The sequence below is a fragment of the Chitinophaga sp. RCC_12 genome, assembly GCF_041360695.1.
In the GTDB taxonomy this organism is placed as follows: Bacteria; Bacteroidota; Bacteroidia; order Chitinophagales; family Chitinophagaceae; genus Chitinophaga.
On record NZ_JBFUPS010000010.1, the window covers coordinates 230,685 to 288,355 of the forward strand.

The 57,671-nt window shown below is 47.1% G+C and carries 51 protein-coding genes (2 of these 51 cut by a window edge); 34 read left to right on the plus strand and 17 right to left on the minus strand.

Annotated elements, in window-relative coordinates; all coding sequences use genetic code 11:
- From AB6805_RS25820 to AB6805_RS25835, 4 genes are all read left to right on the plus strand, one after another.
- A protein-coding gene (locus AB6805_RS25820) for an anti-sigma factor domain-containing protein (RefSeq protein ID WP_370912343.1) crosses the window boundary here: on the plus strand, positions 1-346 show its final stretch. Its footprint begins 524 nt before the window's first position; 346 of the gene's 870 nt are visible here — the last part of the coding sequence; its start codon lies beyond the left edge, outside the window; it ends in the stop codon at positions 344-346.
- Between the two features lie 187 nt (positions 347-533).
- Positions 534-1,082 carry an RNA polymerase sigma factor gene (locus AB6805_RS25825; RefSeq protein ID WP_370912344.1) on the plus strand — a complete coding sequence of 183 codons (549 nt, stop codon included), beginning with the start codon at positions 534-536 and terminating at the stop codon, positions 1,080-1,082.
- A 69-nt stretch (positions 1,083-1,151) separates the two neighbouring features.
- A complete protein-coding gene (locus AB6805_RS25830; RefSeq protein ID WP_370912345.1) occupies positions 1,152-1,946 on the plus strand; it encodes an anti-sigma factor domain-containing protein in 795 nt (264 codons plus the stop codon).
- A gap of 132 nt (positions 1,947-2,078) precedes the next feature.
- Positions 2,079-3,029, plus strand: a complete 951-nt coding sequence (locus AB6805_RS25835; protein WP_370912346.1) for a hypothetical protein — start codon at positions 2,079-2,081, stop codon at positions 3,027-3,029.
- Between the two features lie 3 nt (positions 3,030-3,032).
- On the opposite strand, the gene AB6805_RS25840 is transcribed toward AB6805_RS25835, so the two are convergent.
- Positions 3,033-4,703 carry a gliding motility-associated C-terminal domain-containing protein gene (locus tag AB6805_RS25840; RefSeq protein ID WP_370912347.1) on the minus strand — a complete coding sequence of 557 codons (1,671 nt, stop codon included), beginning with the start codon at positions 4,701-4,703 and terminating at the stop codon, positions 3,033-3,035.
- 123 nt (positions 4,704-4,826) lie between these two features.
- Positions 4,827-5,900 (minus strand): RluA family pseudouridine synthase, encoded by a 1,074-nt coding sequence (locus tag AB6805_RS25845; RefSeq protein WP_370912348.1) that lies wholly within the window; start codon positions 5,898-5,900, stop codon positions 4,827-4,829.
- A 118-nt stretch (positions 5,901-6,018) separates the two neighbouring features.
- Here AB6805_RS25845 and lipB point away from each other — a divergent pair, with 118 nt between their 5' ends.
- Entirely contained in the window at positions 6,019-6,723 is a 705-nt protein-coding gene (gene lipB / locus AB6805_RS25850; protein ID WP_370912349.1) for a lipoyl(octanoyl) transferase LipB, read from the plus strand.
- Here the strand turns inward: lipB and AB6805_RS25855 are convergent, their stop codons facing one another.
- From AB6805_RS25855 to AB6805_RS25865, 3 genes are all read right to left on the minus strand, one after another.
- On the minus strand, positions 6,724-7,455 hold the full coding sequence (locus tag AB6805_RS25855) for a hypothetical protein (RefSeq protein ID WP_370912350.1): 732 nt from the start codon (positions 7,453-7,455) through the stop codon (positions 6,724-6,726).
- Positions 7,456-7,522: 67 nt separating this feature from the next.
- Entirely contained in the window at positions 7,523-8,407 is an 885-nt protein-coding gene (locus tag AB6805_RS25860) for a 1-aminocyclopropane-1-carboxylate deaminase/D-cysteine desulfhydrase (RefSeq protein WP_370912351.1), read from the minus strand.
- A 91-nt stretch (positions 8,408-8,498) separates the two neighbouring features.
- On the minus strand, positions 8,499-9,839 hold the full coding sequence (locus tag AB6805_RS25865; protein ID WP_370912352.1) for an alpha-L-fucosidase: 1,341 nt from the start codon (positions 9,837-9,839) through the stop codon (positions 8,499-8,501).
- A gap of 131 nt (positions 9,840-9,970) precedes the next feature.
- Between AB6805_RS25865 and AB6805_RS25870 the strand changes: the two genes are divergently transcribed.
- The 8 genes from AB6805_RS25870 (at position 9,971) to ilvA (ending at position 20,406) form a co-directional block, all read left to right on the plus strand.
- Positions 9,971-10,873: a sugar phosphate nucleotidyltransferase gene (locus tag AB6805_RS25870; RefSeq protein WP_370912353.1), complete on the plus strand. Its 903-nt coding sequence runs from the start codon at positions 9,971-9,973 to the stop codon at positions 10,871-10,873.
- Positions 10,864-11,961: a phosphotransferase enzyme family protein gene (locus tag AB6805_RS25875; RefSeq protein ID WP_370912354.1), complete on the plus strand. Its 1,098-nt coding sequence runs from the start codon at positions 10,864-10,866 to the stop codon at positions 11,959-11,961. The genes AB6805_RS25870 and AB6805_RS25875 overlap by 10 nt, the downstream gene beginning before the upstream one ends.
- A gap of 716 nt (positions 11,962-12,677) precedes the next feature.
- Entirely contained in the window at positions 12,678-13,580 is a 903-nt protein-coding gene (locus tag AB6805_RS25880) for a branched-chain amino acid transaminase (protein WP_370912355.1), read from the plus strand.
- 254 nt (positions 13,581-13,834) lie between these two features.
- Complete coding sequence (gene ilvD, locus AB6805_RS25885; protein WP_370912356.1) at positions 13,835-15,514, plus strand: dihydroxy-acid dehydratase; 1,680 nt, start codon at positions 13,835-13,837, stop codon at positions 15,512-15,514.
- Positions 15,480-17,228, plus strand: a complete 1,749-nt coding sequence (gene ilvB, locus AB6805_RS25890; protein WP_370912357.1) for a biosynthetic-type acetolactate synthase large subunit — start codon at positions 15,480-15,482, stop codon at positions 17,226-17,228. Before ilvD ends, ilvB begins: the two co-directional genes overlap by 35 nt.
- A gap of 49 nt (positions 17,229-17,277) precedes the next feature.
- Positions 17,278-17,814 (plus strand): acetolactate synthase small subunit, encoded by a 537-nt coding sequence (gene ilvN, locus AB6805_RS25895; protein WP_142686236.1) that lies wholly within the window; start codon positions 17,278-17,280, stop codon positions 17,812-17,814.
- A gap of 128 nt (positions 17,815-17,942) precedes the next feature.
- On the plus strand, positions 17,943-18,989 hold the full coding sequence (ilvC, locus tag AB6805_RS25900) for a ketol-acid reductoisomerase (RefSeq protein ID WP_370912358.1): 1,047 nt from the start codon (positions 17,943-17,945) through the stop codon (positions 18,987-18,989).
- A gap of 160 nt (positions 18,990-19,149) precedes the next feature.
- Positions 19,150-20,406: a threonine ammonia-lyase IlvA gene (gene ilvA, locus AB6805_RS25905; RefSeq protein ID WP_370912359.1), complete on the plus strand. Its 1,257-nt coding sequence runs from the start codon at positions 19,150-19,152 to the stop codon at positions 20,404-20,406.
- Between the two features lie 28 nt (positions 20,407-20,434).
- Here ilvA and AB6805_RS25910 read toward each other — a convergent pair whose 3' ends face one another.
- Both AB6805_RS25910 and AB6805_RS25915 read right to left on the minus strand, forming a co-directional pair.
- Positions 20,435-20,959: a hypothetical protein gene (locus AB6805_RS25910; protein WP_370912360.1), complete on the minus strand. Its 525-nt coding sequence runs from the start codon at positions 20,957-20,959 to the stop codon at positions 20,435-20,437.
- A 136-nt stretch (positions 20,960-21,095) separates the two neighbouring features.
- Entirely contained in the window at positions 21,096-22,142 is a 1,047-nt protein-coding gene (locus tag AB6805_RS25915) for an NAD(P)-dependent alcohol dehydrogenase (RefSeq protein WP_370912361.1), read from the minus strand.
- 148 nt (positions 22,143-22,290) lie between these two features.
- On the opposite strand from AB6805_RS25915, the gene AB6805_RS25920 reads away from it, so the two are divergent.
- From AB6805_RS25920 to AB6805_RS25955, 8 genes are all read left to right on the plus strand, one after another.
- The gene (locus AB6805_RS25920; RefSeq protein WP_370912362.1) at positions 22,291-23,091 is read left to right on the plus strand and encodes an SDR family NAD(P)-dependent oxidoreductase; all 801 of its coding nucleotides are present in this window, start codon (positions 22,291-22,293) and stop codon (positions 23,089-23,091) included.
- A gap of 9 nt (positions 23,092-23,100) precedes the next feature.
- The gene (locus tag AB6805_RS25925; protein ID WP_370912363.1) at positions 23,101-24,240 is read left to right on the plus strand and encodes an NAD(P)/FAD-dependent oxidoreductase; all 1,140 of its coding nucleotides are present in this window, start codon (positions 23,101-23,103) and stop codon (positions 24,238-24,240) included.
- Positions 24,241-24,646: 406 nt separating this feature from the next.
- Positions 24,647-26,332 (plus strand): sodium/sugar symporter, encoded by a 1,686-nt coding sequence (locus AB6805_RS25930; RefSeq protein WP_370912364.1) that lies wholly within the window; start codon positions 24,647-24,649, stop codon positions 26,330-26,332.
- 95 nt (positions 26,333-26,427) lie between these two features.
- Entirely contained in the window at positions 26,428-27,906 is a 1,479-nt protein-coding gene (locus AB6805_RS25935) for a xylulokinase (protein ID WP_370912365.1), read from the plus strand.
- A gap of 46 nt (positions 27,907-27,952) precedes the next feature.
- On the plus strand, positions 27,953-29,281 hold the full coding sequence (xylA, locus tag AB6805_RS25940) for a xylose isomerase (RefSeq protein ID WP_370912366.1): 1,329 nt from the start codon (positions 27,953-27,955) through the stop codon (positions 29,279-29,281).
- Positions 29,282-29,392: 111 nt separating this feature from the next.
- Positions 29,393-30,346 (plus strand): aldose 1-epimerase, encoded by a 954-nt coding sequence (locus AB6805_RS25945; protein ID WP_370912367.1) that lies wholly within the window; start codon positions 29,393-29,395, stop codon positions 30,344-30,346.
- Between the two features lie 81 nt (positions 30,347-30,427).
- Entirely contained in the window at positions 30,428-30,613 is a 186-nt protein-coding gene (locus tag AB6805_RS25950) for a CsbD family protein (RefSeq protein WP_370912368.1), read from the plus strand.
- Positions 30,614-30,794: 181 nt separating this feature from the next.
- Positions 30,795-31,511, plus strand: coding sequence for a carboxypeptidase-like regulatory domain-containing protein (locus AB6805_RS25955; RefSeq protein WP_370912369.1), 717 nt, complete (start codon positions 30,795-30,797; stop codon positions 31,509-31,511).
- 76 nt (positions 31,512-31,587) lie between these two features.
- Here the strand turns inward: AB6805_RS25955 and AB6805_RS25960 are convergent, their stop codons facing one another.
- Positions 31,588-32,721: a S1C family serine protease gene (locus AB6805_RS25960; RefSeq protein WP_370912370.1), complete on the minus strand. Its 1,134-nt coding sequence runs from the start codon at positions 32,719-32,721 to the stop codon at positions 31,588-31,590.
- A complete protein-coding gene (locus AB6805_RS25965) occupies positions 32,696-33,271 on the minus strand; it encodes an RNA polymerase sigma factor (protein WP_370912371.1) in 576 nt (191 codons plus the stop codon). The genes AB6805_RS25960 and AB6805_RS25965 overlap by 26 nt, the downstream gene beginning before the upstream one ends.
- A 131-nt stretch (positions 33,272-33,402) precedes the next feature.
- Here AB6805_RS25965 and AB6805_RS25970 point away from each other — a divergent pair, with 131 nt between their 5' ends.
- The 8 genes from AB6805_RS25970 (at position 33,403) to AB6805_RS26005 (ending at position 41,610) form a co-directional block, all read left to right on the plus strand.
- Complete coding sequence (locus AB6805_RS25970) at positions 33,403-33,636, plus strand: hypothetical protein (protein ID WP_370912372.1); 234 nt, start codon at positions 33,403-33,405, stop codon at positions 33,634-33,636.
- A gap of 575 nt (positions 33,637-34,211) precedes the next feature.
- Complete coding sequence (locus AB6805_RS25975; protein WP_370912373.1) at positions 34,212-35,036, plus strand: prephenate dehydratase; 825 nt, start codon at positions 34,212-34,214, stop codon at positions 35,034-35,036.
- Positions 35,037-35,044: 8 nt separating this feature from the next.
- Complete coding sequence (locus AB6805_RS25980; protein WP_370912374.1) at positions 35,045-36,208, plus strand: pyridoxal phosphate-dependent aminotransferase; 1,164 nt, start codon at positions 35,045-35,047, stop codon at positions 36,206-36,208.
- Positions 36,205-37,047 carry a prephenate dehydrogenase gene (locus AB6805_RS25985; RefSeq protein WP_370912375.1) on the plus strand — a complete coding sequence of 281 codons (843 nt, stop codon included), beginning with the start codon at positions 36,205-36,207 and terminating at the stop codon, positions 37,045-37,047. The genes AB6805_RS25980 and AB6805_RS25985 overlap by 4 nt, the downstream gene beginning before the upstream one ends.
- Before the next feature lie 33 nt (positions 37,048-37,080).
- The gene (locus AB6805_RS25990; RefSeq protein ID WP_227024498.1) at positions 37,081-38,184 is read left to right on the plus strand and encodes a chorismate mutase; all 1,104 of its coding nucleotides are present in this window, start codon (positions 37,081-37,083) and stop codon (positions 38,182-38,184) included.
- A gap of 74 nt (positions 38,185-38,258) precedes the next feature.
- The gene (gene aroB / locus AB6805_RS25995; protein WP_370912376.1) at positions 38,259-39,284 is read left to right on the plus strand and encodes a 3-dehydroquinate synthase; all 1,026 of its coding nucleotides are present in this window, start codon (positions 38,259-38,261) and stop codon (positions 39,282-39,284) included.
- A 39-nt stretch (positions 39,285-39,323) separates the two neighbouring features.
- Positions 39,324-40,586, plus strand: a complete 1,263-nt coding sequence (aroA, locus tag AB6805_RS26000; protein WP_370912377.1) for a 3-phosphoshikimate 1-carboxyvinyltransferase — start codon at positions 39,324-39,326, stop codon at positions 40,584-40,586.
- 22 nt (positions 40,587-40,608) lie between these two features.
- On the plus strand, positions 40,609-41,610 hold the full coding sequence (locus AB6805_RS26005) for a chorismate synthase (protein ID WP_370912378.1): 1,002 nt from the start codon (positions 40,609-40,611) through the stop codon (positions 41,608-41,610).
- Positions 41,611-42,061: 451 nt separating this feature from the next.
- On the opposite strand, the gene AB6805_RS26010 is transcribed toward AB6805_RS26005, so the two are convergent.
- Complete coding sequence (locus tag AB6805_RS26010; RefSeq protein WP_370912440.1) at positions 42,062-42,778, minus strand: FKBP-type peptidyl-prolyl cis-trans isomerase; 717 nt, start codon at positions 42,776-42,778, stop codon at positions 42,062-42,064.
- Positions 42,779-42,914: 136 nt separating this feature from the next.
- On the opposite strand from AB6805_RS26010, the gene AB6805_RS26015 reads away from it, so the two are divergent.
- Positions 42,915-44,102: an acyloxyacyl hydrolase gene (locus AB6805_RS26015; RefSeq protein ID WP_370912379.1), complete on the plus strand. Its 1,188-nt coding sequence runs from the start codon at positions 42,915-42,917 to the stop codon at positions 44,100-44,102.
- A 42-nt stretch (positions 44,103-44,144) separates the two neighbouring features.
- Here AB6805_RS26015 and AB6805_RS26020 read toward each other — a convergent pair whose 3' ends face one another.
- The 5 genes from AB6805_RS26020 to AB6805_RS26040 all read right to left on the minus strand — a co-directional run bounded on the left by AB6805_RS26020 (position 44,145) and on the right by AB6805_RS26040 (position 49,089).
- Positions 44,145-46,037: a CocE/NonD family hydrolase gene (locus AB6805_RS26020; protein ID WP_370912380.1), complete on the minus strand. Its 1,893-nt coding sequence runs from the start codon at positions 46,035-46,037 to the stop codon at positions 44,145-44,147.
- A gap of 79 nt (positions 46,038-46,116) precedes the next feature.
- Positions 46,117-46,467, minus strand: a complete 351-nt coding sequence (locus tag AB6805_RS26025; protein ID WP_370912381.1) for an MmcQ/YjbR family DNA-binding protein — start codon at positions 46,465-46,467, stop codon at positions 46,117-46,119.
- A 47-nt stretch (positions 46,468-46,514) separates the two neighbouring features.
- A complete protein-coding gene (locus AB6805_RS26030) occupies positions 46,515-47,270 on the minus strand; it encodes a hypothetical protein (protein ID WP_370912382.1) in 756 nt (251 codons plus the stop codon).
- A 180-nt stretch (positions 47,271-47,450) separates the two neighbouring features.
- A complete protein-coding gene (locus tag AB6805_RS26035; protein ID WP_370912383.1) occupies positions 47,451-48,374 on the minus strand; it encodes a hypothetical protein in 924 nt (307 codons plus the stop codon).
- A 202-nt stretch (positions 48,375-48,576) separates the two neighbouring features.
- Positions 48,577-49,089: a hypothetical protein gene (locus AB6805_RS26040; protein WP_370912384.1), complete on the minus strand. Its 513-nt coding sequence runs from the start codon at positions 49,087-49,089 to the stop codon at positions 48,577-48,579.
- A gap of 316 nt (positions 49,090-49,405) precedes the next feature.
- On the opposite strand from AB6805_RS26040, the gene AB6805_RS26045 reads away from it, so the two are divergent.
- Positions 49,406-50,656 (plus strand): ectonucleotide pyrophosphatase/phosphodiesterase, encoded by a 1,251-nt coding sequence (locus AB6805_RS26045; protein WP_370912385.1) that lies wholly within the window; start codon positions 49,406-49,408, stop codon positions 50,654-50,656.
- Positions 50,657-50,735: 79 nt separating this feature from the next.
- Here the strand turns inward: AB6805_RS26045 and gcvP are convergent, their stop codons facing one another.
- Complete coding sequence (gene gcvP / locus AB6805_RS26050) at positions 50,736-53,570, minus strand: aminomethyl-transferring glycine dehydrogenase (protein WP_370912386.1); 2,835 nt, start codon at positions 53,568-53,570, stop codon at positions 50,736-50,738.
- Between the two features lie 197 nt (positions 53,571-53,767).
- Between gcvP and AB6805_RS26055 the strand changes: the two genes are divergently transcribed.
- Entirely contained in the window at positions 53,768-54,262 is a 495-nt protein-coding gene (locus tag AB6805_RS26055; RefSeq protein WP_370912387.1) for a YkgJ family cysteine cluster protein, read from the plus strand.
- A 48-nt stretch (positions 54,263-54,310) separates the two neighbouring features.
- Here the strand turns inward: AB6805_RS26055 and AB6805_RS26060 are convergent, their stop codons facing one another.
- Positions 54,311-55,567, minus strand: coding sequence for an MFS transporter (locus tag AB6805_RS26060; protein WP_370912388.1), 1,257 nt, complete (start codon positions 55,565-55,567; stop codon positions 54,311-54,313).
- A 142-nt stretch (positions 55,568-55,709) separates the two neighbouring features.
- Between AB6805_RS26060 and AB6805_RS26065 the strand changes: the two genes are divergently transcribed.
- Together AB6805_RS26065 and AB6805_RS26070 are read left to right on the plus strand one after the other, a co-directional pair.
- Positions 55,710-56,939, plus strand: coding sequence for a sorbosone dehydrogenase family protein (locus AB6805_RS26065; protein ID WP_370912389.1), 1,230 nt, complete (start codon positions 55,710-55,712; stop codon positions 56,937-56,939).
- Between the two features lie 300 nt (positions 56,940-57,239).
- Positions 57,240-57,671: the beginning of a carboxy terminal-processing peptidase gene (locus tag AB6805_RS26070; protein ID WP_370912390.1), read on the plus strand. Its footprint extends 1,689 nt past the window's final position; the window shows 432 of its 2,121 coding nt (coding positions 1-432); the start codon lies at positions 57,240-57,242; its stop codon lies off the right edge, out of view.

A 57,671-nucleotide genomic window follows, 5' to 3' on the forward strand; every position in this document is an offset into this window, starting at 1 on the left:
TCCGCTGAATAACCCCGATTTTAAATGGACAAAGATACCCGGTGGCGGCAAGTATGCCGGCAACCTGGTAGCCGTAGGATGGAATGCAAAAACACACGCCGTATACCTGCAGGCGCAATTAATGCCTATACCTCCGGCTGGTAAGCAATTCCAGCTGTGGGCCATTGTGAATAAGAAACTGGTGGATGCAGGTGTGTTCCTCACCGGCGCCGATGCATCACAATTGTTACAACAAATGAAAGCGGTGGCTGCTGCACAAGGCTTTGCCATTACGCTTGAAAAGAAAGGCGGCAGCCAGAATCCCAGTATGGACCAGGTATGCATGTCGGCAAAACTGGCAAAATAACGCCGGGTTTGTTTATCATGATAAATGAGTATCTTGCCTTACCGGCACCCCGATTAACCATTTCAAAGAAGCACAACTGTTATAAAAAAAATATCCGTGAAAGCTGAAGGCATGATGATCATGTTCCGTTCTGTCGTGTTGTGAAATCTATCCGTAACTAACTATCTAAAATTATATCCAATCTGTTTTGCAATACGCTGCTACATATACAGAAGCTGAGCTGGTGCAGGGTTTGAAAGCCCGTGACCAGAAAATATTCAGTTACCTGTATGACCAGTATTCGCCGGCATTATATGGGGTGATTGTGAAGGTGCTGAACGACGACAGCTCCGCCGGGGATGTATTGCAGGACGTATTCATGAAGATCTGGCGTCATCTCGACCGCTACGATGAAACAAAAGGCAGGCTTTTTACCTGGATGCTGAATATTGCGCGGAACACCGCAATAGATATTCTCCGGTCAAAATCCCATAAGATGGAGCAGAAAATCCGGAATATGCCGGATGACGTACATGTAGTCGACAGCCTCATCGCTGTGCAGCCATCTACCGACTACCTTGGGTTTTCCCGGATCCTGGAAAAGCTTACCAAAGAACAGCGTACCCTGATAGATTTAGCATATTATAAAGGTTGTACCCAGGAAGAAATTGCCCGGGTAATGGACATTCCTTTGGGTACCGTGAAAACGAGGATGCGCAATGCCATTAATCAATTAAGAACCATTTTAAACAAGTAAATATTTTTTGCAATAGTGGACCCACAACATTTCATATCGTCCGGAATTATTGAGCTATACATAGCAGGTATGGCCAGCGATGAAGAAATTCGGGAGCTGGAAGCCGCTATGGCCCAATACCCGGCCGTGGCCGAAGAGGTGGAAGCCTATCGCCGCAGTATGGAAGAATATATCAGGTTGCAAGGCAAAAATCCGGAGACGGATATTAAGACACGTTTATTCACACAAATCAATAATGAACCCAATTTGCAGGAGGGTGAACCTGTACCCGATCAAGACCTGCAACAACCAAAAGTAGTGTCCATGCAAGAAACTAAAAGCCTATCCTGGAAATGGCTTGCCACCGCCGCCGCCGTGCTGCTGGTGGGAAGTCTTGTTTTAAATTATGTGTTCTTTAACCGGTACAAGGAATTCAAGGAGTACAAAGATAAATACCAATCTTTGCTCGTATCCCAGAACTCCATTTTGTCAAAGAGCAATCTTTACAAAACCCGCTTAGAACAAATGCAGGAATCTATGGAAATTATCCAGGATCCTAAAGTGCTGAAAGTGCCGATGCCAGGTACCAAAGCGTTCCCTGAAGCATTAGCTACTGTATTCTGGAACCCGCAAAGTCAGGAAGTGTATCTGAAAGTTAACAAACTGCCAGAACCAACTGCCGACAAACAGTATCAACTCTGGGCTATCGTAGATGGCAAACCGGTTGATATGGGCGTGTTCGAAATGGGTGATACAGCCAGCCTCCTCCAGAAAATGAAAGTAACCGGCAAAGCACAAATGTTTGCTGTTACCCTGGAGAAAAAAGGTGGTGCGCTGCAGCCTACTATGGAACAAATGTATGTGGCCGGAAAAATCCCCGGTTGATAAAAAGAGATAGTTCTTCTCTATCTCCTTTTAAAGAAAAACAGAAAGCTGTTGTAAGTGCTACTTACAACGGCTTTCTGTTTTTAGTATTTGCCTGGCACCCACTTTGCTCTTTTTTACTAAATTGCAGCTATGTCACATTTTTGGAAAAATATAGCCGGAACCATTGCCCTCAGCCTGTTACAATGTTTACAACTCAACGCTCAGGACACAGCCCGCTATAAAGGAATGACGGTTAACCTGGATGAAGTGATTGTAGCCGCAAAGCGTATAGGCTTCGACGTTAACAGCTTTATTAAAAGGGTGGAAGATGACACCACCTTTTACCGCGCATTCAAAAACCTGCATATCGTAGGTTTTGATGCCATCAACGATATCCGGGTACTTGGCAAAAATGCGCAGGTGCAGGCCTCCCTTTATAATCAAACCCACCAGGAAATGAAAGGGAAATGCCGCACCATGCAGGTTTCTAACGAAAAAGTAACCGGCGATTTCTATACCCGCAAAGGAAATTATAATTATTATACCGCCGAATTATACGCTAACCTCTTCTTTACCAAAGGCACCGTGTGTACAGATGAATCAGGTGAAGATCCCGACCGCTCCAGTGGCAGCCTCGCCCGGCACAAGGCGCAGTTGAAACAGTTGATCTTTAACCCCGGGAAGCCTATCCGCGGCGTGCCCATTGTAGGTCCCAAAGTGGCCATCTTCAACAGCGAAGTAATGCGGTATTATGATTTTTCCATCACTGCCGCAAACTATGTGGACGGTACCTCCTGCTATGTGTTTACCGCCAAAACAAAGCCCGGCCTGAGCCGCATCGACAGGGCAGATGTGGTGATAGATGAGCTGATCACCTGGTTTAACAAAGATAATTTTGAGATCGTTGGCCGTAAATATGCCCTTTCTTACAAAACGATGTTGTTTGATTTTAATGTGAAGATGGATGTACAGATGACCAAATACAATGGCCTCCTGATCCCCGCCCTGGTTACCTATAACGGCACCTGGAATGTACCCTTTAAGAAAAGGGAAACAGCCGTGTTCGCGGCAAAGTTCCTGAATTTCACAGGAGCCCAGTGATAGCTAATTCACCAAAGTAATGGTACCGGTTTTATGCACGGCAAACCTGGTGATCACTTCTTTATAATCCACAATCCATACATAGGTGGCAATATCCGCTAAAGTACCGTTTACACGCCCGTTCCAGCCAACCTGCGGATCTGTGGTATAGAAGATCCGTTCTCCCCAGCGGTTATAGATGCTAAGTGTATAATCGTATATGGGACACCGGTATACCGGCCGGAAATAATCATTTCTTCCATCTCCGTTGGGGGAAAAGGCGGTAGGAAAATACAGCTGGCATTCGCAATCATGATATTTTACCTCCACCGAGTCAACGGATTGCCCGCAACTATTGGTAGCCACCATGGCATAAAACCCGGGCCGTGTAACAGTATACATCAGTGTGCTGGTGCTATCCTGCCACTTATAGGTACCGCCGCCGGCGCCGGTAGCGCGCAGCTGGTACACTTCATTTCTGCAAAGCAGTGTATCCGGACCAAGGTTTACCCGCAGGGTGTCTTCAAATTTTACGGAGATACTATCCATCGATTCGCAGCGGCCTATTTGTGCATGCACATAATAGAAGCCGGGCTTGGTCACATAGTACGTGGCCTGATCGGAGCCATCCTGCCAGAGATATTGCCCGTTGCCGAAATCGGCGGTAAGCACCAGGAAGTTTCCTTTGCAGATGCTGGTGTCGTTGCCCAGGTCCAGTTTTTTTAAGCGGTTATAATTAATGAAGATGGTATCTACCACACTGCAGGTGTTATTAATTTCTACCAGCGCCCACAGGTTAGTGGTATTGCTAATAGTCACCGCCGGCGTGGTAGCGCCGGTACTCCATTCCCACCGGGTGGCCTCGGGAATGGCAGGAGCTACGCGGATAGATTCTCCAGGGCAAAGCAGGGTATCCGGACCCAGTGAAAAGGGATAAGGGGCGCCGGTGAACGTAATGGTGATATCGTCCGACACCGTAGGACAACCTTTCGGATATACGTCTACGTGATAAGTGCCCGAGGTGTAAACATCCTGCGTGGGCTCTGTATTACCGGTACTCCAGAGATACGTACAGTTTTGCGCGGTAGCATCCAGCGCAATATGTTCGCCGGTGCATAGCACGAGGTCTTTGCCAAGCTCTATTTCCGGGATGGGTGTATAGAAAATATTGACGGAGTCGGGACTCGGACAGCCATTTATTTTTACTTTATAGGTAGCGGAAGTATCTACAAGAATGCTGCTGCCGGTGGAACTGTCCTGCCACAGGTAAGTAGCGCCGGGAATGATGGGCGCCTGCAATGTCATGGTGCCGCCTTCACACAAGGTAATGTCCTGGTCGCCGAGATCGAAGATCACAGGCGTAACAATGGTAACAGATTGAATGGTGGTATCCGGAAGGCCATTGCGCCAGGCGACGAGGGTATCGGTATAAGTGCCAACACTGTTATAAATATGATACGCCTGCATGCTCCTGGAAGAATCTTTATCTCCCGAAGGGGGATCGTTAAAAAACCACTTCACAGAGTCAATGCCGGCGGGATTGATGATCAGGAAAAAAGAAGTATCGTTTACACAGGTAGAGGATACAGCAAAGGGGGTGTTCTGGGCGCCGGCCTTGTTGCCAAACAGGCAGCACACCAGCAAAACCGGCATAAGGAATAAGAATCGACAGAAAACAGATATTTGGTCTCTCATGTAGTGACATGGGTAATTGCTGCTAAGATAACCTAAACATGTAGAATATTTATAATAATAAATATGAATTTTAGGAGAAGATGATTTTAGCGGAGACAGTTCCCCGCTAAAACCAGTTATAAGTTATACTTCGTCGTCTTTCAGCGGTCTGGCTGCAATATATCTTTTCCACTTTTCCAGTACGGAGGTAAAGTCGGAAGGGAGGTTGCTTTCAAAGTACATCTGCTCGCGGGTGCGGGGATGTATGAAGCCCAGCTGTTGTGCATGCAGGGCATGGCGTGGCATAATACTGAAGCAGTTTTCCACAAACTGTTTGTATTTCGTGTATACGGTTCCTTTCACAATGCGGTTACCGCCGTAGGTTTCATCGTTAAACAGCGAGTGGCCGATATGCTGCATGTGTACACGGATCTGGTGGGTGCGGCCGGTTTCAAGACGGCATTCAACCATGGTTACATAATTAAACCGTTCCAGTACGCGGTAGTGGGTGATGGCTTCCTTGCCATATTCGCCATCCGGATATGCATCCATAATCTTACGCAAACGTTGATGGCGGCCTACGTGGGCTACCACGGTGCCTTCGTCTTCTTCAAAGTCGCCCCATACCAGCGCAATATAGCGGCGATGCACGGTGTGATCGAAGAATTGTTTGGCGAGATCATTCATCGCCTTTTCGGATTTGGCGATGACCAGCAATCCGCTGGTATTTTTATCGATGCGGTGTACCAGCCCGAAGCGCGGGATTTCCGGCTCGGTAGCCTGGGTTTTATCACCCAGGTACCACGACAGGCCATTCACCAGTGTACCATCGCGGTTGCCGCAGCCTGGGTGTACTACCAGGCCGGCGGGTTTGTCGATGATCATAATATCGTCGTCTTCAAATACAATATTCAGCGGTAGCTCTTGTGGAATGATGTCGGTATTCTCCGGGTTCCGGTTGGAAAACACGACGATCCTGTCCAGTGGCCGGATCTTGTAATTGGCCTTCACGGGTTTATCGTTCACCAACACCAGTTCACCATCCAGGGCCTGTTGGATCTTATTGCGGGTGGCGCCTTCTATGCGGTTAGTAAGGAATTTATCAATACGGATAGGGTCCTGACCTTTGTCGACCACCATATTAATCTTCTCATATAGTTCCTCACTGCCATCCCCGTTTTCCAGCTCATCTTCCAGTTCCAGCAATTCTTCAGCCATTAATATAATTTTTTGCAAAGGTAAAGCTTAGTTGGCAGTTTAGCAGCCCTGTGGGCAAATGTTCCGTATCACAGCGAATTGGCGTACCTTTGCGCAGCTGAAAAAGACCAATATGATCATGGATAAAGTAAAGCAGAAGATTGTAGTAAGAGACCTCGGCGTGATAGACTACCAGGCTGCCTGGGATTACCAGGAGCTGTTGCTGAAGGAAAATGTGCAGTTGAAAACCCGGGTAGCCGATCAGTTGCCAAAGGCCACTACCAACTACCTCTTGTTTTGCGAACATCCTCCCGTATATACCATTGGCAAAAGCGGTCATATGGAAAACCTGCTGATCTCCCAACAAGAGCTGCAGGAGCAGGGGATAGGCTTTGTGCCTACCAACCGTGGCGGAGATATTACGTTTCACGGTCCCGGCCAGGTGGTGGGGTATCCTATCCTGGATCTCGAAAATTTCTTTACAGATATTGGTAAATACCTGCGTTGCCTTGAAGAGGTGATTATCCGCACGCTGGCGGAATATGGCGTAACCGGCGACCGTTCTTCCGGAGAAACCGGCGTATGGCTGGATCCGCACGATAAAGCGAAAGCCCGTAAAATATGCGCTATGGGGGTTCGTTGCAGCCGTTGGGTAACCATGCACGGCTTTGCCCTGAATGTGAATACCCTGATGGACTACTTCAACAACATCATTGCGTGTGGTATTGCCGACAAGCAGGTAGCCTCACTCGATAAAGAAGTGGGTAAGCCGGTAAGCCTGGCAGAAGTGAAAGCTAAGCTGAGTAAACATTTCGGCGAAGTGTTCAACGCCGAAATGGTATAGTTACATTTTGTAGTTGAGCGGAATGAACAGGTTCCATTTCTCCTTTAATTTTCCCTCCTCGAATATTTCGAAGTTGAACCATCCTGCATGCATAAAAATGGCTTTCTCTAAAATGAGGGAAGGGCCTTTTACCTGGTCGATATCAAAAAGGAAAGTACCGTTGGATTCATAAAACTTAATGGAATACTTCTTTTGCGGCGCATCCGGCAGTTTTATGTTGATATTGCCATCGGCAGTAGTGTAAATATAGTTGGAGGGATGCCAGGATGCTCTTTCCGGCTCCCTGTTTTCCTGTTCCTTGCCTCTCAGTCCCCTTGAAGCATCCATGATGTCGGCATACTGCAATTTCTGATCGGCGCGGATAGTGCTGTCGGACAGGGCCAGTACCGTTTTGCTGTACATGAAACGTCCATTGGTGAATAAAATAAAGAGACGGTAATAGTTGCTGCCCGGTAACGGTTTATTATCAAGATAGGCGTTCCTTGTTTGAGTAGGGTAGCTGGCGTAACCAATGGTATTGAAGTTCAGTACGCTGTCGAGCGAGCGCTGAATACCTATTTCCTTTACCTGTGTGAAGCCGGAGATCCAGTCCAGTTGTATTCTACCGGTTTTAATAGAAGCGGTAAAATTAGGCAGCACAGGTGGCACAAACTCCTGTGCCTGAGCCTTTCCTGCAAATCCGGTCAATAAAAAAAATCCAATAACAAATGTTATACGCACAATCTGCTTCATACTGATTATTCCGTGAGCTCTTAAAGTTGGCAAAAATACACTACCGTTCAAATATAATGAACAGTTTTTAAAAGGATAGAACGCCGGGAGGGAGGGAAAGATTGCCCTGAAGGCCACCGGTGTGTATCAGCAATATGTTGCTGTTCGCCGGAAAGTAGCCCTGCTGGACCAGATCACGAAAAGCCATTACCAGTTTGCCGGTATAAATAATATCCGTGGGGATGCCTGTTTCTTGATAGATAGTATTGATAAAATCTATAAGTGCAGGCGTTTTTTTGGCATAGCCGCCACCGTGGTGTTCGTATAATAACTGCCAGCGGTTGTTATTACCGGGATACAGCAGGTCAGTAATTTCTTTTTCAAGGTACTGCGCGCCCTTTAATACGGGAATGCCAATTACCTGCTGATGTGGTGTGGCGCTGTTGATCAGGCCCGCGAGTGTAGTGCCTGTGCCTGCGGCACAAAGGATATGTGTATAATTTGTTGTGGGGAAGATAGAAAGGATCTCTTCACAGCCCCGGGCGCCCAGGGCATTGTGACCGCCCTCCGGAACAACATGATAGCCGGGATATAAGGTGTTACCTGCTTTATGATGGCGATAATCTTCCCGGCTAATAAAAACCAGCTTCATGCCATTGTCTGCTGCGGTTTGAAGCATATGATTCAACTGGCCCTTGTGTTCTTCTCCGCGGATAATTCCTGTACAGGGCAAGGCTGCCTCCTTACAGGCCAGGGCGGTGGCTGCAATATGATTAGAGTAAGCGCCGCCATAGGTAAGGATACCGTTGCTGTTATTACTCTTAGCCGCTTCGATGTTGTATTTCAGCTTAAACCACTTATTCCCGGATACCTCCGGGTGAATTTTATCCAAACGCAGTATGGCAGCGTGGATATGCTCCGGCAGCCAGGAAGTTTGAAAGGATTCAAGGGTGATGTTATCGTAAGAAAGCATGCAGCGGTTAAGTGATAAGGCGGTAAAAGATCGGGGAGATGAAGGCATATTGCAGCATTCATCTCCCCAAATATAAAATCAAAATCGTTTATTAATCGTTGGTCAGGAAACCGCCCTGGCCTCTGTACAGCTTCACGGCCTTATCCAGCTTCACTTTCAGCACAGTGATATATTTATCCTGTACATTTTCCGGTACGTTTATGAAAACCAGTCCGGGTACGGGACTCCAGGAAATTTTGCCGACTACTTTGTGGGTCAGCTGGCTGTTGTTGCCCAGTACGGTGATGCTTTCAATTTTATTGGAAAGTCCTTTCACCATTACCTGGCCGCTGGTTTTAGCCGGCAGGAACAGGTAGAGGGTGCTGGAATCTTTTGAGAGGGTGGTGGGGCCGTAGAAGTGTCCCTGCGGAATACCACCGATGGTATTGAACACTGCTTCACCATTGCGTTTGTTCCAGGCGCCGAGTTCTTTCAGCATATGAACTTCTTCTTCCGGGATGCTGCCATCGGCTTTGGGGCCGATATCGAGCAGGAGGTTACCGCCATTGCTTACGGCATCCACGAAGATGGTAATAATTTCAAAAGGTGTTTTCCAGTTGTTGTCCTGTGGCTGCCATCCCCAGTTGTTGTTGATGGTCATGCATAGTTCCCACCAGTGGTATTTCGGTCGTGATACGGGGAAGTTCTGTTCCGGCGTTTCATAGTCGCCGTACCCCTGCAGGCGTCCGTTGATAATGGTGTTAGGGTTATGGGAGGTGAGCATCTGTCGCATTTTGGGGGCTTCCCATTCTTCGGCGGAGTGTTCCCAATCGCCGTCGAACCACCACAGGTCCGGGTTGAACTTCGTCATTACCTCGGCCATTTGTCCTTCGTAAAATTTCAGGAAGCGTTGCCATCTTTCGGGCTGGGCTTTAATGTCATAGCGGTTGCTGTCTTTCAGGAACTGCGGATAATCGTTGTGGCTCCAGTCGATCAGGGAGAAATAGGCACCACATTTGATACTATCGCGCCGCAAAGCCGCGTAGAGAGGGGTGAGCACGTCTCTTTTCGCCGGTGTACTGTTGGCAACATCCAGTTTACTGTATTTGCTGTCCCACAGCGCTACGCCATCGTGGTGTTTGGTGGTCATCACTGCATAGCGGGCGCCGGATTCTTTGATCAGGTCGGCCCATGCCTGTGGGTTGTAATTGTTAGCAGTAAAGCCTTTCAGCTGCTGCATATAATCGGGGTAGGATATTTTTTTGTTGTGAAACGACCAGGATTCATCGATTCCTTTGACAGAATAGATGCCCCAGTGAATAAAAATGCCCAGTTTGGCATCGGAGAACCACTGCATTTTTTCTTTAATGTCATCCGGATTTGTTTTCTGTTGCGCATTGGCAGTAGTAAGAAGCTGCATGGCAACGGCTCCCAGCACTAATAATCTCTTCATTGTTCAGTTTAATTAATCTTTAAAAATGGGCGTTACTACAAAAAGAAAGTGTGAAAATAGTTTTAATGATTAAATTTAGCGCCGATATTTTTAGGTAAATAGTTGACACTTATAAAACTAATATCAGAAAAATGCAACCGACTTTATTGATTTTGGCGGCCGGTATGGCCAGCCGATACGGCAGTTTAAAGCAAATCCAGCAATTTGGCCCCAGCGGTGAAACTATCGTTGACTACTCTATTTACGACGCTATCAGCGCCGGTTTTGGAAAAATAGTGTTCATCATCCGCGAGAATTTTGCGGCTGAGTTCAGGGAAATCTTTGAACCAAAGCTCAAAGGCCGCGTGGCTGTTGATTTTGTATACCAGGAAATGGATGCATTTTTAGGAGATCATACGGTTCCGGCCGACAGAACCAAGCCATGGGGTACTGCCCATGCGGTTCTTTGCGCCAAAAACGCTATCAATGAGCCATTTGCAGTGATCAATGCAGATGATTTCTATGGTACAGATGCTTTCGTTAAAATGGCTGCTTTCCTGAATAACGACTGTAAGCCTAACGTATACAGCGTGGTTGGCTATGAACTGGGCAAAACTATCAGTGAGCACGGTTCTGTATCCCGCGGCGTATGCGAAGTGAGCGCAGACGGCAACCTGGCGGCGATCAACGAAAGGACCAAGATATATGCTGAAAACGACCAGATCGTTTACGAAGAAGCAGATGGCAGCAAACATCCGTTACCTGCCAACACGCCGGTATCCATGAACTTCTGGGGATTCCACCCGAGCGTATTTGAACTGAGCCAGGGCCTTTTCAGCGAATTTCTGGAGAAAAACAGCAGCAATCCTAAATCTGAATTCTTTATTACGATTGTAGCCGACGAATTTACCCGCCGTGGTATTGGCCAGGTAAAAGTAATTCCAACCAGCGCAAAATGGTTTGGCGTTACTTACAAAGAAGATGCACCGGGAGTGCAGGCCAGCTTGTCGGCGCTGGTTAAGAATGGAGAATATCCAGACAATTTATGGAAATAAAACCCAACAGCAGGATCCTTCAGGCTTTCGGACTTGAGCCTGAAGGATTAAATGTCCGAAAATTTGGATCAGGACACATCAACAACACTTTTTTGTTAGAAAAAAAGCAGGACGGCAGTAGATACGTTTTACAAAAGATCAACGTAAACGTATTTAAGGAACCAGGAGTAATCGCCGCCAACCAGAGAATGGCAGCGGATTATCTGGCAGTTCATCATCCCGGCTATCTGTTTATTACGCCGATCCCCACGGTTAACGGGGAAGAGCTCTTTGTAATTGACAACGAATACTGGAGATTGATCCCTTTTATTGCGGATTCCGTAACGGTAGACCAGGCCGACAACCCAAAGCAGGCGTATGAAGCAGCCAGACAATTTGGCCGCCTCGCCAGTTACCTTTCGGGAATTGACCTGAAGCCGTTTAAAGCTTCGATTCCAAACTTTCACAACCTGACCCTTCGGTACAGCGCCTTCCAGGAGGCTATCCGAACGGCAAAGGAAGACCGGAAAGTTGCAGCAGAAGAGATGATTGAAGATTTCCTCCGCTATTCTGACATCGCAGTAACGTATGAACAACTGAAAACAAATCCTGAATTCAGGGACCATCTGATGCATCACGATACCAAAATCAATAATGTATTGCTCAACAAGGATACTTATGAAGGTATTTGTGTATGTGACCTGGATACCCTGATGCCCGGAAAAATCATCTCAGACCTCGGCGACATGGTACGCACTTATGTTTGCCCCGTGTCTGAAGAAGAAAGGGATTTCAGCCAGATCGTTATCCGCGAAGAATACTACGAAGCCCTTATGCAGGGGTACCTCGCAGAGATTGGCGGTACTTTGACAAAAGTAGAAAAAGAACAACTGTTCTTTGCCGGGAAGTTTATGATCTACATGCAGGGGATACGCTTCCTCACCGATTATCTGAACGGTGACGTATATTATCCCATCAAGTACCCGACACACAATTACGACCGCGCAAAAAATCAACTGGTTTTACTGCAGCGGCTCATGGAAAAAGAAACAGTACTGCAGGATATCATCGATAAATGCCTGCACGTCAATGTAACAAGTGAACAGTAAATGAAATCATTTTTAGAACGTGAACAGTAAATGAAATGAAATCATTTTATCCCGGTGCAGGAAGCACCGGGATTTTTTTTGAGCGGATTTTGTCTTTCTCGCTGATTACGCTGATTATACTGATTAACTGGATTTTTACTTTCGGATTTTTTTTAGATTTTCTAGATTTCCCCAAAATAATAAATAAGGGAGATAAAAGCGGATACATCCGCTTCTATCTCCCTTAATCCTTTATAAATCCAAAAAGTAAAAATCCAGTTAATCAGTATAATCAGCGTAATCAGCGAGAAAGACAAAATCCGCGTCTTTTGTACACAAAACCGGTAGATTAATTTATAATGATCCTGTGATTTGTTTAGAAAACAAGCAACTATTGACTTGTTTTTTTAAATATTTTCAAAAACCCTTAATGTGATTAATTTTTTACTAAATATTGGCTGTATTGTTGTTTTTTATTTTTTTCACGAATACTTTTGTAGAAACGCTAAAGAAAATAAGCACCTCCATGTGGGTAAATAAAGACAATATAAAACTTAATCACATCGTGCCTCAGCTCAACTGGGCTATCACGAAGGTCGTGATTATCGTCGTTGTCATTATTAGCCACCAGTATGGAGGATAGGTAAACGTGCATATAATCACAAAATATAACGCCTTCCTCCGCAAAGAGGGAGGCTTTTTTTTGGACTGTATATTCCTGGTATAATTTCAATTTTATGTATAGCTATTACAACGACAACACTTTTCTTTACATCAACGGTGAGTACACCAAAGCAAATGCTGCTACAACTGACCTGTATGGCCAGTCACTCCACTACGGTTATGCTGTTTTTGAAGGCATCCGCGCCTACAAAACGGCAAACGGCGAAGTGAAGATCTTTAAAGCAAAAGAACACTTCGACCGCCTGAAGCGCTCCTGCGAACTGATCCACATCCCCTACAAATTTGATAACGAAGAGCTGATCGCCGCTTGTTATAAAGTACTGGAGATGAACAACATGGAAGAAGCTTATATCAGGCCGCTGGTATTCTGTCCGCCGAATATGACGCTGAAAGCCGCCGCAGAGTCGCACATCCTGATCTGCGCATGGGAATGGGGAGCTTACCTGGGAGAAAAGCTGTTGCGCGTAATGACTTCCTCCTACGAACGACCAAATCCCAAAGCCTTTAAAATAGAATCCAAGTCGGCCGGCCTTTATGTAAACTCAATACTGGCCTCGCAGGAAGCAAAAGAAAAAGGTTACGATGAAGCGCTGCTGCTGGATATGAATGGTTACGTTGCAGAAGGCCCCGGTGCTAACATCTTCTTTGAAAAAGACGGCAAAATATACACTCCTCCCGCCGGTAACATCCTCCCAGGCATCACCCGCGCCACTGTTATCGAACTTTGCCAGGAACTGAATATCCCACTGGAACAAAAATTATTTACCATCCCGGAATTAAAAGAAGCCGAAGCAGCCTTCTTCTGCGGTACTGCAGCAGAAATCATCGGTATCGACTCCCTGGACGGTCAGTCTTTCAGCAAGCCCTGGGCACAGTCGCTCGGAAAAATACTCCAACAGGCCTACAAAGCTAAAGTGCTGGAAAAAGCATTCCAACGCGAAGCTCAACTGGCATAACCGTTGGCTGTTGGCTGTTAGCTGTTAGCATTCGCTAAATGCTAACAGCTGACAGTTAAAATCCTTTGAAGGTTGTAAATCGAAAAACTTATAATCCTTTACAGTAAAGGGTTTTAGAGCTTAAAAGGCAGATTTGAAGACCGGTAAATTGGAATAAGTTGGTTTGAATTTGACGACGCCACCGGGTAATTTGTGGAGAGTTTTTAAAATAGGGTACCTATAAACACCTGTAATCGGGGTAATAACAAAAAGCAATGGAATTAAATAAATACAGCAAGACGATCACGCAAGACCCTACGCAACCAGCTGCGCAGGCACAATTGTATGGAATTGGTTTAACAGAAGAAGATCTGAAAAAAGCACAGGTGGGTATCGTTAGCATGGGCTACGATGGCAACACCTGCAATATGCACCTGAATGATCTGGCTAAAGATGTCAAAAAAGGCGTCTGGGCAAATGATCTGGTCGGACTCATTTTCCATACCATTGGCGTCAGTGATGGTATGAGCAATGGTACACCGGGGATGCGTTATTCCCTCGTTAGCCGTGATCTGATTGCAGATTCCATTGAAACCGTTGCAGGAGCACAGTATTACGACGCCCTAATCACCGTACCAGGCTGCGATAAGAACATGCCCGGCTCCCTGATGGCGATGGGTCGCCTCAACCGCCCCTCTATCATGGTTTACGGCGGTACTATCGCACCCGGAAAATATAAAGGCCAGGATCTCAACATCATCTCAGCATTTGAAGCATTAGGTCAGAAAATGGCCGGCAAACTGGATGAAGGCGATTTCAAAGGCATTGTACAAAATTCCTGCCCCGGCGCCGGCGCCTGTGGCGGTATGTACACCGCTAATACCATGTCTTCCGCTATCGAAGCACTCGGTATGAGCCTCCCGTACAGCTCATCCAACCCCGCATTGAGCCAGGACAAAAAAGATGAATGTATCGCTGCCGGTAAATACATCCGCCTGCTCCTTGAAAGAGATATTAAACCTAAGGACATCATGACCAAAGAGGCATTTGAAAATGCCCTCACCATCATCATGGCCCTGGGTGGCAGCACCAACGCCGTACTGCACTTTATCGCCATCGCGAAGTCAGTAGGCATTTCCATCAGGCTGGAAGATTTTCAGCGCATCAGCGACAAAACACCGCTGATCGCCGACCTGAAACCAAGTGGTAAATACCTCATGGAAGACCTCCACAACATCGGCGGCGTTCCTTTGGTAATGAAATACCTCCTGAAAAAAGGGTATATCCACGGCCATTGCCTGACCGTTACCGGTAAAACAATTGCCGAAAACCTGGAAGACGTGGCAGACATAGACTTCAGCACACAGGATATCATTGTGCCGCTGGAAAAACCACTGAAACCAACGGCCCACATCCAGATCCTTTACGGCAACCTCGCCACAGAAGGCTCCGTAGCAAAGATCACCGGTAAGGAAGGCGAACGCTTCAGAGGCCCTGCCCGTGTATTCGACGGCGAATTTGAACTGATTGCAGGTATCACCTCCGGTAAAGTAAAAGAAGGAGATGTGGTGGTGATCCGCCAGGTAGGCCCGAAAGGCGCACCAGGTATGCCGGAAATGCTGAAACCTACCAGCGCCATCATGGGCGTGGGATTAGGCAAAAGCGTAGCCCTCATTACCGATGGCCGCTTCTCCGGTGGTACCCACGGATTTGTGGTTGGACATATCACCCCGGAAGCTTTTGAAGGGGGAAATATCGCACTTGTACAAGACAACGATATCATCGAAATAGACGCAACGAAGAACTTTATCAATGTGGAAATCAGTGACGAAGAGCTGGCCGCACGCCGGGCAGCATGGGTACAACCCGCATTGAGAGTGACCAATGGAATCTTATTTAAGTACGCAAAACTTGTAAAAAATGCAACAGAAGGATGTGTTACCGATGAAGCCTGAGATAGCAGATAAACAGTTAGCTGCAAAGCCTGTGATTACAGGTTCCGAAGCAGTGATCCGCTCCCTGATCGAAGAAGGGGTGGACACCATTTTCGGATATCCCGGCGGGGCGATCATGCCTATTTATGATGCCCTTTACGATTTCCAGGATCAGGTCCATCACATACTCGTCCGGCACGAACAGGGTGCCACTCATGCTGCACAAGGTTATGCACGCAGCTCCGGTAAGGTAGGTGTAGCTTTTGCTACTTCCGGTCCGGGCGCCACCAACCTGGTTACAGGTTTGGCCGACGCTTATATGGACAGTACCCCAATGGTATGCGTAACCGGCCAGGTAGCTGCCGCCCTGTTAGGAACCGATGCATTTCAGGAAACAGACGTGATCGGCATTACTATGCCTATTACCAAGTGGAATATACAGGTGACCCGTCCGGAAGATATTCCGGGCGCAATGGCCAAAGCATTTTACATTGCCCGCAGCGGCCGTCCCGGCCCTGTACTGGTGGATATCACCAAAAACGCACAGTTCGGGGAATTTGAATACGAGTACAAGAAATGTGAATATATCCGCAGTTACCGTCCTATTCCTGAATTAAACCAGGATGCGGTAACAGCAGCAGCAGCGCTGATCAACGGTGCAAAGAAGCCATTCATCCTCTGTGGCCATGGCGTACTGTTATCAGGTGCGGAAAAAGAACTGATCGCACTGGCGGAAAAAGCCGCCATTCCCATCGGATCTACCTTACTGGGCCTCTCTGCCGTACCGGTAGATCACCCGCTGTATGTAGGTATGCTGGGAATGCATGGTAACTATGGTCCTAACATGCTCACCGGCGAAGCCGATGTGGTGATCGCAGTGGGAATGCGCTTCGATGACCGTGTAACGGGCGACGTAGGCACTTATGTTCCCAACGCCAAAGTTATACACATCGAAATCGATGCAGCAGAGATCAATAAGATCATTAAAGCTGATGTAGCCGTTCATGCAGATGCAAAGCCAGCCCTGGCAGCATTGATCAAACAGGTAAACCCTGCTGAGCATGCCGCCTGGCTGGAAGAATTCCGCGCCGCTGATAAAAAAGAATATGATAAAGTACAGCATGCTGAACTGTATCCACAGGAAGGTGAGCTGAAAATGGCAGAAGTAATCCGCCTGATTTCAGAAAAAACCAAAGGCGAAGCAGTGCTGGTAACAGATGTTGGTCAGCACCAGATGGTAGCCTCCCGCTATTACCGCTTCAAAAATCCCAATACCAATGTCACCTCAGGTGGAATGGGTACGATGGGCTTTTCGCTGCCGGCAGCAATGGGCGCTAAAACCGGTACGCCCGAAAAAGAAGTAGTTGCTATAATCGGCGATGGTTGTTTCCAGATGACCTTACAGGAACTGGCCACTATTCACCAGTCACAGATTGGTGTGAAAATAGTGATCCTGAATAACAACTTCCTGGGAATGGTAAGACAATGGCAGCAACTGTTTTTCGACAGGCGCTATTCCTCCACTGAAATGGTCAATCCCGACTTTGTACAGGTTGCCAAAGGATTTTATATCCCCGGCAAAAAAGTAACAGCAAGGGAAGATATATCCGCCGCTATTGATGAAATGCTGGCGCACAAGGGTGCTTATCTGCTGGAAGTAGTAGTGGAAAAAGAAGATAACGTATTCCCTATGGTGCCCGCAGGTGCTCCTGTTTCCAGCATCAGGCTGGAGTAGCAGCATCCCGGAGGATTCACATTGATCATTTGTAATTCACAACAGGTATATGCAAAAAGAGTATACAGTAACGGTATATACGGAAGACCGTATAGGTATAACCAACCGTATCACCATAATATTTACCCGCAGGGGTATCAATATCACCAGCTTAACCACCGCTGAAACAGAAATTCCCGGTGTGTATAAGTTTGTAATAACGGTGATGTCTACACGTGAGAAGCTGGATAAAGTAGTTGGACAGATAGAAAGACTGATTGAAATTCACCGCGCTTTTGTGCATGAAGAAGATGAAGTGGTATACCAGGAGCTGGCGCTGTACAAAATTTCTACCCGGTCGTTACATACAGGTGATATAGAAAGACTGATACGTGAAAATAATGCGCGTATCCTGACGATCACCGCGGATTATTTTGTGATCGAGAAAACAGGTCACCAGCAGGAGCTGACCGACTTTATCAAGAAACTGGAGCCATATGGCCTGATAGAGTACACCAAGAGCGGAAGGGTTGCCATTGTAAAATGGAGCCGCCGTTTCCACGAGCACCTGAAAGAATTACACACACAGGAAGCTCCCGGCATTTAGCCGTGTGCTTTCAGCAAATAACTGGCTGCCGGCCAGCCGCCGGCAGCTGACATCTTAATCATTATTCATTCAAATCACACCTCAGCTAACAGCTAACAGCTAGTAGCTAAAAGCTAAAAAAACAACACATGGCAACCATCAATTTTGGAGGGGTACTCGAACAAGTAGTAACCAGAGAAGAATTCCCTATGGAAAAAGCAAGGGAAGTGCTGAAGAACGAAGTGATTGCAGTTATTGGTTATGGCGTACAAGGTCCTGGCCAGGCACTGAACCTGAAAGACAATGGCTTTAATGTTATTGTAGGTCAACGTAAAAATTCCAAAACCTGGGACAAAGCAGTTGCTGATGGCTGGGTTCCTGGTGAAACTTTATTCGATATCGAAGAAGCAGCTCAGAAAGGTACTATTCTTCAGTTCCTGCTGTCTGATGCCGGACAGATCACCCTGTGGCCTACTTTAAAGCAACACCTGACTCCTGGTAAAGCACTGTACTTCTCCCACGGTTTCGGTATCACCTATAAAGAACAAACCGGTATCATTCCTCCTGCTGATGTAGATGTAATCCTGGTGGCTCCAAAAGGTTCCGGTACTTCACTGCGCCGCCTGTTCCTGGCTGGTCAGGGTCTGAACTCCAGCTACGCTATTTTCCAGGACGCTACCGGCCGCGCTAAAGAACGCGTAGTAGCACTGGGTATCGGTGTTGGTTCCGGTTACCTGTTCGAAACAGATTTCAAAAAAGAAGTTTTCTCCGATCTTACCGGCGAACGCGGCTCTCTCATGGGTTGTATCCAGGGTATCTTCGCTGCTCAATACGAAACACTGCGTAAGAATGGTCACTCACCTTCTGAAGCTTTCAATGAAACAGTAGAAGAACTCACACAGTCGCTGATGCCACTGGTAGCAGAAAACGGTATGGACTGGATGTATGCCAACTGCTCTACTACTGCTCAGCGCGGTGCGCTCGACTGGTGGAAGAAGTTCAAAACTGCTACCCAGCCTGTATTTGATGAACTGTATGCCAGCGTTGCTGCAGGTAAAGAAGCTGCCCGTTCTATCGCTTCCAACAGCACTCCGGATTACCGTGAGAAACTGAACGAAGAACTGAAAGAACTCCGCGAAAGCGAAATGTGGCAGGCAGGTGCTGCTGTACGTAAGCTGCGCCCTAACAACGCGTAATAGCAAATATTATACATTACAATGGCAAAGCATTTTCGAATTATTGAAATTATTGGCGCTCGTATTTAGTACGGAAGAATACATCTTTCTGATACTGAATACAGGTTCCATGATTTCGATAATCCCGAAAATGCTTTGCCATTTGTATTAATTACATTTTATGTCTGAAGTAATGAGTAGTGTCAATTCCCTGAATATCCTGGATGCGGCTGTGAAACTGAAACCAATCGTTACCCGCACTCCGCTGATGTATAGCGCCAATCTTTCCCGGCGTTATAACTGCGACGTATATCTGAAAAGAGAGGATATGCAGATTGTACGCTCTTATAAACTGCGCGGCGCCTATAACCTGATCAGCAGCCTGCCTGCTGAACTATTGGCCAAAGGCGTTACCTGCGCCAGCGCCGGTAACCACGCCCAGGGCTTTGCTTATGCATGTAAAGCCATGAATATTAAAGGCGTGGTATTTATGCCCGTGATCACACCAAAACAAAAAGTTAACCAGGTAAATATGTTTGGCGGCGATCATATAGAAATCCGCCTGGTAGGGGATACCTTCGACGATTGCTCTGTGGAAGCCCAGGCTTTCACAAAAGCCAACAGCATGACCTTTATCCCTCCGTTCGACAACCCGAAAATAATTGAAGGACAAGGAACCGTAGCCGTTGAAATCCTGGAAGACCAGTCCGCTATCGATTTTCTTTTTGTACCCGTTGGCGGCGGAGGTCTTGCTGCCGGCCTCGGCACTTATTTCAAAACATACAGTCCCAATACCCGTATCATCGGGGTGGAACCGGAAGGCGCACCCTCTATGCTCCGCGCACTGGAAAATGGCGGCCCCGTTACCCTCGATGAAATAGAACGCTTTGTAGATGGCGCCGCTGTTAAAAGAGTAGGTACCCTCAACTACGAAATCTGTAAAGATGTGCTGGATAAAATGCACCTCGTACCGGAAGGAAAAGTGTGCTCCACCATCCTCCGGTTATATAACGAAGATGCAATTGTGGTAGAACCCGCGGGCGCCTTGTCCATCGCGGCATTAGACGACCATGCCGCGGAAATCAAAGGGAAAAAAGTAGTATGTGTGATCAGCGGCAGTAACAACGACATCGACCGCATGCAGGAAATAAAGGAACGTTCACTCCTGTATGAAGGATTGAAACACTATTTTATTGTACGTTTTGCACAACGCCCGGGAGCCCTGAAGCAATTTGTGAACGATATACTCGGGCCTGATGATGACATCACCCGGTTTGAATATATCCAGAAACATAATAAGGAGATAGGTCCCGCGCTGGTAGGAGTGGAACTGAGAAACCGCGAGGACTATGATAAACTGATTGCCAATTGTCAGAAATATAATTTCCAGATCACCGAACTGAATAAAGACGACAGCCTGTTCGGATATCTTGTATAGAGATGAGGCGCGCCCGCAAAAGGGCGCGCTATTTTTTTTGCGATGTTACAACGGGTACATCCAGTAATTCACACTCCTCAATTTTGAGATCCCATATCTGCCCCCGGCAATAACCCTTCAGGAAAACGGAACTCCCCTTTGTTAAATTGATATCTTCTTTGTTCTGTAGAAAACACTTAATGGAATGGGACCTGTCGCCACTCTTAAGGATCATGTAGGCAGTACCCATCGGGTTAATACCGGTACCAATGAAAATACCATTAATATACACCGTTTCATTTGTATACTTTTCCGCGGCTACCGGATCATTCGCCAGGTATAGCTTTTGAAGCTCTAATGCAGTGATGGGATACTGGGCGCATTTTCCTACACTGGTATCTTCTTCCGGCATTACCGCCTGGTGCAGGTTGGCGGCGATATCTGGTAAATCAGGCGTATGCCGCTTAACAAAAAAGTACAGTAAAACGCCGGCAATGGCTATAACAACCATGCTGATTATAGCTAAATGCAGGTGCCGGTACCTGTCGTGGTTCTTTGAGGTAGTACTCGACATAACGGGAAATTTAGGGATAGTGACTAATATACCAACAAAATCAAAGGACAATTTCTGCTTAACAACTGCATAACAAAAAAATACCCGTTCCGGTTTACAGGAACGGGTATAAATAAAGTGGCCACTCCGGCTACACTTATTTCAAACTTGCAATGTCAATTACAAACCGGTACTTCACATCACCCTTCAGCATCCGCTCATAAGCGGTATTGATATCTTTGATATTAATTACTTCTACATCACTGGTAATATTATGCTCCGCACAGTAGTCCAGCATTTCCTGCGTTTCGCGGATGCCGCCGATCAATGATCCGGCAATGCTCCTGCGTCCCATGATCAGGTTAAAAGCCGGTACCACGGAAGGTTCCGGAGGTACTCCCAGGCAAATCATCACACCATCCAGGTTCAGGAGGTTCAGGTAAGTCGTGTAATCGTGGGGAGCGGAAATAGTATTGATGATAAAATCGAATTGGCTGTAGAGCTGCTTTACCTGCGCTTTATCTGTCATCAGCGCAAAATGATGGGCGCCCAGCCGGCGGGCATCCGCTTCCTTGGAAGGAGAGGTGCTCAGCATCGTTACTTCAGCCCCCATAGACGCTGCAAGCTTTACTGCCATGTGGCCCAGTCCGCCCAAACCCACTACCGCTACTTTATGACCTTTGCCTACTTTCCAGTGCCGAAGCGGGGAATAAGTGGTGATGCCGGCGCATAACAGCGGCGCTACTCCCTCAAGCGGCAGCTTATCAGAAACCTTCAACGTATATTTTTCGTCTGTTACAATATGGGTGGAATATCCGCCATAAGTATGCGTTTTTCTATCCATTTCGTAACCGTTGTACGTACTGGCGCCACCGGTGATGCAATATTGCTCCTCCCCGGATTTGCAGGGATCGCACACCCGGCATGAATCCACAAAACAACCTATCCCCGCCAGATCGCCCACCTTGAATTTGGTGACATGATCACCCACTTTGGTGATCCGCCCCACTATTTCATGGCCGGGAACCATCGGGTAAATGGAATTGCCCCACTCATTCCGCACCTGGTGAATATCGGAATGGCATACCCCGCAATAAAGGATTTCAATCTGTACATCATGCGGCCCCGGCTCTCTGCGTTCAAAATTCCAGGGACCCAACGGTGATGCAGCATCCTGCACAGCATAAGCTTTTGTTGCAATCATGGTGTATAATTTTAGTCCCCCGAAGCTACATAATTTGTACTATCCGGAATCCTGCGGGGGTTAAACAGCTGCTTTTACTGTTTTTTCAATAACTTATACAGTAATAAACAGATACCCGGTTTTTATTTTTGATCTAAAATATAAGATCATGGAGCTTAATTTAAAAGGAAAGGTAGCCATCGTTACCGGTGGCAGTAAAGGTATAGGCAAAGGGATCGCAGCGTCTTTGCTGCAGGAAGGCGCTACCGTAGTGATCACCGCCCGTAATGCCTATGAACTGGAAGATACAGCCGCTATGTTCCGCCTGCAGGGACTCGACGTGCTGGCGGTAGTAGCAGATATGGCCAAAGAAGCGGACCTGCAGCAACTGGTCACCACCACGGTGCAGCAGCTTGGTCACATCGATATCCTCGTAAATAACGCAGGCGGTATAGACGCATTCGGTCCGTTGGACACCATCAGCATGCCGCAGTGGCGGCAGGTGTTTGAAGTCAATTTCTTCGGTTTGGTAGCGCTCACCCAGCTGGTAATTCCCCACATGAAAAAGCAGGGTGGCGGCAGGATCATCAATATCTCTTCCGAAAATGCGGAACAGCCGGACCCCAACATGGGCCACTACAATGCTACAAAGGCCGCATTGAATAACTATTCAAAAACGCTGTCGCAGAACTACGGAAAAGATAATATCCTGGTAAACACCGTTTCGCCGGCCTTTATCAAAACACCACTGGTAGATGAAATGCTGGAAGGCATCTCAAAAGAAAAAAATATTTCTATCGCCGAAGCTGCCAAAGTATTCCTGAAACAAAACCGTCCCTACCAGGTGTTGGGCCGCCCCGGCACCCCGGAAGAAACCGGCAGCATAGTGGCCTTCCTGGCTTCTGATCACGCCTCCTTCATCACAGGCGCGGTATTCCGGGTAGACGGTGGATCTGTAGGCACTGTATAAATATCAAGTATGTTAAGTTTCTGGGAGAAGGAAAGCCTGCTGCAATACGACTATATCATCGTCGGCAGCGGTATCGTTGGCCTGTCGGCCGCCATCAGCCTGAAAGAAAGAGCGCCCGGCTGCCGGGTACTGGTGCTGGAACGGGACATTTTGCCCACCGGCGCCAGTACCAAAAACGCCGGCTTCGCCTGCATCGGAAGCCTTACCGAAATACTGACCGATCTGCAAACAATGCCCACGGAAGCGGTGAGAGACCTGGTCCGGCTGCGGCTGCAAGGCTTACGCCTGCTGCGCCGCCGCCTTGGCGACACCACTATCGGCTACCAGGAAAACGGCAGCCATGAACTGATTGGCCCCCGCGAAGAATGGGCCCTGCACCGGCTTCCCGAAGTAAATCATATCCTGGGTGAGCTATTCAACGGGGAACCCGCATTCACTTTGGCAAACGACCGTCTTCCTGCTTTCGGTTTTGCCTCAGAGTATGTAAAAGCGCTCATCCGCAATAATTTTGAAGGAGAACTGCATACCGGCAAAATGATGCGGGCGCTGATCGATACAGCTGTATTAAAAGGAGTGGAAATTAAAACCGGTTGCACCGTCAAAACAATAGACGATTTTCATACAGGTGTGAACGTTATCGTGCCGCATCATACCCTGGAAGAAGACATTGCCTTTTCGGCCCGGAAGGTGCTCATCTGCACCAATGCCTTTACCCGCCGGCTGCTCCCGGAGGAAGAAGTAGTGCCCGGCAGGGGACAGGTACTGATCACCACACCGGTAAAAGACCTGCCCTTTAAAGGCGTTTTCCATATGGAAGAAGGATATTACTATTTCAGGGAACTGGAGGGGCGGGTACTGCTTGGCGGTGGCCGCCAGCTCGACTTCACCGGGGAAACCTCCACGGACTTCCGGTTCAACGACCGGATCCAGCACGAACTGGAAGTATTGCTGCGCACTGTAATACTGCCCGGCAGGGAGGTAACCGTAGCCGACAGGTGGACGGGTATTATGGCTTTTGGTAAAACAAAACAACCTATCGTAAAAGCACATACGAATAATGTGATCATGGGCGTACGCATGGGAGGAATGGGAGTCGCCATCGGTTCCGTAATCGGGGATAACATCGCTGTAATGGCACTGGAGTCCTGAAGGCGCCCGCCGGATTTGCCCGGACCGGCCCATTGATTAAAATGTTTTTTCCCGCCGGAGCGGAAAAACTTGCTTCCCGGTTTTCTGTGCTCTATATTTATTTTTTATTTCCACGCTACCAGGCATTCAGTTGACAATTCCCCACCCCCATAAAGGAAAGGAAATCAACCTGGAAGATATTTTATTCCGTTCACAGGTACCTTTTGTGAAAGTAAAGGGTATCAATTGTTTCTTTTTACATAAATGCACTATGATGAGCAATTTAAATGTATAGTTTTAACACCCGGTAAACCGCGGCAGCCCTCGCGTTTTTTTATTTCACGCAAAAAAAATAATTGTAAGCGTATTTTTTACATTTATTATGTATATTGATCCGCTAAATTTTTTATAACCACGTTTGAACGTTATGCAAACAAAATCCTTACACATCTTTGATTACCTGGTATTCCTGGTATATTTTTTAATAGTGGCTGGTTATGGTTACTATATCTATCAGAAAAAGAAGAAGACCACAACGGATTCCAAAGACTTTTTCCTGGCAGAAGGTTCCCTTACCTGGTGGGCTATCGGCGCCTCACTCATTGCTTCCAACATTTCTGCGGAGCAGTTTATCGGGATGTCCGGAAACGGGTTCAGTATGGGGCTGGCCATTTCCACTTACGAATGGATGGCGGCTGCTACGCTCATCGTGGTGGCAGTATTTTTCCTGCCTATTTACCTGAAAAATAAGATCTATACCATGCCCCAGTTCCTGGAACGCAGGTATAATCAAACAGTAAGTACCATCATGGCCGTTTTCTGGCTGTTATTGTATGTGGTGGTAAACCTTACCTCTATCCTGTACCTTGGCGCCCTTGCGGTGTCCACGATCTCCGGTATTAACTTCTATGTGTGTATGGTGGCGCTGGCCTTCTTCGCCATCCTCATTACACTGGGAGGGATGAAGGTGATCGGCTACACGGATGTGATACAGGTATTTTTCCTCATCCTCGGCGGATTAGCCACTACCTACCTGGCATTACAGCTGGTGTCTGAGCACTTCGGTGAAAAAGGCGTATTAAGAGGCTTCTCCCTGATGACGCAACACGCCAGCGATCATTTCCATATGATTCTTCATAAAGAGAATCCCAAGTACCTCGATCTGCCCGGCCTGAGCGTGCTGATAGGTGGTATGTGGATCGTAAACCTGAACTACTGGGGATGTAACCAGTATATTACGCAGCGTGCATTGGGTGCGGATCTGAAAACTGCCCGTCAGGGATTACTGTTTGCAGGCTTCCTGAAACTCCTGATGCCGGTGATCGTAGTATTACCTGGTATTGCGGCTTATGTACTGTATGCCCAGAATCACGGCGATTTTGCACAATCCATGATGAAAGGCGGTTCCCTGAACCCGGATAACGCTTACCCGGTATTGCTCAATCTCCTGCCTTCCGGTTTAAAAGGGCTCGCGTTTGCTGCTTTAACAGCTGCAGTGGTGGCTTCCCTGGCAGGTAAAGCCAACAGTATTTCCACCATTTATTCCCTGGATATTTATAAGAAGATATATAACAAAGATGCCGACGAAAAGAAGATCGTAGGCGTGGGCCGTGCCGTAGTAATTATCACCATGATTATTGCTATCGTGATCTCTAACTTCCTTGGCATCGACAAAAAAGGTGGTTTCCAGTTTATCCAGGAATATACCGGCTTTGTTTCTCCGGGCGTATTCGCCATGTTTGCCCTCGGGTTTTTCTGGAAGCGGACAACCTCCAGCGCAGCCATGTTTGCAATGATAGGCGGTTTACTCCTTTCCTTCTTCCTGAAGTTTATGCCGGCATGGGTGAACCTGGAGCCTTTGCATCAGTTTGGCTTTGCCGCATTGAACCCGGACAGCGGGGTATATGAAATGGCCTTCATCGATCGTATGGGACTGGTGTTTGTAGTGTGCGTAGTGGGTATGATCATTATCACGTTGTCGGATAAACGCAGTGTGAACAATCCGAAAGGACTTGCGATCGATGCCAGCATGTTTAAACCCAACCTGGGCTTTACCGTGGGCGCCTTACTAATTGTAGGTATCCTTATCGCCTTGTACACTGTATTCTGGTAATAAGAACATTTTATTATTTTGGTATCCGGATATTTTAGGACATTTTCCTGTCGTAAAATATCCGGTCCTTTTTCAGATTGTTAATTTCTCACGTTATGTACTTTATAGGATACGATATTGGGTCATCATCTATCAAAGCAGCATTGCTTAACGCTGATACCGGCGCCTGCGTGGCCACCGCCACCTGCCCCGAAAAAGAGATGGCCATTGATGTACCACATGCCGACTGGGCAGAGCAAGACCCCGGGAACTGGTGGAAGGAAATTGTGCACGCCACGGAACTGCTGCTGAACCGCTTTACAGTAGATCCTGCTCAGATCAAAGGAATAGGTATTGCCTACCAGATGCACGGATTGGTGTGTGTGGATAAACAACAGCAGGTGCTGCGCCCGGCCATTATCTGGTGCGACAGTCGCGCTGTAAATACCGGCAATACTGCCTTTAAAGCACTTGGCGAACAATACTGCCTGGAGCACCTGCTGAACTCACCCGGTAATTTTACCGCCTCGAAGCTTCGCTGGATCCAGGAAAATGAACCACATATTTATGAACGCATTCATAAAGTAATGCTACCCGGCGATTTCATTGCCATGAAATTAACCGGTGAAGCCTGCACCACCATCTCGGGCTTATCAGAAGGTACCTTCTGGGATTTTGAGGAAAATGCCGTTTCCAAAGCATTACTGAAGTATTATAATATAGATGAACAACTGCTGTCTGCCATCGTACCTACGTTCGGCATCCAGGGCCAGCTTACCGCGGCAGCAGCTGCTACACTGAAACTGGCGCCCGGCACACCGGTTACCTACCGCGCCGGCGATCAGCCCAACAATGCTTTTTCTCTCAATGTGCTGCAACCCGGCGAAGCCGCCACCACAGCAGGCACCTCGGGCGTAGTATATGCTGTGCACGATAAAAACAGCTTCGACCAGCAAAGCCGCGTCAACACGTTTGTACATGTGAATAACGACAACGCCCATACGAGAAATGGGGTGCTCATGTGCCTCAATGGTACCGGCATTGCCAACAGCTGGCTCAAAAACCTGGTAGGTGATATCACGTATCCCGAAATGAATACCCTGGCGCAACAGGCGCCGATAGGCGCCAACGGCCTGCAGGTATTTCCTTTTGGCAATGGTGCGGAACGCATCCTGGAAAACAGGAGCCTCGGCGCTACCCTCCGCAACCTTGAGTTCAACCGCCACAGCCGCGCGCACATTATGCGTGCAGTACAGGAAGGCATCGTGTTCGGTCTCAACTATGGCATGGATATCATGGCTGAAATGGACCTCAGCATCCACCGCGTAAGAGCCGGACATGCCAACATGTTCCTCAGCCCCTTATTCCGGGAAGCTTTTGCCAATACCGCCAATGTTGTGATAGAACTATATAATACAGATGGAGCACAGGGCGCAGCCCGCGGCGCAGCAATAGGCGCCGGTTATGTGAGCATGGCAGATGCTTTCCGCGGCATGGAATGCCTCGCAGTAATAGAACCGGATACCGCCCTGCAATCACAATACAGGGATGTTTACGGCAACTGGCTGAACGGTCTCCGTACCCTGATGCATTAACGGAAACATATAAGTAGATCTGGCATTTTAAAAAACCATATTAGTTATGAGTATTACATTAGGAAACAACGAGTATTTCAAAGGGATTGGTAAAATACAGTTTGAAGGACCACAGTCAGATAACCCGCTGGCGTATAAATGGTATGATGAAAACCGCCTCATCGCGGGTAAATCCATGAAAGAGCTGTTCCGTTTTGCCGTGTCCTACTGGCATACCTTCTGCGGAACAGGTGGTGATCCTTTTGGTCCCGGTACCAAACAATTCCCTTGGCTCGCTTCCCCGGATGCGAATCAGAGTGCTAAAGACAAGATGGACGCAGCTTTTGAGTTCATCACCAAAATGGGGCTTCCTTACTACTGCTTTCATGACATAGATCTGGTAGACGAAGGCGCCAACATCGCAGAATATGAAAGCCGCATGCAGCAGATCGTTGCCTACGCCAAACAAAAGCAACAGGCCAGCGGTGTGAAACTGTTATGGGGCACTGCCAATGTATTCAGTAACCCGCGCTATATGAACGGCGCTGCTACCAATCCTGATTTCGCCGTATTAGCCTATGCAGGTACCCAGGTGAAAAATTCACTGGATGCCACCATCGCACTGGGCGGCGAAAACTATGTATTCTGGGGCGGTCGTGAAGGTTATATGACCCTGCTCAACACCAATATGAAACGCGAACAGGAACACCTGGGCCGTTTCCTGGGCATGGCCCGCGATTACGCGAGGGCACAGGGTTTTAAAGGCACCTTCTTTATAGAGCCTAAACCCTGCGAACCTACCAAACACCAGTACGATTATGATGCAGCCACAGTGATCGGCTTCCTGCGCCAGTTTGGTCTCGATAAAGATTTCAAACTGAACCTCGAAGTAAACCACGCAACACTCGCAGGCCATACCTTCCAGCACGAACTGCAGGTGGCCGTAGATGCCGGGATGCTGGGGAGCATCGACGCTAACCGCGGCGATGCACAAAATGGCTGGGATACCGATCAGTTTCCCACCAACCTCAACGACCTCATTGAAAGCATGCTGGTTATTCTCGAAGCTGGCGGATTTGCCGGCGGCGGCGTAAACTTCGACGCAAAAACCCGTCGTAACTCCACCGACCTGGAAGATATCTTCCACGCACACATAGGTGGCATCGATACTTTCGCAAGAGCTGCTATCGTGGCAGAAAAAGTATTGACCGCCACACCGTATAAAAAATTCCGCCAGGACCGGTACGCTTCTTTCGACAGCGGTAAAGGACAGGAATTTGAATCGGGTAAACTTACATTGGAAGACCTCCGCAATTTTGCAGTGGCAAACGGAGAACCAAAACAAACCAGCGGCAAACAGGAATGGCTGGAAAACCTGATCAACGCAAGCATCTAATATACTATTGGGATTTTGCTTTGGTATTACCGGTAGCAACAAATGGCTGTTACCAAATAATCCCAAAGTAAAATCCCAAAATGTTTTATTTTTCTTCCAAAATAATGAACAATGAAATTTGGCATCCATTCTTTTCAAGAGGCAGGATTTGACATCATTGCGCTCCAGGATCTCGAAGCAGGTACACAGGTGGAAATAATTCCTTCTTTCGGCGCATTGCTGCATGCTTTCAAAGTAAAGCATACAACAGGACCACTGAACCTGATAGATAGTTACAAAGATATCGCCGACCTGGAAGCAAATCTCCGCACCAGTTTCAAAAGCGTAAAACTCAGTCCCTATGCATGCCGCATGAAGGATGCACAATATACCTGGGAAGGCAAACCCTACACCATCCAAAAAACATTGGCACCCGGAAATGCTATCCACGGCTTATTATACGATGCGCCCTTTACCGTAACAGCGCAACAGGCAGATGACCAGCAGGCATCGGTAACCCTTACCCATCATTTTAAACAAACCGATGATGCAGGGTACCCCTTTGCATACGACTGCATCGCTACCTTTATCCTGCGGGCCGGCAACAACCTGCAGCTGAATACCACGCTCGTAAATAAGAGTGGCGTTGCCATTCCCGTGATGGATGGCTGGCATCCATACTTCAGCACCGGTACGCCCGTAGATGAGCTGGTACTCACCTTCGCTTCCAAAGAGATAGTGGAGTTCAATGAAAAACTGCTGCCTACCGGAAAAGTTTTGCCATATACCGAATTTGTGGAAGGAAAGGTGTTGAAAGGCGTAGAGCTGGATAATTCCTTTGTACTGGATCTCACAAAGCCACAACCGCTGGCCACGATCCACGATCCGAAGAAAAATATCAACATTGCCTTCTATCCCGAAAATAGCTACCCCATCCTGCAGATATATATTCCACCGCACCGTACCAGCATCGCTGTAGAAAACCTCAGCGGCGCCCCGGATGCCTTTAACAACGGGCTCGGACTGGTTCAGCTGGCTGCCGGCGAAAGCAGGGTTTTCAGTACCCGCATCCAGGTATCATTATAAAATAACCGGGTGATGGCATATTCTTTGGCTCTTCCTTGTTCATAAGTAACCCGATTATATCACCATATAAATTGAAAGATTATGGACAAGTTACAGATCAAAGGAAAGTGGAACGAAATAAAAGGTACCCTGAAACAACAGTATGCAGACCTGACCGACGATGACCTGTTGTATGAAGAAGGACAGGAAGATAAGTTGATCGGAAAATTGCAGCAGAAATTGGGTAAAAGCCGGGATGAAGTGATCGATTTACTGAAGTCTGCCTGATTGGTACAACCTGAAATTTTAAATACAACGATCCTTCCGCCCCCGGGGTGGAAGGATTTGTTTTTAAAACACCGTGGCATTTTCTTTAATTTGTACTTCATTAGGGTAGATGAACAATGTCTATACTGATCTGTTTGTAAAGAGTGGAAGGGATTCAGCTGTAAAAATTATTATATTTTATATGAAGGTTTTCATGCGCATCATAGCACTAGGCTGTATATTCAGTATGGCATTTGCTCCAAAGGTACAGGCCCAGGTGACTGTTACCGGGATGATTTCAGACAGCAACAAGCTGGTGCTGCCCTATGCCACCGTCAGCAATCTCAACTCCGGGAAGCGGTCGCTTTCTGACCAGGGAGGGTATTACAGGATATCAGCCTCCCGCAACGACCGGCTCGTGGTTACTTTCGTAGGGTACAAGCCGGATACGATCATCGTTACCCAAACTTCCGGCACCCAAACTATTAACGTGGTGATGGAATCTGCCGGTAAATTCCTGAAAGGAGTGGAAATCACCTCCCAGTACAGTCCTTACCAGATAGATTCAATGGAAAGACGTAACCAGTACGGTTATATCCTGGATAATCCAAACAAGCCACTGGCAGGCGGTAGTACGCCTGAAGGTGCTGGTATTGTGTTTAGTCCGATTACCCGTTTCTCCAAAAAAGAAAAACAAAAACGGCAGTTTAAAGAGAATTATGAGAAGATGGAAAAGGAGAAGTTTATAGACTCCCGCTTTACGCCGGTATTGGTAAGCCGGGTAACAGGGCTTAAAGGCGACTCACTCCAGTTGTTTATGAGGGATAATTATCCTGATTATAATACCATGCGTACCATTAACAACAACGATCTGCTGTACTGGATTACTGATAAATACAAAGCCTGGCTGAAGAAGTAACCAGGCTGGAACATAAAAAAGCGCGGGATATAACAATTGTTATATCCCGCGCTTTTTTATGTTAATAGGTGTTGTTTCAATTATACACCTTCACCATATATACAAAGTCCTCCAGTTTCTTAATCTGATCTACCCGGTTCATTCCTTCCAGGTGGCTCTTATGATTCCAATCTTTCCTGGTTTGTTTGTCTTTTGGCATCTCATCCAGCAGGTGTTTGAGGTGGGCAGATTTTACCGCAAAGGCGATACCATCGGAGGTAGTTTGTTTGCCGGTTACTATTCCCACTACATCCCCTTTGCTATCCAGCAGGGGGGCGCCGCTGTTGCCCGGGTTCACCGGGATAGATACCTGGTAGGCAGTGGTATCCCCGTTAAAACCTGTTTTGGCGCTGATATAACCTTTGCCATAAACAATTTCATCGCGGGGGAAGCCCATGGTGAATACTTCTTCGCCCAGTTTCACGCTTTGTGGTTTCAAAGCATAAGGAAGGGGCTGACTTTTAAAAGTAGAATCTGCAATCTTCAGTATTGCCAGGTCACTGGAAATATCTTCAAATATGCTGATGGCTTTAAAAGCTTCTCCTTTATTATTCTGAACATATACGGAGTCGGCGCCTGCTACTACGTGATAGTTGGTAACGATGTAGCCATTACCGGATACCGCGAAACCGGTACCTCCATAGGTGCCGGGGTTTAACGGAGCCCGGCTCTTGCTGTTCATATCGTTGATGAGTGCATTCTGGGAACGCTGAATATTATTCAGCACCCTTCTTACATCTTCGTATTGTGCAGTTGATTTACTTTTAGATACATTCTGTATGATCGCAATGGTGGATAAAGAAGTAACCAGTGCTATACAGGCGGCGGCAGCCAGGTTGGTGATCGTTCTGCGACGGATGGTTAATCTTCTTGCAGTCTGGTTTTCTTCCTGTGCCTGTTTGCGGAGGCTTGGCATATCCAGTTGTTGATGTATCTGGTTGAGCTTTGCCTGTAACTGTTGGCGTTTGCCGTAATTATCCAGGTGCTGAAGGAACAGTTGATGTTCTTCTACCTGTTTGTTAACCAAGGGATTGGTATGACGTAAAGTTTCGAAAGCAGTTTTTTCCTGTTCGCTCATTTCCCCTTCCAGGTAACGCTCAATTTCACGTAATAAGATCATGTCTTCTTTCATGGCTGCTTTCTGCTTATAGTGGTGTTTTGTATTGATCAAAAAATAACTTCTTCAACCGCATCAGGCACTTATACTTCTGGTTCTTGGCGTTTTCAGCATTGGTGTATCCGAACTTTTCCGCTATTTCCTGCATAGATTTTTTATGCAGATAATAATCTTCCAGGATGGTTTGGCAGGGTTGACCAATACTGCTCATTGCCCCTTCCATGATCCTGAATTCCTGATCCCTTGCATCGTGCTCTTCCAGCTCTTCCGTGGCCGGAATCACTTCTTCCAGTTCAGGCGTTAAAGCATATAATCCGTAGGTACGGTGAACTTTTTTAAGCCACAGATGGCGGCAAACCGAATAAAGAAAGGTTTTTAGCCTGCTGCTTAAAGTAAAATCACTGGTTTGTACCTTTTCATATAATACTATAATGGCCTCCTGGAACACGTCTTTTGCGTCATCTTCGGAGCCATTATGCTGAAGGATCATTCGTAATACCACCGGAAAATTCTCAGAATAGATGATTTCCAATGACTTATCCTCGCCTTTTGCCAGTCCCAGCAATAATTCCCGGTCTCTTGTTATGTCTTGATTTTGCTTCACTCTTAATACAGTTATTAGGCATTTGGTAACCCAAAGTAGCGAAAAAAAATATTTTTAAAAGTTTGGGTTACCTTTTAGGTGATCCCGGTATAAAGGTTAAATCATTCAAAAACAACTTAAATAATTGTAACATGAAGAACGTAATCAAAATTGGTTTCTTAGCTCTGTCTTTCGGTCTGTTCGCAGTTGCTTGCGGTGGTGCAAAAACTGAAAATGGTACTGACTCTACTGCTAGCGCTGCTGGTGCTTCTATCGATTCAGCTGCTCAGGTAGCTACTTCAGCTGTTGACTCTGTAGCTGACGCTGCAAAAGCAACTGTTGATTCTACTGCTAAAACTGTTGATTCAGCTGCTGCTCATCACTAATCTGACTTTAGAACTTATAATTAACCGTTCCGGCTTGGCCTGAACGGTTTTTTTATGCCCTGTTTTTGGTTACGGAAATATGTTTCTTTGAAAGTTATTCAATAAACGACCTTTATTATTAAAAAAAGCATATTTTTTGATATTAGCCCTTGGATAATTAAAATCGTGCCGTATTTTTGTCCTACACTCAAAACGAGTAACAAATAATAATATGACGCAGCAAACCTCTTTCGGCTTTTTTAGCTTTTATTATTTCTGGTACCAGAAATAGGGAGGTCGTTTGTAAAAGATAAAAGAACTACAAAAAGGCCTTCCGGAACCGGAAGGCCTTTTTTAATACCATGAACCGGCAGTGGATGCCAACAAACAAATAAGTATATGTTACAGCCAGTTTCAGGCAAATACTTTTTTTATTACTTCTCTTACTTCTTTTATGCGAAGAAGCAGGGGACTCGTTTGCAATAACATACTTACATATAAAAGTACAGCGCAAAGGGTCCCGGATCGGGACCCTTTCTGTTTTAAATAGCTAGTTGCTGTAGCAACTATAACTGAATAAAATCAATCACATACACATGAAAATTGCCATACAGGGGTTTGAAGGATCTTTTCACCAGGTTGCTGCCCAGGGGTATTTCGGTAAACAAACTGAAATAGAATGCTGTGCCTCCTTTGCAGAACTGGTTAAAAAAGCAAAACAACAAACCGATGTGGATGCAGGTATGATGGCCATCGAAAACTCAATTGCCGGTAGCATCTTACCAAACTACAGTCTCATTAAAAACTCCGGTCTGCATATCACCGGTGAAATTTATCTCCAGATCAACCAGCATCTCATGGTGTTGCCCGGGCAAACAATGGAAGATATCAGGGAAGTGCATTCCCACCCGATGGCCCTTTTGCAGTGTATGGATTTCCTGGAAAAATATCCGCATATCAAACTGGTGGAAACAGAAGATACCGCCCTCAGCGCCAAGCATGTAAGACAGAAGAAACTGAAAAGTACGGCTGCTATTGCAGGTAAACTGGCCGCCGAAATCTTTGAACTGGATATCATAGCGCCTAATATCCACACCAATAAAAATAATTATACCCGCTTTCTGGCAGTATCCCGTACGCCCATTGCTACGCCGGAAGACGCTAACAAAGCATCTGTATACTTTCAAACGAGCCACGACAGGGGCAGTTTGGCCAAAGTACTTACCCAAATTGCAGTGGCCGGCATCAACTTGTCGAAGCTGCAATCCTTTCCGATCCCGGCAAAAGAATGGAATTATTACTTCCACGCCGACATGGAATTTGATAACGCCGCTCACTTCGAAAAAGCATTATCGAAAATAGAGCCACTCACAGAACACCTGAAAGTGCTGGGTATTTATAAAAAAGGAAAAACACATTAATCAGTTTTATGCAGATACAGGTTGCTAAAAGATTACAAGGCACAGAAGAATACTACTTCTCCAAAAAACTCAGGGAAATTGAGGAAATGAACCAAACCGGTACAAAGGTGATCAACCTCGGTATCGGAAGTCCGGATCTGCCTCCTCATCCTTCAGTGGTGGCTGCATTGAACGAAAATGCTGCTTTGCCGAATACGCACAACTACCAGGGATACAAAGGCATTCCCGCCCTGCGTAAAGCAATGGCAGACTGGTACCAACGCTATTACAACGTAACCCTGAACCCGGATACGGAAGTATTGCCGCTGATAGGTTCCAAAGAAGGGATTATGCATATCTGCATGACTTACCTGCAGGAAGGTGATGAGGCCCTAATCCCTAACCCGGGTTACCCTACCTACCGCTCCGCAGTGAACCTGAGTGGCGCTACTGTTGTTGATTATGACCTGACAGAAGAAAACAGCTGGCTGCCGGACCTGGATGCCCTGGCACAGAAAGATCTGAGCCGCGTGAAACTGATGTGGGTAAACTATCCGCATATGCCTACCGGCGCAAAAGTAAACAGGGAATTTGCCGCAAAGCTCATCGCTTTCGCTAAACAACATAACATCCTCATCTGTCATGATAATCCGTACAGCTTCATCCTGAATGAACAACCCGAAAGCCTGCTGCAGTTTGAAGGTGCTAAGGATGTGGTGCTGGAGCTGAACTCCCTCAGCAAATCATCCAATATGGCCGGATGGCGTATCGGTATGCTGGTGGGCAAGGCAGAATGGATTGCACAGGTGCTGCGCTTCAAAAGCAATATGGATTCCGGTATGTTCCAGCCTATGCAGATGGCCGCTGTAAAAGCACTGCAGCTGGGAAAAGACTGGTACGACGACTTAAATAAAATTTACCGTGCACGCAGGGAAAAAGTATTCCAGTTACTGGACCTGCTGCATTGCACCTACGATAAAAACCAGGTAGGTATGTTCGTTTGGGCGAAGATACCATCCACTAACGAAAACGGCTATACGCTCACTGATGAAATACTGCAAAAGGCACGTGTATTCATTACTCCGGGAGGAATATTCGGAAGTAACGGTAACGGCTATATCAGGGTGAGTTTATGCCAGGATGAAAAGGTTTTCCAGGAAGCGATAGAACGTATCAAAACCAACGTAAAATGATTGCAACAATAATAGGAACGGGTTTAATCGGCGGCTCGCTCGCCATCACGCTGAAGGAAAAAGGCGTGGCGGAGCGGATCATCGGGGTGGATCAGAACCAGGAGCACCTGCAACGGGCGCTGGAGCTGAACATCATTGATGAAGGCGCGAGCCTGGAGGATGCCATGAATCGCTCCGGCCTGGTAATACTGGCCATCCCGGTGGATGCAGTGCTGCAGGCCCTGCCCGCCATCATGGATAAAGCACGCCCCGGCCAGGTGATTATGGATGTAGGTTCTACCAAAGAAAAAATACTGCAACTCGTTGCCGGTCATCCCAACAGAGGACGCTTTGTAGCGGCCCACCCGATGGCCGGCACCGAGTATTCCGGCCCCGATGCTGCTGTACGCAATCTCTTCGTTAACAAAACGATGGTGCTCTGTGATGTGAAAAACAGCGATGAAGACGCACTTGAAGTAGTGGAAAACATGGTAGACCGGCTGCAGATGCGCACCGTATATATGAATGCGGAAGAACATGACCTGCACACCGCTTATGTATCCCACATTTCCCACATCACTTCTTTTGCACTGGCCTTAACCGTGCTGAAGAAAGAGAAGGAGTCAGGACGCATCTTCGAACTGGCGAGCGGTGGTTTTGAATCCACCGTGCGGTTGGCGAAAAGCTCCCCGGATATGTGGGTACCTATCTTCAAACACAACCGGAACAATGTACTCGACGTACTGGAAGAACACATCAGCCAGTTACAGCAAATGAAAACATTGCTGGAAAACGAAGACTACGACACCTTTTACAAATTGATTCAAAAATCCAATAAAATCAGGAAGATCCTGAAATAACTAAATTCTGATAATCTACTTAACTTCAATACTATGGTACAGACAATGGAACAGATATTATCTAAAACAAAATTCTCCGATCCGTCTTCCGATAAAAAGCCGTTGATCATTTCCGGACCCTGCAGTGCAGAAACCGAAGAGCAGGTATTAGCCACCGCACTGGCCCTGCAAAAAACAGGTAAAGTGGACGTTTTACGCGCCGGTATCTGGAAACCCCGTACCCGCCCCGGTTCTTTCGAAGGCATCGGTACAAAGGGTTTGGCATGGCTGCAAAAAGCCCGTGAAATCACCGGCCTGCCACTGGCGGTGGAAGTAGCTACTGCCAAACAAGTGGAAGACGCGCTGCATTTCGGTGTGGATATTCTGTGGGTAGGCGCACGTACTACCGTAAACCCTTTCTCTGTACAGGAAGTAGCCGATGCACTGAGAGGTGTGGATACTACTGTTTTAATTAAGAATCCTATCAATCCTGACCTGGAACTGTGGATTGGCGCCGTGGAAAGAATCCAGAAAGCAGGTATCAATAAAGTTGGTTTAATTCACCGTGGCTTCTCCAGCTATGGCAACACCCAATACCGTAATGCACCTATGTGGCACCTGGCTATTGAGCTGAAACGCCGTATGCCTGAACTGCCAATGATCTGCGATCCTTCGCATATCTCCGGCCGCCGCGATATCCTGCAGGAAGTTTCCCAGGAAGCCATCGACCTCGACTACGATGGCCTGATGCTGGAAACACACGTAGATCCGGATAACGCTTGGAGCGATGCTAAACAACAGATCACGCCTGAAAAATTAGCAGACCTGCTGGATGGTATCACCTGGAGAAGGGAACATTCCGATAAAAAAGATTTCAACTCTGCACTGGAAAAACTGCGCGCGCAGATCAACCAGGTAGATGATGAAATTATGCTGTTGCTCGGCAACCGTATGAAAATTGCAGAAAAGATCGGTGTGTATAAGAAAGAAAATAACATCACCATCCTGCAGACAAACCGCTGGAATGAAATCCTGGACCGCGCCGTGTCTAAGGGCGAGAAACTGGGTCTGACCAAAGACTTCATCGTGAAATATTTCGATGCAGTTCACCTGGAATCCATCAACCGCCAGAACAAAGTAATGAACGAAGATAAGTAGATCCATCAGCCGCCGGCTGTTGACAATCACAACAGCCGGCAGTAGTTTTTCTGACAGCTAAAGCTAATCGCTCCATGCTCATACAAACCCACCAGTTTCAACAACAGGAAACTACCTATTTTTTAGGAGCAAGCCTGATGGAGTTGGGCAATCATGTAAACCGTCACAGGGCCGTATTGGTAATTGATGAAAATGTAGAATACTATCACGGTCATCATCTGCACAACTGGAACAAGATTGTGGTGCCCTCCGGTGAAGAATTAAAGAATATGGCTACGGTAGATAAGATCATCGATGGTCTTATTGCTTTCGAAGCCGACCGCAAAACCACGCTGGTAGGTATTGGTGGCGGAATGCTCACCGATGTGGCAGGATTTGCCGCCAGCATATACATGCGCGGCATTCCTTTTGGCTTTGTACCTACCACCTTATTGGCGCAGGTAGATGCCTCCATTGGCGGAAAGAACGGGGTGAGTCATGGTAAACAGAAAAACCTGCTGGGCATTATCCGCCAGCCAGAGTTTATCCTCTTCGATTATACCCTGCCTCTCACCATGCCGGCAGAAGAATGGCACAATGGTTTTGCTGAAATTGTCAAATACGCTTGTATCATGGATGCCACGCTGTTTGATTATCTCGAAAATAACAGGGAGAAAGCACTGGCCCGTGATGTGGAAGTACTGCAATACCTGGTGGAAAAATCGGTAGCAGCAAAAACGAAAGTCGTACTGGAAGATGAGCTGGAAAACGGTCCCCGCAGATGGCTCAACTTTGGTCATACCCTCGGGCATGCCGTGGAAAAGCTCGAACATATAGCGCATGGTAAAGCCGTAGCGATAGGAATGGTAGCAGCTGCCCGCTTTTCGGAAAAGCTGATGAACCTGCCGGCAGATCAAACCATCCGCCTGATAAAACTAATCAGCGATTACCAGCTGCCCGTAGCTTTTAATTCAGATAAAGACGCGGTGTTCGACATCTTTAAACTGGATAAAAAACGGGAGAAAGATGTAATACATTTTGTGTTGCTGGAACAGATCGGGAAAGCAACCACCATGCCCGTTCCCATTGCAGAACTGAAGTTGTTACTGCAGGAATTGTAAATTTTTTTCTAATCAATTAAAGGCAGACGAAATATACATATGCAAGTTACTGTATCACCAGCCATCATTAAAGGCACGGTTACGGCCAATCCTTCCAAAAGCGCCATGCAACGCGCTGTGGCAGCAGCTTTGCTGGCAAAAGGAAAGAGTATTATCCGTAATCCCGGCCTGAGCAATGATTGCCTGGCAGCACTGGAAGTAGCCGAAAACCTGGGTGCTAAAATCAAACGGGAATACGACTATTTCGAAATCACCAGCAACGGTGTAGCACCGTTTTATGATGAAATCAACTGCGGCGAATCCGGTTTGGGTATCCGTATGTTTACGCCCATCGCAGCGTTGTCGTCCCTGCCCATCACCATAGAAGGTCACGGTAGCTTAACTACCCGCCCGATGGATTTCTTTGAAGAAGTATTACCACAACTGGATGTAAAATGCTCCACGCAGGGCGGTAAATTACCCCTGCATATTGAGGGGCCGTTACATCCGAAAGATATTACGATTGATGGTTCTCTCAGCTCACAGTTCCTCACCGGCCTGCTTATGGCCTACGGCGCTGCCGCAGAAAATGTAACGATTACCGTAACAGATCTGAAAAGCAAACCATACATTGCGTTAACCCTCCAGCTGATGGCGCATTTTGGCGTTCAGGTGGAAGAAAAGAATTTTGAAACCTTTCATTTCGGAAAGAAACAGGCATATAACGCCTGCGACTATACAGTGGAAGGCGACTGGAGCGGCGCCGCATTTTTGCTGGTAGCTGCGGCAGTAGCCGGTAAAGCGGAAGTACAGCATCTCAACACCTCCTCTGCCCAGTCGGATAAAGCCATCCTGGAAGCATTGGAGAAAGCCGGGGCACATTTAATGTCCGGCGTATTCACCGTAAACATAGAAAAAGGCGGATTGAACGCATTTGAAATAGATGCCACTGATTGCCCCGATCTGTTCCCTCCGCTGGTAGCACTGGCAGCTAACTGTAACGGTACTACGAAAATAAAAGGCGTTAGCCGTTTAGCGCATAAAGAAAGTGACCGTGGCTTAACACTGCAGGCAGAATTTGGCAAGATGGGTATCAGCATTGACCTCGAAGGCGATATCATGCTGGTACATGGCGGCACCGGCATTAAAGGCGCACACGTACATTCACATAACGACCACCGTATTGCTATGGCCTGCGCGGTAGCTGCCCTCACGGCAGATGGCCCGGTGATCATCGACAATGCAGAAGCAATCAATAAATCCTACCCGGAATTTTATGATCACCTGGAATTGCTGGGTGGTAAGGTGGCAGTAACCGTATAATTTCACTTTAAATCATCAGCGTGTGAACAGTTTTGGCAGATTATTCAGGGTAAATGTTTTTGGAGAATCACATGGCGCCAGCGTTGGCGTAAATATAGATGGCATACCTGCCGGTATCCCGTTAAAGCAGGAAGACTTCCTGGCAGACCTGGAACGCCGTAAAGGCGGCTCCAGGGGCACTACGCCCCGCAAAGAGGAAGACCTGCCCTTTATCAAGTCAGGTGTTTTCAACGATTTTACTACCGGTGCACCGGTGACTATTCTTTTTGAAAATAACAATACCCGCAGTACCGATTACGAAAAGCTACGGGAGTTTCCGCGTCCGGGGCATGCCGACTTTGTAGCCACCGAAAAGTTCGGCGGCTTTGAAGACTATCGCGGCGGCGGACATTTCAGCGGCAGGCTCACCCTCAACCTGGTAGCCGCCGGTGTAATCGCTAAAAAGATCCTGGGCGAAGCAATCCGGGTAAATGCCACCATCACGGAAGTAGGGGGCAACCCTGATCCGGAAGCCGGGCTGGAAGCAGCTATCGCAGCAAAAGATTCGGTAGGTGGTATCGTAGAGTGCGTGGTGAATGGCCTGCCTATTGGATTGGGTGAACCCTTCTTCGATTCACTGGAATCCGCACTGGCGCATGCCGTTTTCGCGATTCCTGCTATCAAAGGTATTGAGTTCGGCGCCGGCTTTGCCGCCGCTAAAATGAAAGGACTGGAACATAACGATCCCATCATCGATACAACCGGTAAAACTGCCTCCAATCACGCCGGCGGCGTAGTGGGCGGTATCACCAATGGCAACCCGCTGGTATTCCGCATCGCTGTGAAACCTACCTCCAGTACACCGAAAGAACAACAAACCCTCAACATAAAAAGCGGGGAAGTGGAAACTTTCAGCGTAAAAGGCCGTCACGACCTTTGCATCGCGCTGCGCGTACCAGTGGTACTGGAAGCAGTGACCGCTATGGTACTGGCCGACTTCTTCCTGCTGGAACAGCGCCGCCCGCGGGTGTTTAGAGCGGAGTAGCGCCTTCGTAGCGCCTTCGTAGCGCCTTCGTAGCGCCTTCGGCGCTTTTAAATTGTCTTGGAGCAGGATTACGCTGATTATGCTGATTGAGATGATTTTCCCACCTTTTGTTGTTTGATATTTTAAGGGGAGATGAAAGCGAGTATTTGATTTTATTGATTTTTGGACTAAAATATCTCGGGGAGATAACAGCAAAAACATTTGCTGCTATCTCCCCGAATTTTGTTAATCTGGTGGTTATAATAAAATCAAATACCCGCTTTTATCTCCCCAGAATATTTTATTACAAAAAGGTAAAAAATCAATAAAATCAAATATCCGCTTTTATCTCCCCTTAAAATATCAAACAACAAAAGGTGGGAAAATCATCTCAATCAGCATAATCAGCGTAATCCTGCTCCAAGACAATTTAAAAGCGCCGAAGGCGCTACGAAGGCGCCCACCCGCTGCATTACTGCTCTATCGCCAGCAGCTCCACATCGAATATCAACGCCGCCCCCGGACCGATTTTCGGACCCGCGCCACGGTCGCCGTACGCCAGCTCGGAAGGGATGAAAAGACGCCATTTGGAGCCCACAGGCATTAACTGGAGCGCTTCTGTCCAGCCTTTGATCACGCCGCCCACAGGGAAGGAGATCGGTTGTCCCCTCTCTACGGAGCTATCGAACACCGTACCATCGATTAAGGTACCGTGATAATGCGTTTTTACTTTATCGGCGGCTGTAGGTTTAGGGCCATTGCCTTCTTTCAGGATCTGGTACTGCAAACCATCAGGCAGTGTTACCACGCCTGGTTTTGCTTTATTCTCCGCCAGGAATTTAAGTCCTGCTTCGCGGTTTTTGGCAGCTTTGTCTGCTTTCAGCTGCTGCAGATAATTACTTATGCTCATATCACATTGATCTTTTGACAGTGTTAATGGTTTATTCTTCAACACATCCTGTACCGCTTTGGACAGGAGGGCAGGATTCACATTTTCCAGTCCCTGGGCTTTGAGGTTTTCCGCAATACTAACCCCAATTCCGTAGCTCACGGAATCCAGTTTGTTTTTCAATACCGGCGACTTAACGGCTGTTTTGGCCACTGGCTTCTTAGGTGCAGGTTTAGCCTGACTGAAACCTTGTACGGATAAGCATCCCAGGGCTCCTATGAACAGGTATTTTTTGTACATCATAAATAATAGACAGAAATGTTAGTTAAAATAAGGCTTTTTAAAGATGCTGCAAGTTAATCAATATAATATTTCACAGGCAAGCCTTTTGCAGAGATGAACATTCAGTTAGTTTACCTTGTTTTCATCTGTTTTTATGATGTGGAAATTTACCCTGTTTGTTTTACTGTTATTTTACGGGAGATGCCTGCCGGCACAGGATACCACGGATTTGTGGAAAAAAGCCAGGTTGAATCCGAACCTGGGAAGACATAAGTTTATTGAACTGAAACTCCACGGGGGCACGCATCTTTATACCGGCGATGAGCTGAAAAACGCGCTGAACGACGGTTATAAGTCGCTGGAACTGAGAATGGGGTGGCAGTCGACCGGGGAAAAAGAGTGGCAGCGGGTATTCAACTATCCCAGTTATGGCATTGGATTCTACACCGGCGATATCGGTAACCCTACCATTCTCGGCAACCCCAGCGGGGTATACGGTTTTTTTTATGCGCCCTTCCACCGCCGGAAAAGAAATCACTTTGAAGCGGGGCTGTCGCTCGGTATCACATACGACCTGAACCCTTACGACTCCACTACCAACCCACTCAACGACGCCATCGGGTCTAAGCTGGATGCCTACGTTAATTTTGGCATCACCGGCGTGCTGAAAGTGTCGAACTCATTCGATTTTCTTTATGGCATTGATCTTACCCATTTTTCAAACGGGCGCACCCATACGCCCAATCTGGGCCTCAATATGGCGGGATTGAATATTGGCGTGCGCTATCATTATAATACCATCCGCGGTATCGTAAAGCAACAGATTGACCCTACATATGAAGCCGCGCGCCGTCCCACATTCATCACAACGCAGGTGCCGCCACTGCAACGTTATCATGAAATCAGTTTATACGGTGCTTTTGGTGTAGTGCAGGCCTCCAGCGATGAAAAGCTGGAAGCCTTTTATGGCACCGCCTCGCTGATACTGGGTTATGATTACCGCTTCAGTCATAAAAGCAGTGTTGGCATTGGCCTGGATGGTTTCTACGACGGCTCACTGGGCTGGACCTACCAGAAACGCTACGGCGAAGTTCGTCCCAGCGATAAAATGCTGATGGGCACACATCTGGCTTATGTATTAAATATTAAGCGTTTCCAGGTAAGGGCAGAAGTGGGTACTTACGTGTGGAAAAGAGATAATGAAAAAGGGGATTATTTTATGCGTCTGGCCATCCGTTATAACATTGCTAAATACGGCTTTTTACAACTCGGACTTAAAACCGTAAACGGAGCCGCTTCGGACTGGATTGAATGGGGAGGGGGTGGAAAAGTACGGTGGTAATAATACCGGGATGACGCCATCGGCATCATCCCGGCAAATAATTTATTTCACTACCGGCAGCACCACATTGGATGGATGCTGTGCATCGTGATAGATGCGGATAGTAGCCTTTTTAAAATCTTTATCTGTGGCCTTGTAAATATCCATGAACTGCTGCGGGTTCCGGTCTGTCAACGGAAACCAGCTGCTTTGTACCTGAATCATAATGCGGTGTCCTTTCTGGAAGGTATGGGCTACATCCGGCATCGTGAATTTCACTTCAGCAGGTTGATTGGGAACAAATGCTTCCGGCTTTTCAAAGCTGTTGCGGAATTTACCACGCATGATCTCTCCACGTACCAGCATCTGGTAGCCGCCCATCGGGTAAGTGGCAGAAGGTACCCGGCGATGTTCGGTGGGCGCATCTTCTTCATATTTGAAATCGTCGGGGAATACGTCAATCACTTTCACAATGAAATCGGCGTCTGTAGTGCTGGTGCTGGCAATCAGGTCTGCCACTACCGGGCCGGCCAGGGTAATATCTTTGTCCAGTACTTCACTTTCAAATACAGCCACATCAGGTCTGCGGGCGGCAAAGCGTTGGTCATCGGTCATGTAGTTAATGGTACGGCCAAAATGCACATCTTCTGTATATGGAACAGGTTTGGCCGGATCGCTTACATATTCGCTGAAACTATTGGCAGCAGCGGGTTTGGTGAAAGAAAGCTTACCATCTTCCTGCAAATAAACCGGTGCATCTTCCATGTTGGCCGGAGGCCATTTAGGGAGTTGTTTCCATTTGTTTTCGCCGGTGAAGAAAATAGTGGCTTCTGCAATATCAGGTGCAGCGCCTTTGCCTTTGAGGTAATAGTTGAAGAAAGGAATTTCAACGTTTTGCGCATAGTATTCGGCGGTGTTGCTGCCAAAGCGCACATTACCCAAGTGGGTACCATCGTTGGATGCCCACTGCCCGTGATACCACGGCCCCATTACAATACGGTTGTTGGTAGCCGGACTTTTAGTTTCAATTGCTTTATAGGTATTCCACGCGCCGAAGCAGTCTTCCGCATCAAACACGCCCCCTACAATCAGCATAGCCGGTTTTACATTTTGCAGGAAGTTGCGCACGTTGCGGGCTTTCCACCAGCTATCGTAAGTAGGATGTGCATACATTTCATGCCAGAAGGTTACGCTGTCGCCGATGATTTTGGCGAAGTTAGGCAACGCGCCGGTTTCCAGGTAGTATTTGTAATTGTCGTGTGTATAGTAGTCGATACCTTTTGGCCCTTCCGTAGTGGGTTTGGGATGTGGGTGGTCAAACACGGTATAAAAAGAAAAGGCATCTGCAATAAAGAAAGCACCGTTGTGATGAAAATCATCTCCCAAAAACCAATCGGTAACAGGCGCCTGCGGGCTCACGGCTTTCAGGGCCGGATGACCACTCAGCGCGCCCATCGTTGAGTAGAAGCCGGGATAGGAAATACCGAATATCCCAACGTTACCATTGTTGCCACCGAGGTTTTTTACGAGCCAATCGATCGTATCATAAGTATCACTGGCTTCATCAATATCCTTCTTCCCTTTTTTATCGGGATTGAAAGGTCTTACATTTACAAATTTACCTTCACTCATCCAGGTGCCTCTTACATCCTGTATGACCATGATGTAGCCTTCTTTCAGGTATTCCTTGTAATGATTTTTATACAACGGACGGAAGACATTTTCGCCATAAGGCGCGCAGGAATAAGGGGTGCGCGTCATCAGGATGGGATGCTTCTCCGATTGATCTTTTGGCAGGTAAACAGAGGTAAACAATTTAATACCGTCCCTCATGGTGATGTATACTTCCTTTTTTGTGTAGTGCTCATACATCCAGAGTGAATCCTGGTTAACGGCCTTACATGCCACCGGAATTACAAACAGCGCGGCACAGGCCAGCAGCAGCCATTTTCTCATAAACAGTTTATTTTAGATTTAGATTTCGGGCTAATGTAATAAAAAAACGGGGGATGACTGCCAGGTATATGGGGACCGGTTATTGGCCCAGTTTCTCTCTTTCTTTCTTTGGCAAACTCGCCACTACTAAGTTGTACGAGTTCCGGATCCATTCCAGCAGCAATTTATTGGGGATGCCCGAATGTACATCCACAGTATTCCAGTGTTTCTTATTCATGTGATAGCCGGGGATCACGCCTTCATAGCGCTCCCGCAGTTCAACAGCTTCTTCCGGATCGCACTTGATATTAATAGATTGAAAATTTGAAAGGCCGCTGAGGGCAAATACTTTTCCGCAAACTTTATATACCAGGATTTCATCTCCAAAAGGAAACTCTTCTGTAACGCCGGGTAATGAAAGACAATATTCCTGAAATTGTGAAAGGTTCATGAGTAACGATTATATCTGGTTACAAAAGTCAGGAAAATTTCCGGAAATTATGGAAGAAGGATATAATGATACTGCCAATGGGTGGTACTGGTAACGCCATTTTGTATAGTCACCTCCGTGGTGTAAATAATATGGCCGTTGAGATCATCGCGGGTATCCTGAAAGAGATGGGTAATTTCGGTCTGACTGCCGGGAGAGATATGCTTTTCCGAGTGCTTTTTCACATTGGTGCGGCCGGCAAATAACGGATGGTCCGGTTTCATGATTAATCGCAGATAAGGGTATTTTTTGCCGAGCGCATAGAAAAAGTTGGGTGTATTATCGTATTCAAACTGAAATTCACTGGTGATTTGCAGTTTATTTTCTTCTCCGCCTGGCAAGGTGGGAGACGCATAATAACCATAACCATTGCGTGTCAGATCGCTGAGCTGATCGCCGGAATAATTATAGGTAGTGATGGCTATGAGCTGACGCAAATAATCCGTACCCTTCTCCGTTGTTAGTGTATCCGTGAGTTGAATTAGTCTGCCATTGTCGTCAAAACCAAATCGCATGGTATCCGGTATAGTGTCCTTTATACCTGTGAATGGAGGATAGAGGCTTCCTGTTATCTTCAATTCTTTTTCGAATGATTGTATCGCATTTTTTTCTGCCAATTTAAAATTGGTTCCGTCCTTTCGATAGAGAACCGTTCCTGTCAGCTTCCCGTCCGCATCGGTTTTAAATTCCAGGCGCATATTGCCTGCACCACCAGTAGGCTCATAATGGTGGAAGGTGGCCAACTGGTTGTTGTTATAGTCCAACTGCTCATAAAGAATATTATCCCTATAAATGCTTGTCAGCAGGCGGGTAATCTGTAAAGGCGCCGGTCCTGTCGGTCCAGCCGGTCCATTTGGTTGATCCCTTTTTCGGCATCCGGTGGTACTTAGTATTATAAGGACAATGGCGGGTAGAATAATATATTTCATGGTATAATTCTGTTCTTACTCTGCTTTAATCACCTTATAAGTGTAATCAATCGTTTTATTGATACCTGCAATGCTTTGCGTTTGCGGATAATGCGTGGTATCGTACATTTTATAGGTTACCGGGCATATCTTCGAAGGTACATTATCTGCTTCATAGGTAAAAGCTCCGACCAGGTGTTCACTCAACAGGTAAGGGTAATATTCGTTGGAAGGATAAGGAAATTTATCACCGCCAATGGCGCGGAACAACAGCGGATTTTTTGATACCTGTGGAAACAAGGGGTTCTCAAATGGAAGATAGGCCAGGTCAAATTTGTTCATGAGTAAAATGGGTTGCCCGTTAGCTACATGATACCAGTTCCAATCCAGGAACTGCGTGATGTCTTTCCCATTATATTGGTATTGTTTGTATAATACAGCTACTCCTACACCGATAGGAATAGTGTCTTTAGTGCCTGCCAGGGTAAGTATCCTTTGATTGTTAATATGTAAATAATCAATGGTATCATGTCCCGAAATTTCATTACCGAGTTCCCTGTAAAAGGTGGTGTAAACGATAAGCCTGTCTGTTGTCCATGCTACAGAGTCCTTCTGGCTAAGACTTTTAATGGTATTATCATTTTCGTTATAATATCTGGCCATTGATACATACCCTTCCTGGTTGTACTGGTAGGCAACATAATTTTGCCAGATTCGGTAAGATGTATTGTAGTCCCATCTCTCTGTAACCTGGTGCTCATCGTTATAAACGAGGCTGTCTTTCGGTACGTTATTCACACGGATGGAGGTAACGAGATAAATGTCTTTTGGTGGTTCCGGCCGGGGTGGGGGAATAACACTATTATCCTTTTTGCATTGACAGGCAGGCGCTATGATGAATAGCAACAGCGCAGTACAATACAGCAGGATTTTTATTGGATGTAGCAAAAGTAAACGCATTAACAACCTGGTTAAAAATACTGTTTTATAGATAGTTTCCCGGAGAAAAACAACATCAAATTATCAAGCGCATCCCCCACGGGTACAGGGTTTATGATACAAACGCTTTTACCGGCTAAATGTTACATTTTGCAAATAATACAGCCCTGCACGTCAGCTGTTAAGCTCACGCACAGGGCCGGCATTTCAAAACGGTGGTAAATTATTTCTTGTTGATACTGATAATTACGCGGGAATAACGGGCATAGGTGATTTCCACTTCCTGCCCGGCCCTGTACCCTTCCAATGCCCCACGCATCCAGTAAAACAGGCGTTTCTTTTTATTTTCCAGCAGGATCATAATATTGGTTTGCGTATCATTGTTTTCCAGGTATACCGCTTCCATCGGCGCCTGTAAAGTGCCTTTCTGCAAGGCGGACAAATCCTTTTTAATAGCCCAGTAGCGTATATCCGTTACTTTTATCAACGCAAATATCAACGCTATCACAAAGCATAACAGCCATACCCAGAACCAAAGGTTTTTGAACGACAGGAGCGAATCATCCGCATCACCCAGGTTGTTGTGAGTGTACAAATAAATTTGCGGTATCACAGCAGCAATCAATAATAGCCCAAAACCGATAAGGGTGAATTTTGTTAACTGTTGCTTGTTCCTCTTCAGCGCATCCTGTAATAAAAAATGTTCCTCAGTTGTAATAAAGGTGTAATCAGACATAGTTGTTAGATGGTTTTTCAGTAGGCTAATATATAGATAAACAATTAATTAATTAAAATTATATATATAATATTTTGTCTAGTGATTATCATTTTGCTGATATATGGCTGTTTTGATAGAATATGTGTTAAAATATTATTACATGTTTATGGAGATTTTGATAGTTGTGGTAACTCACAACCACCTTTTTTTAACGGATATATAATTGCTAATCCCGTTTTGAATGGAAATAGTTTTCTAATTTGCCGCGCATTATAACCCATCATCTGTTATTCTTCCCCCAATTATTACCATGCAATCATAAACAGCATAAATAGTGAAAAGGATTTTTTTATTAACCGCCATCCTGTTATCGATCAGCTTTGCCGGCTATGCCCAGGATACTGCCCAACTGGTGGTGGAAGGAAGGAAGAACAGCGCAACACAGCAGTCGAGGCCCTATGTGATCATGATTTCCATTGATGGCTTCCGGTATGATTACGCCGAAAAATACAATGCACAAAACCTGCTGCGCCTTTCAGGAGCAGGCGTTCGCGCTACCGCCATGCAGCCGGCATTTCCATCCCTTACTTTTCCCAATCACTATTCCCTGGCTACCGGGCTTTACCCGGCTCATCACGGCCTGGTGGATAATCTTTTTTACGACCGTAAACGGGATGCCGTTTATAAAGTAGGCAACCGCGATGCCGTGGAGGATGGTACCTGGTACAATGGCGTGCCACTATGGGTGCTGGCAGAAAAACAGGAAATGCTCAGCGCCAGCTATTTCTGGGTTGGATCAGAAAGCGCCATTCAAAATATACGACCTACTTACTATTTTAAGTACCAGGAAAAAACAGGTATCGATCAGCGCATCCAAACAGTAGTAAACTGGCTCCGCCTGCCGGAAGACCAACGGCCACACTTCATTACCTTCTACTTCCCCGAAGTGGATCACATGGGGCATTCCTGGGGACCGGACGCCGACAGCGTACGCAGTGCCGTACAATTCGTGGATGCTGCCATCGGTAAAATGGTGGCAGCTGTAGCACAGCTGAACCTGCCGGTAAATTTTATCGTGGTATCCGATCATGGCATGATGCAGGCAGATACCACTCACACCATCACCCTGCCCGATACACCCGCCCTGCAACCCCTGAAAAGTATGCCGGGTAACGAAAAGGTAATGCTGTACGGTAAAACAGATGAAGAAATCAAAACTGCTTACGATTATCTCAAACAACACGAAAATCATTATACCGCTTACCTGAAAAAGGAAACACCGGAAAGATGGCACTATGGCCAGGAAGATATTTACAACCGTATTGGTGATATTGTCCTGCTGGCAGAAGCCAACTATATATTTACACCGGCAAAAAAAGCACATCCCGGTCATCATGGTTATGATAATAACCTCACCAACATGAACGCTATATTCATGGCCTGGGGCCCGGCCTTTAAACCCCATACCCGTATCGCCACTTTTGAAAACGTACATGTGTACCCGTTAGTGGCAAGAATACTTGGCCTTGATATTACACAGCCTATCGACGGGCGCCTGGAAGTACTGGAGCCTGTCTTACAATAACTGTTATATATCTGCATAAAAAAGAGAAGGGGACAGACATGGCGTCTATCCCCTTCTCTTTTAATATTAAACCAACAGCTTATACTGCTGCTTCCTCATAGGCACTTGCAGGTTCGCAGGTACAGATCAGGTTCCTGTCGCCGAATGTATTGTTGATACGGCTTACAGAAGGCCAGAATTTATTTGCCTTAACATATTCCAGTGGGAATGCTGCCTGCTGGCGGCTGTATGGACGGGTCCATTCATCAGCAGTGATCACCTGTTGGGTATGCGGTGCATTTTTCAGTACGTTGTTTTGCTTATCGCTCTGACCCTGTTCTACCGCACGGATCTCTTCACGGATAGCCAGCATCGCATCGCAGAAACGATCCAGTTCCCCTTTATCCTCACTTTCAGTAGGCTCAATCATGATCGTACCCGGAACCGGGAAGCTCATGGTAGGAGCGTGGAAACCGTAATCCATCAGGCGTTTGGCCACATCTTCCGCTTCAATACCGGCAGCTGCTTTAAACGGACGGAGATCTACAATGAATTCATGCGCACAGGTGCCGTTAACACCGGTATACAGGATGTCGTATGCTTTTTCCAGTCGTGCTTTCATGTAATTGGCATTCAGGATCGCATATTCAGATGCCAGTTTAACGCCCTTAAATCCAAGCATGCGGATGTAAGCGTAAGAGATCAGCAGGATGCTGGCAGAACCAAACGGCGCTGCAGATACGGCGTTGGATGGTTTGCCGCCACTCAGCGTAACGTGTCCTGGCAGGAATGGCGCCAGGTGTTTGGCTACGCAGATAGGGCCCATGCCGGGACCGCCGCCACCGTGAGGGATAGCGAAAGTCTTGTGCAGGTTCAGGTGACAAACGTCTGCGCCAATCAGTCCGGGTGCGGTTAAACCTACCTGGGCATTCATATTGGCGCCATCCATATACACCTGTCCGCCGTGTTCATGTATAGTTGCGCAGATTTCTTTCACACTTTCTTCATATACACCATAGGTAGATGGATAAGTGATCATGATACCGGCGAGGTCTTTACTGTTTGCAGCTGCTTTTGCTTTCAGATCGTCGACATCGATATAGCCGTTTTCCAGCGCTTTTACAATGACTACCTTGTAGCCCGCCATTACTGCAGATGCAGGATTGGTACCGTGTGCGCTGATGGGGATCAACATTACATTACGGTGGCCTTCACCTCTGCTCTTCTGGTATTCGCGGATCACCAGCAGGCCGGCGTATTCGCCCTGTGCACCACTGTTGGGTTGCAGGCTGCATGCGTCAAAGCCGGTAATTTTGCTGAGGTATTCTCCCAGTTCGTCCGCCATTTGTAAATAGCCGCCTACCTGGTTTTTAGGGGCAAACGGATGCATTTTGCTCCAGTGTGCCCAGCTCAGAGGAATCATCTCGGTAGCTGCATTCAGCTTCATCGTGCAGGAACCCAGGGAGATCATGGAAGTGTTCAGGGAAAGATCCTTGTTTTCCAGCATCTTCAGGTAACGCATCATCAGTGATTCGCTGTGATAGCTGTTAAATACCGGGTATTGCAGGTAGGGAGAAGTACGTTGCAGATCAGCAGGAACACCGGTGGTACTGTTGGAAACGGTGGCTACATCTGTTGTACCCGCACCAAATACGTGCAGGATATCATTTACATCAGCAATGGTAGTGGTTTCGTCGAGAGAGATACCTACATTGCCATTGGCGAAATAACGGAAGTTAATGCCCAGTGCTTCTGCAGCATCTTTAACATCAGCGGCAGCGCCTTCCACTACAATAGTGTCGAAGAAGCTGTCTGACGCCAGTTTCAGCCCTTTCGCCTTCAGCTTACCCGCCAGTGTATTGGCCAGCAGTGAAATGCGGGTGGCAATATTTTTCAGTCCTTCCGGTCCATGATACACGGCATACATAGCGGCCATATTGGCCAGCAAAGCTTGTGCAGTACAGATATTGGAAGTTGCTTTTTCACGTTTGATGTGCTGTTCGCGGGTTTGCAGTGCCATACGCAGCGCACGGCCGCCGTTGGCATCAATGCTCACGCCAATGATACGACCCGGGATAGAACGTTTAAAGTCGTCTTTTACTGCAAAGAAAGCAGCGTGCGGACCACCAAAGCCTAATGGAACACCAAAGCGCTGTGCAGAACCAAAGGCCGCATCAGCGCCCATGTCGCCGGGAGAAGTAAGCAGGGTCAGTGCCAGCAGGTCTGTTGCCACACCTACAAATGCACCCACTGCATGTACCTGGTCAATGAAAGTACGGTAGTCGGCCGCAGCACCCACGTTGTCGGGATACTGGATCAACGCGCCAAAGTATAATTCGTCGAAGGAAGCAGTTTTGTAATCGCCTACTACCACTTCAATCTGAAGCGGGGTAGCGCGGGTATAAATTACATCCAGCGTTTGCGGGTATACGTTATTGTCTACAAAAAATTTAGGCCTGGTTACATGGTCATGATCCTTGTTCAGCGCATTGAAGAACATCGTCATGGCTTCTGCCGCTGCAGTGGCTTCATCCAGCAGGGAAGCATTGGCAATTGGCAGCCCTGTCAGGTCACATACCATCGTCTGGTAGTTCAACAGGCTTTCCAGGCGGCCCTGGGAAATTTCTGCCTGGTAGGGAGTATACTGGGTATACCATCCTGGATTCTCAAATACATTACGCAGGATAACACTTGGCGTAATCGTATCAAAATAACCCTGGCCAATGTAATTGCGGTATACTTTGTTTTTCAGCGATATGTCCTTCAGATGACGGAGATAATCGCTTTCACCCATCGCTGCAGGAATAGCCAGTGGCTGTTGCATACGGATGGCGCCCGGAACGGTTTTGCTGATCAGCTGGTCCAGGTTGGAGGCCCCGATGGTTTCCAGCATCTGGTTGGTCTCTCTTTCATTCGGCCCTATGTGACGGTGCACGAATTCATTTTGTTGAATATCAAAAAGATTCATGATGTAAGCAGGTAATTTGAAATAGAATGCGCAAAGCTATGCAGATTTTAAGCAACGGCCAAACAATCAATACTGGCGGGGGAAAACAGTGATAAATGATACTTCAGGGATGGGCGTATATGTCATAATTTTGTCCACAGACTAATTACCTATCTTTGCACCAAATGAGCAAAATATTAGAAGACTGGGAACAGAAGGCCCAGGACAAGCAAAAAGCGAATAAACAGTTTCTCGCAAAACTGCAAACCCGCCGTGGAAAAGGAGTAGAGAAACTTTTGCCGGCCCTGCATGAGGAAGCATTCAGTAAAATTGACTGCCTCCAGTGCGGTAATTGCTGCAAAACCATCAGCCCCCGCTTCAAAGGACCCGATATCAGGCGCATCTCTAAACACCTGGGCATGAAGGAAGGCGATTTTATTGAAACCTACCTCCGGCTGGATAAGGATGAGGACTATGTGGTGAAGTTCACACCGTGCCCTTTCTTGGGCGCCGACAACTACTGCGGCATCTACGATGTACGTCCCGGCGATTGCGCCAACTATCCCTACACAGATAGTTACGACTTCTTTAAACGCCCGAAGATCACCTACGAAAACAGCACCGTTTGCCCGGCCGTTTATTATGTGCTGGAAAAGTTAAAAGAAAAGATGGATTTATAAAGATAAAGTGCCGGAAGCGGTTAGTGCCTCACAGCGCTGACCGCCCCACTACGGCTTCAGATCCAGCTTACGCATAGCTGGTGAAATAATATAAGTGGTGATCACCACACCCAATGTAACACATCCTCCAAATACCACCGATGGCACCAGTCCCATTGCCCTGGCCATAAAACCGCTTTCAAACGCCCCCAGCTCATTGGAAGAACCCACAAACATCGAACTTACCGATGCCACCCGGCCCCGCATGTCGTCCGGCGTTTTTAACTGCAAAATCGTTTGCCGTATGATCACACTGACACCATCCAGCGCCCCGCTGATCAGCAGCGCAAACATCGACAGGTAAAAGCTCGTGGAAAGACCAAACAATATAATGGTTAAACCAAAGCCGAATACCGCCGCCAGCAGCTTAATACCCGGTTTGTTCACCAGTGGCCTGTGCGCAAGTATAAACATGGTTACCAACGCGCCCACCGCAGGAGCAGAACGCAGCAACCCATATCCCAGGGAACCCACATGCAGCACATCTGTGGCAAATGCCGGTAACATCGCTACCGCACCGCCAAATAATACCGCAAACATATCAAGTGCCATCGCATTTAAAACTACTTTGGTTTTCCATACAAACCGCATCCCTTCAGTAAGACCGGTCACAAAACTCTCGCCCTTCGGTTTATAATAAACCGGCTTGGGTTTTATCTTCAGCAAACTGTATAAAGGCGCCAGGAAAACGAATACCACCATCAACATCGACCAGTGCACGCCGAACCAGTGAATGAAAAGCCCGCCCAGCGCAGGCCCCAGCACACCGCCTATCTGCCAGGCAGAACTGCTCCAGGTAGAGGCATTGGCGTATAACTCACGTGGTACCAGCAACGACATCAGGGTAAAGTTGGAAGGACTGGTATAGGCCCGCACAATGCCGCCCAGGAAAACCAGCAGGTAAATGAGGTTCAGCACCCAGTGCTTTGAAACACCGGCTACGGCACGGTCCCAGGTTAAGAGGAATAATCCCGAACTGATAAACAGATAGGCAATCACACAATTGAGTAGCATGCCCCGCTTCTCCCGTTTGTCCACCATATGACCGGCAAACGGCGCCAGCAACACTGCCGGAATTACTTCTGCCAAACCTATCAATCCCAGTGAGAAGGGATCTTTTGAAATTTCATATACTTTCCATTCTATAATGGCAAACTGCATAGCCAGCGCAAATACAAGCGCAAAGCGGATTATCAGGTAATAATTGAATTCCGGAAAGCGTAGCGAAGCGTATGGGTCGTTCTTTTTCGGTGCCGTAGTGTCCAACCTGATGAGTTTTTTGCGAAGGTACAAAAATCAGAAACGGCGACAGCAGAATATCGGACAATCCGCTTTCACCGCCCACCACAATCACTTCTTCTTTTCCCATTTCTGGTTTATATTTATTCTGCATTAATACCGCAGTTCTATGGAAATACATACCCTCATTTTCCGGGCTTTATTGCCAGCCATATTCATACAGTTTGCCTGTGCCGGCAACAATTCCAATGATGATGGCCCCGAGCCTCCGGCTAATGCGCCCCGGAAAGCGAAGCTGCAGCTGGTAACTGACCAGTTCATATCTCCGGTAAATATGGCCGTGCCAGGGGATGGTACCGGCAGGTTATTTTTCTGTCAGAAAGAAGGGAAAGTATGGATCGTGCAGCAAAATAAACTACTTCCCACCCCTTTCCTCGATGTAAGCAGCGATATGATCTCCGTAAATCCCGGGTATGATGAACGCGGCCTGCTGGGAATGGCCTTTCATCCCGATTTTAAATCGAACCATAAATTTTATGTGTATTACAGCTCGCCCACCAAAAAATCAGGCTTCGACCACACCAGCCGCCTGGTAGAGTTTACCACTACAGCAGCAAATCCCAACCTCGCTAACCCGGCTTCCAAAAGGATCGTCCTGGAAGTGGATGAACCGGAATCCAATCATAACGGCGGCCAGCTGCAGTTTGGCCCCGATGGCTACCTTTATGTAGGACTCGGCGATGGCGGTGGGGGCGGCGACAAACACGGCACTATCGGTAATGGTCAGAACCTCAATACTTTACTGGGTAAAATATTAAGAATAAATGTCAATGGAACACCCTATTCTATCCCGCCGGATAATCCTTTCGTTAACCGGCCCGACACCCGGCCTGAAATATGGGCCTACGGCCTTCGGAACCCCTGGCGCTTTTCCTTCGATAAAACCACCAGGATGCTCTTCGCCGGCGACGTTGGACAGAATAAGTATGAAGAAGTAGACATCATCACCAAAGGCGGTAACTACGGCTGGCGCATCCTGGAAGGCAACCACGATTATAATGTGCCTGCCGGCGCCGATAAGTCGGCATTGATTGCACCTATCCACGAATACAGCCACGATGTGGGGATAAGTATCACCGGCGGCTATGTATATCGCGGAAGCGCCATCCCGGCACTGAAAGGATTATATGTTTTCGGCGATTATAACGGGAAAACCTTTGTACTCAGGCCCAACGGGCAAAAATGGGACAGCGCTCCCCTGGAACTCACCGGCCGCCCTGCCGATAACCTCCAGATCCTCAGCTGGGGCGAGGATGAACAGGGCGAACTTTATATGCTTGCCAGCACTTCCGGCAGCAGTGGCTTTAAAGGAGCTGTATATAAGCTGGTAAAAGAATAATTATTTCAACATTCCAGCCGTCTTAATCGTTTACACTAGGTCCACCTTTCATACGGGGATACTCCCGGGATACTTCCCATATACTTAGGGTATACTCCCATCATGGAGCCGTATTAAAGGACCGGCAACAACATCCTTACAGGTACTGTAGCGAGCGGGAAAAGCAACGCTTTTCAGCCATGTATCTCGCCTGGTGCCCGTTTGGCCCAATTTTTTGTTAAAAGGAAATAAATTGCACGACCGACGGGTGATTTTATTTTATATTTGATTTGACAACGTTTAAGTTCAATTGAGATACATATGAGACTGAAAGTGATTATACCGGTTGTGCTGCTTAGCATCTCCGCAGGCGTGTTGGCTTTTAATAAGCTCGGACATAATGACGACCCTCCCGGTCGTTACGAGGTGATCATGAACCTGGTAGGGCAGATGCTGAAGGAAGGGCATTATCAACCTAAAGCAATAGATGATAAATTCTCCACCGAAGTTTTTAATAAATACCTGCGTAGCCTGGATACGGAAAAGAAATTTTTCCTGAAAACAGATGTGGATAAGCTCATGCCGCTCGCCGTTCATATTGATGATGAACTGAAAGGCGCACCGATCGACTGTTTCCGCAGCATCAACACCCTGATCAAACAACGGGTGGCTGAAGCAGCAGCGATTTATCCCGAAATTCTGTCCAAACCTTTTGATTTCACCGTAGATGAAAAGGTAACACTGGACCCGGAT

Excerpts from the sequence above, each read along its gene's own strand:
- AB6805_RS25830 (WP_370912345.1), top strand. The coding sequence starts at position 1,152 with ATGGCCAGCGATGAAGAAATTCGGGAGCTGGAAGCCGCTATGGCCCAA.
- AB6805_RS25835 (WP_370912346.1), top strand. The coding sequence starts at position 2,079 with ATGTCACATTTTTGGAAAAATATAGCCGGAACCATTGCCCTCAGCCTG.
- AB6805_RS25840 (WP_370912347.1), bottom strand. The coding sequence starts at position 4,703 with ATGAGAGACCAAATATCTGTTTTCTGTCGATTCTTATTCCTTATGCCG.
- AB6805_RS25845 (WP_370912348.1), bottom strand. The coding sequence starts at position 5,900 with ATGGCTGAAGAATTGCTGGAACTGGAAGATGAGCTGGAAAACGGGGAT.
- lipB (WP_370912349.1), top strand. The coding sequence starts at position 6,019 with ATGGATAAAGTAAAGCAGAAGATTGTAGTAAGAGACCTCGGCGTGATA.
- AB6805_RS25855 (WP_370912350.1), bottom strand. The coding sequence starts at position 7,455 with ATGAAGCAGATTGTGCGTATAACATTTGTTATTGGATTTTTTTTATTG.
- AB6805_RS25860 (WP_370912351.1), bottom strand. The coding sequence starts at position 8,407 with ATGCTTTCTTACGATAACATCACCCTTGAATCCTTTCAAACTTCCTGG.
- AB6805_RS25865 (WP_370912352.1), bottom strand. The coding sequence starts at position 9,839 with ATGAAGAGATTATTAGTGCTGGGAGCCGTTGCCATGCAGCTTCTTACT.
- AB6805_RS25870 (WP_370912353.1), top strand. The coding sequence starts at position 9,971 with ATGCAACCGACTTTATTGATTTTGGCGGCCGGTATGGCCAGCCGATAC.
- AB6805_RS25875 (WP_370912354.1), top strand. The coding sequence starts at position 10,864 with ATGGAAATAAAACCCAACAGCAGGATCCTTCAGGCTTTCGGACTTGAG.
- AB6805_RS25880 (WP_370912355.1), top strand. The coding sequence starts at position 12,678 with ATGTATAGCTATTACAACGACAACACTTTTCTTTACATCAACGGTGAG.
- ilvD (WP_370912356.1), top strand. The coding sequence starts at position 13,835 with ATGGAATTAAATAAATACAGCAAGACGATCACGCAAGACCCTACGCAA.
- ilvB (WP_370912357.1), top strand. The coding sequence starts at position 15,480 with ATGCAACAGAAGGATGTGTTACCGATGAAGCCTGAGATAGCAGATAAA.
- ilvN (WP_142686236.1), top strand. The coding sequence starts at position 17,278 with ATGCAAAAAGAGTATACAGTAACGGTATATACGGAAGACCGTATAGGT.
- ilvC (WP_370912358.1), top strand. The coding sequence starts at position 17,943 with ATGGCAACCATCAATTTTGGAGGGGTACTCGAACAAGTAGTAACCAGA.
- ilvA (WP_370912359.1), top strand. The coding sequence starts at position 19,150 with ATGTCTGAAGTAATGAGTAGTGTCAATTCCCTGAATATCCTGGATGCG.
- AB6805_RS25910 (WP_370912360.1), bottom strand. The coding sequence starts at position 20,959 with ATGTCGAGTACTACCTCAAAGAACCACGACAGGTACCGGCACCTGCAT.
- AB6805_RS25915 (WP_370912361.1), bottom strand. The coding sequence starts at position 22,142 with ATGATTGCAACAAAAGCTTATGCTGTGCAGGATGCTGCATCACCGTTG.
- AB6805_RS25920 (WP_370912362.1), top strand. The coding sequence starts at position 22,291 with ATGGAGCTTAATTTAAAAGGAAAGGTAGCCATCGTTACCGGTGGCAGT.
- AB6805_RS25925 (WP_370912363.1), top strand. The coding sequence starts at position 23,101 with ATGTTAAGTTTCTGGGAGAAGGAAAGCCTGCTGCAATACGACTATATC.
- AB6805_RS25930 (WP_370912364.1), top strand. The coding sequence starts at position 24,647 with ATGCAAACAAAATCCTTACACATCTTTGATTACCTGGTATTCCTGGTA.
- AB6805_RS25935 (WP_370912365.1), top strand. The coding sequence starts at position 26,428 with ATGTACTTTATAGGATACGATATTGGGTCATCATCTATCAAAGCAGCA.
- xylA (WP_370912366.1), top strand. The coding sequence starts at position 27,953 with ATGAGTATTACATTAGGAAACAACGAGTATTTCAAAGGGATTGGTAAA.
- AB6805_RS25945 (WP_370912367.1), top strand. The coding sequence starts at position 29,393 with ATGAAATTTGGCATCCATTCTTTTCAAGAGGCAGGATTTGACATCATT.
- AB6805_RS25950 (WP_370912368.1), top strand. The coding sequence starts at position 30,428 with ATGGACAAGTTACAGATCAAAGGAAAGTGGAACGAAATAAAAGGTACC.
- AB6805_RS25955 (WP_370912369.1), top strand. The coding sequence starts at position 30,795 with ATGAAGGTTTTCATGCGCATCATAGCACTAGGCTGTATATTCAGTATG.
- AB6805_RS25970 (WP_370912372.1), top strand. The coding sequence starts at position 33,403 with ATGAAGAACGTAATCAAAATTGGTTTCTTAGCTCTGTCTTTCGGTCTG.
- AB6805_RS25975 (WP_370912373.1), top strand. The coding sequence starts at position 34,212 with ATGAAAATTGCCATACAGGGGTTTGAAGGATCTTTTCACCAGGTTGCT.
- AB6805_RS25980 (WP_370912374.1), top strand. The coding sequence starts at position 35,045 with ATGCAGATACAGGTTGCTAAAAGATTACAAGGCACAGAAGAATACTAC.
- AB6805_RS25985 (WP_370912375.1), top strand. The coding sequence starts at position 36,205 with ATGATTGCAACAATAATAGGAACGGGTTTAATCGGCGGCTCGCTCGCC.
- AB6805_RS25990 (WP_227024498.1), top strand. The coding sequence starts at position 37,081 with ATGGTACAGACAATGGAACAGATATTATCTAAAACAAAATTCTCCGAT.
- aroB (WP_370912376.1), top strand. The coding sequence starts at position 38,259 with ATGCTCATACAAACCCACCAGTTTCAACAACAGGAAACTACCTATTTT.
- aroA (WP_370912377.1), top strand. The coding sequence starts at position 39,324 with ATGCAAGTTACTGTATCACCAGCCATCATTAAAGGCACGGTTACGGCC.
- AB6805_RS26010 (WP_370912440.1), bottom strand. The coding sequence starts at position 42,778 with ATGTACAAAAAATACCTGTTCATAGGAGCCCTGGGATGCTTATCCGTA.
- AB6805_RS26015 (WP_370912379.1), top strand. The coding sequence starts at position 42,915 with ATGATGTGGAAATTTACCCTGTTTGTTTTACTGTTATTTTACGGGAGA.
- AB6805_RS26020 (WP_370912380.1), bottom strand. The coding sequence starts at position 46,037 with ATGAGAAAATGGCTGCTGCTGGCCTGTGCCGCGCTGTTTGTAATTCCG.
- AB6805_RS26025 (WP_370912381.1), bottom strand. The coding sequence starts at position 46,467 with ATGAACCTTTCACAATTTCAGGAATATTGTCTTTCATTACCCGGCGTT.
- AB6805_RS26035 (WP_370912383.1), bottom strand. The coding sequence starts at position 48,374 with ATGCGTTTACTTTTGCTACATCCAATAAAAATCCTGCTGTATTGTACT.
- AB6805_RS26040 (WP_370912384.1), bottom strand. The coding sequence starts at position 49,089 with ATGTCTGATTACACCTTTATTACAACTGAGGAACATTTTTTATTACAG.
- AB6805_RS26055 (WP_370912387.1), top strand. The coding sequence starts at position 53,768 with ATGAGCAAAATATTAGAAGACTGGGAACAGAAGGCCCAGGACAAGCAA.
- AB6805_RS26065 (WP_370912389.1), top strand. The coding sequence starts at position 55,710 with ATGGAAATACATACCCTCATTTTCCGGGCTTTATTGCCAGCCATATTC.